The organism is Actinomadura chibensis NBRC 106107 (genome assembly GCF_001552135.1).
Classification (GTDB): domain Bacteria; phylum Actinomycetota; class Actinomycetes; order Streptosporangiales; family Streptosporangiaceae; genus Spirillospora; species Spirillospora chibensis.
The window spans coordinates 1-54,853 of sequence record NZ_BCQP01000045.1; the positions used below are offsets into that span (position 1 = coordinate 1).

Below are 54,853 nucleotides of genomic sequence, written 5' to 3' on the forward strand. Positions count from 1 at the left end.
CGAAGTCCCGGCTGGACGGCGGCAAGATGCTCCTCCGCGTCGACGACTCCGACCCGGCCACCGCCCGGACGCTGGAGGGCTGCGCGCACGCGGTGTCGGCGCTGGCGGCGCACCGGCTGATGGCCCTGGTCGAGCCGTACGTGGCGCACCGCGTCGAAGGGCACGCGCGGAAGCTGCTGGCGCCCGAGAGCATGGTCCGGGCGGTGTCGGTCGCGTCCGGGCTCGGCGCCACGTCGGCGTACACGTGGCTGGGCCTGCCGGTCGTGGCGGAGTTCGAGCGGGTCGCGGCGGCGACGACGCTGCCCGTCCTGCTGCTCGGCGGCGACGCGTCCGACGACCCGGGCCCGGCGCTGGACGGCTGGCGCCGCGCCCTGCGGACGCCCGGCGTGCGCGGCCTGGTCGCCGGACGGTCGCTGCTGTACCCGCGCGACGGGGACGTCCGCGCCGCCGTGGACGCGGCCGCCGAACTCCTGTGATCGGTGGACGATCCCGGGTAGGGGCCGGGAATGGACAGCGAAGCCACCCCGGTGCACGCCGACCTCACCCTGGTCGTGAACGGACGCGAACACCGGCTCAACGTCGACACGCGCGCGTCCTTGCTGGACGTCCTGCGCGAGGACCTCGGGCTCACCGGCTCCAAGAAGGGCTGTGACCACGGGCAGTGCGGCGCGTGCACCGTCCTGCTCGACGGGCGCCGCGCCAACGCGTGCCTCGCCCTGGCCGTCGCCCATGACGGAGCCGAGGTCGTCACGGTCGAAGGGCTCGCGGAGGGCGAGCGGCTCAGTCCCCTCCAGGAGGCGTTCATCGAGAACGACGCCTTCCAGTGCGGGTACTGCACGCCCGGCCAGCTCTGCTCCGCGACGGGCATGCTGGACGAGGTCGACCAAGGCTGGCCCAGCGCCGCGACAGACGACCTCAGCGCCGACCCCGTCCTGGACGACGACGAGATCCGTGAACGGATGAGCGGCAACCTGTGCCGGTGCGGCGCCTACGTCGGCATCGTCGCGGCCGTCCGCGCGGGGGCGCGGAGCAGGGAGGCGGCGGAGGCATGAGGCCGTTCACCTACGAGCGCGCCACCAGCGCGGAGGACGCCCTCAACCGCCACAACGGCGACGCCTACTACCTTGGCGGCGGCACCAACCTGGTGGACCTGATGCGCCTCGGCGTGGAGACCCCGGCCAGGGTCGTGGACGTCGCGCACCTCCCGTACGACCAGGTCCAGTTGAACCCGGACGGCGGCGTCCTCGTCGGCGCGGCCGTGACCAACAGCGCGCTCGCCGCCGACCGGACGGTCCGCGAAGGGCACCCGATGCTGGCGCAGGCCGTCCTGGCGGGGGCGTCCGGGCAGATACGCAACCTGGCGACGGTAGGCGGCAACCTCCTCCAGCGCACCCGCTGCTCCTATTTCCAGGACATCGCCAAGCCGTGCAACAAGCGGGATCCGGGAACCGGATGTCCGGCCATAGAGGGCGAGCACCACAATCTGGCGATCCTGGGCCATTCGCAGGCGTGCGTGGCGACGCACCCGTCCGACATGGCCGTGGCCCTGGCCGCACTGGACGCGTTGGTCCACATCAAGCGCCGTGCCGGAGCGCGCGTCGTCCCGATCGAAGGGTTCTACCGGCTCCCCGGTGACGCGCCGGAGCGCGACACCGTGCTCGAACCGGGCGACCTCATCACGGCGGTGGAGGTGCCCCCGCTCGGCATGCCGTCCCGGTACCGCAAGGTCAGGGAGCGCGCGTCGTTCGCGTTCGCGCTGGTCTCGATCGCGGCGGCGCTGGACGTGGCCGACGGCCGGGTGCGCGACGTCCGGCTGGCGCTGGGCGGCGTCGCCCACAAGCCCTGGCGGGCCCGCCGCGCCGAGGACGCGCTGCGCGGCGGGCCCGCGACGGCCGACGCGTTCCGCCGCGCCGCCGACGCCGAGCTGGCCGAGGCCGAGCCGCTGCGCGACAACGCCTACAAGGTGCCCCTCGCGCGCAACCTGATCGTCCAGACGCTGACAGAGCTGGCGGAGGCCGCAACATGACTCCACGGGTGGAGAGTCGGGAGAAGGTCACGGGTGCCGCGCGCTACGCGTTCGAGTACCCCGTGGAGAACGTCGCGTACGCGGCGGCCGTCCAGGCGAGTGTCGGACGGGGCGAGGTCCTGTCCGTCGACGTCGAGGCGGCGCAGAGGCTTCCTGGGGTGCTCGCCGTCCTGTCCTATGAGAACGCGCCGCGAGTGGAGAGCGAGGCAGACGGAGAACTGGCGCTTTTCCAGTCCCGGACGGTCTCCTACCGCGGACAGTTCATCGCGGCCGTCATAGGCGAGACGCTCGAAACCGCGCGGGAGGCGGCGCGTCTCGTCCGGGTCGAGTACGCGGCGGAGGAGCCGGACGTCCGGCTGCGCACCGACCATCCCGGTCTCTACAAGCCCGACAAGGTGAATCCCGTCTTTCCCACCGACACCGAGCTAGGCGAACCGGAGGCGGCGTTCACCGACTCTGCCGTGCGCGTGGACGTCACCTACACGACCCCCGCCGAGCACAACAATCCGATGGAGCCGCACACGACGCTCGCCCTCTGGGACAAGGACGGGTCCCTTCTGCTCTACGACTCGACCCAGGGCGCGTCGGCCGTCCAGGCGACGATCGCGAAAGTGTTCGGCCTCGACCCGACGCAGGTACGCGTCATCTCTCCGCACGTCGGCGGTGGGTTCGGTTCCAAGGGGATGCCCAAGCCCAACGTCGTCCTGGCGGCGATGGGGGCGCGGGTGACCGGGCGTCCGGTCAAGTTCGCCGTTCCCAGGCAGCAGATGTTCGCGACGACCGGCTACCGGACGCCGACCGTCCAGCGGTTCAGGCTGGGCGCCGACCTGGACGGACGCCTCAACGCGATCCTCCACGACGTGGTCGAGCAGACGTCCACGGTCAGGGAGTTCGCCGAGCAGACGGCGACGCCGACCCGGACGATGTACCAGGCGCCGCACCGGCGGACGTCCCACCGGCTCGTCGCCCTGGACGTCCCCACCCCGTCGTGGATGCGCGCCCCGGGCGAGACCCCCGGCATGTACGCGCTCGAATCCGTGATGGACGAACTGGCCGTCGTCACCGGCGTCGACCCGGTGGAGCTGCGCATCCGCAACGACACCGACCGGGAGCCGGAGAGCGGCCTGCCGTTCAGCTCCCGCAACCTCGTCGCCTGCCTCCAGGAGGGCGCCGACCGCTTCGGCTGGGCCGGGCGCGACCCCGCGCCCGGCTTCCGCCGGGAGGGCCGCAAGCTCGTCGGGACGGGCGTCGCCGCGTCCACCTATCCGGCCTACCAGCAGCCCGGCCGGGCGACCGCCCGCGCCGAGCCGGACGGGACGTTCACCGTCCGCATCGCCGCCGCCGACATCGGCACCGGCGCCCGCACCGCGCTCGCGCTGATCGCCGCCGAGGCCCTGAAGACCGACTTCGGCCAGGTCAGGGTCGAGATCGGGGACAGCGCGTTCCCGCGGGCCTCGGTCGCGGGCGGCTCGTCCGGGACGGCGAGCTGGGGGACGGCCGTCGTCCGCGCCTGCGAGTCCCTGCGCGGCAGGCTGAACGGCGAGGTGCCGCCCGAGGGGCTGGAGGCGTCCGCCGACACCTCCGCCGAGGTCAAGAACCGGGACGAGTACGCCCGGCACGCGTTCGGCGCCCAGTTCGCCGAGGTGGAGGTGGACGCCGACACCGCCGAGATCCGCGTCCGCCGCATGCTCGGCGTGTTCGCGGTCGGACGGATCCTCAACCCGGTCACCGCCCGCTCCCAGTTCATCGGCGGCATGACGATGGGCATCGGCATGGCGCTGATGGAGGAGAGCGTCATGGACGACGAGTTCGGCGACTACCTCAACCGCGACCTGGCCCAGTACCACGTGCCGTCCTGCGCCGACGTCCGCGACGTCGACGCGTTCTGGGTGGAGGAGTCCGACCCGCACCTGAACCCGATGGGGTCCAAGGGGATCGGCGAGATCGGCATCGTGGGCGCGGCGGCGGCCGTCGGGAACGCCGTCCACCACGCGACGGGCGTGCGCGTCCGCGACCTGCCGATCACCCCGGCGAGGCTGCTCCCGCACCTGTGAGCGGGCGCGCTCCCTACTGCCGGTAGCCCTCGACCTCTCCGGCGGGGCGGACGTGCGCGTCGTCCGGGTTCTGGCCCGCCGCGATGCGGGCCCGGCGCTGGCGCAGCAGGTCCCAGCACTGGTCGAGCGCCACTTCGAGCTGGCGGAGCCGCTGCCGCGCGTCCGCATTGCTCGTCTCGGCGCGCTCGTGCGCCTGCCGCAGCGCGTGCTCCTCCTCGATGAACTCGTTGATACGTTCCAGGATCGCCTTCTCGTCCATGAAATGGCTCCCGATCGTGGTTTTCCGGCCCGGTAGGGCTCAGGAGGGGCCGACAGATGAGAGCCTTGCATATACGGAGCCGCACACGGTAGCGGCGCCCCCGGTCCGAGGCGAGGAGCGGATGACGGTCTGGCGGATCACCGAAGGCGAGGGCGGTACCGAGCCCGGCGAGCGCGGCGTGCCGTGCGACATCGTCGAGCACGACACGGCGCTGCTGCGCATCGCCGCCGCGACCGGGTCCCCGTGGCTGCTGATGGCCGGGGAGATCGACGTCTCGAACTCGGCGGACGTGACGCGCGCCGTGCGCGGCGCCCGCGCCCGCGGGGCGGGGGACGTCCACATCGACCTCGGCGCCGTGGACTTCGTGGACGTCGCGGGCCTGCGCGCCTTCACGCTGGCGGCGGGCGAGCTGCACGAGCGGGGGCGGATGCTCGTCCTGCACGCGGTGTCGACGCACCTCGACAAGCTGTTCGGGCTGATCGGCTGGAGCGAGACACCCGGCCTGCGCATCCACTGCCGTCCCCGCGGCTGAGCCGCGGGTCATCGCTTCGCCATCCCCGTCTCGCCATTCGGCAAAGGCGTGGATCATTTGCCGGATATATCCCTCAACATCCGGTCTGGGGCAGTTTGATCCACTAAAGCCTGGTTAGGGGGGGTCTACAGCTCTCGATTCCAGAGGGGGATCTCATGGTAAGGCGTAGAGAGCGCGCGGAAAGGCCGGTGTCCCACGAGCACGCCGGGGCGGCGGCGGAGCCCGCCGAGGGCGCCACGACCGTGGCCCCGGGCCATCGCGGGGGCGACCTGCCCGGCGAGCACGCCCTGTGGGAGGACAGGACGCGCATCTCCTTGACGCCCATCGCGGCGCCGTCCATCCTCGGGCTGTTCGGGCTCGCGGGGGCGTTCATGATGGTGGGCGCCTGGCAGGCCGGCTGGTACGGCAACGCCGCCACGCCGCTGATCCTGTGGCCGTTCGTGCTGACCTTCGGCGGCCTCGCCCAGTTCCTGGCGGGCATGTGGGCCTACCGGGCGCGGGACGGCCTGGCCACCGCGGTCCACGGCATGTGGGGGGCGTTCTTTCTCGGCTGGGGCTTCTTCTTCATGCTCGTCAGCATCGCCGCTGTCCCGGTCGCGCTGGTTCCCACGATCGGCACCCTCCGTGAGGGCTTCGCCTTCTGGTGGGTGGCCCTGGCGGTGATCAGCGGGCTGGCGGCCCTCGCGGCGCTCGGCGCGAACCTGATGTTCTCGCTGCTGCTGGCGTGCCTCGCGGTCGGCTCCGGGTTCACCGCGGCCGGCTACTGGACCCCGTCCACCTGGGCCGTCCACGTCGGCGGCTGGCTGTTCGTCGCGGGCGCGGTCCTGGCCCTGTACGTGGCCGCCGCGATGATGATGGAGAACACCTTCGGCCGGACGATCCTGCCGACCTTCAAGACGCGCGTCGCGGGCAACGTCCCCGGGCGGCGCGGGACGAGGCCGCTCGAGTACCGCATGGGCGAGCCCGGGGTCCGGATCGGCCAGTGATCTCCGGCGTTTCGCCTTGACATTCCCGTTGCCCTATGCTGGGCCAATCCTGGGGAACGACTCTCGCGGGGGGACGACCCTCCGCACCCCCGGAGCGGCTCGGAAGGGGAGCGGGAATGTCATCGGCGGTCCGGCGGACGTGGCGGCGCCTCGTCCAGCGCTACACGCTGCTCTGCGCGCGTGACGACGCGGCGGAGCGCGGCGTCACGATCCCGAGCGGCATCTGGGCCTGTGTGCGCTGCCACCAGGCTCATCTCGAACTCTCGGCCCTCCACCACCACCTCCGCACCGAGCACTCCTGACCCCGTCCCGGGCCCCGGTCACAGGAACTGCGCGATGGCCTGCTCCAGGCGGTGGACGGACAGCGACTCCCCGGCGAGCCCCTTGGTCACGTCGAGCAGCTCTTTCAGCCCGCCCGGATAGTCCAGGCAGGTCGTGAGGATGGCGAAGCAGTCCAGACGCGCCTCGGCCTGCCGGGAGACGGCCCCCGCGATGTCCCGGCGCAGCGCGCCGACCACGCGCTCGCGGCCCTGGACGGAGCTCAGCAGCGGGACGTCCAGCATCCGGTCCACCAGCGTGAGGATCGTCGGCCGGTCCGGCGCGGCCTCCCCGGCGAGCGGCGGGGGCGGGAGCGGGGGCGCGGCCGTCGTCGCCACGTCGAGCGGAGCCTCCGGGCGCGGGGCCGGGACGCCCGGGACGCCTGGGATGCGGATCCACGCCGGGGCGGCGGTCTCCTTGACGGAGACGTCCACGCGCCGGTAGTCGTCCGGGACGATCCGTCCCGCCGCGCGCCGGACGACGTCCTCGAAGACCCGCTCGGACACGATCACCGAGAACCACGCCCCCGACTCGCGGAGCGCCTCCTTGAACGCGGGCGCGTCCAGGATCCGGAAGGCGTGGTTCACGGCGGTGCCCACCAGCCCCCGCCCGTCGAAGTCGGCGTCGCCGGTGTGCACCGACACCCGCAGCCTGATCCGGGCGATGTCCGCGGCGACCTTGTTGTAGCGGGCCAGTTCGGCGCGCAGCGTGTCGGCGACGTCGACCAGGAGCGGTTCGACGGGGACGTCGGGCGGCAGGGCGACGAGCACGCCGTCCCCCCGGTCCTCCCAGTAGGAGTCGGCGAAGGAGATCCCCCCGGCCGCGAGGCTCGTCTCAAGGCGCGCGTACAGGGCGCCGCGCATGTGCCGCCGGACGTCGTCGGTCCGGGACGCGTCCCCGAAGCCCGCGATGTCGCACGCGAAGATGACGCAGTGCCCCGAGGGGCGCCACCCCGCGCGGCGGATAGGTTCGTCCGGCGGTTCGTCAGGCGTCATCGGCCCGCTGGTCCCTCCGTCGTCGCCGGCCCCCCGGCTTCAACTTTCCTGGCTTCCGGCCGTCCCGGCAAGCGCCCCGCGCACGACCCGTGGGGGGCGTCACAGCGGCGTCGGGGCGATGTCGCAGTCGAGCAGCCGCCCGTCCCCGGCGGCCAGCACGTCCGGATGGTCCGCGCCGAGGGCCTCCGCCAGCGCGCGGACCGGCTCCCCGCCGCCGCGGTCCAGGCCGAGCGCGGCGCGGATCACCTGGTGGTTGTGGGCGGACGCCAGCGTGTAGACGTGGCCGGGCCCGTACCGCTCCCGGAACCGCTCCAGCGTCTCGTTGGACCGGATGCGGGCCGCCTCCAGCCGCCCCATGCGGAACAGGTCGTTGGCCAGGCCGACCGAGCAGCACAGCGCGAAGTAGTGGTCGGCGCCGAGGCTCTCGCGCAGCGCGTGCGCGGACGTGTCGTCGAGGACCCGCGCCGCGTCGTGGTCGCCCGACTCGCGCAGCGCCGTCGCGAGGTCCGCCGCGCAGGCGTGCGTGAACGGGTGGTCCATGCCGAGGACGTCGCGGTGCCCGGCGAGGGCCGTCTTCCCGAGCCGGTGGGCGCCGCGCGCGTCGCCCGTCGCGAGGTGGGCCTGGACGAGCACCCGCCGCGCGGCGAGCGTGTCCGGGTGGTCGTCGCCGTAGCGCTGCCGGTGCAGCCGCAGCGTGTCCTCCGCGAGGGCCCGCGCCGCCGCGTGCGCGCCGAGCTTGCGCAGCGCGACCGCGTGGCTCATCTCGGTGTGCAGGACGAACGCGTGGTCGGCCGCGAGCGTCTCCCGCATGATCGTCAGCGCCTCCCGCTGGAGCGCGGCCGCCGCGCCGTAGTCGCCGAGCCCGTGCAGGTCGCGCGACAGCTGGCTCATCGCGAGCAGGGTGTTGCGGTGCCGCGGCCCGAGGCTCGCCCGCAGCTGGCCGAGGGAGTCGGCGTCGATCCGCCGCGCCTCCTCGAACTCGCCGAGCAGCCGCAGGTCGATGCCGACGTTGTTGGCGACGCGGAGCGTCTCGACGTGCCCGGTCCCGAACAGCCGGCCCATCCGGCGCAGCGTGTCCTGGTCGAGGTCGAGCGCCTGCCGGAACGCCCCGCGCAGCCGCCGGTCGGCGGCCACGTTGCGGGCGGCGCGCATCGTCGCCGAGTGGCCGGGGCCGAACCGCTCGGTCGTCCGCCGGTGGATGTCGGCGTTCAGCGCGTTCGCGGCGGCGAGGTCGCCGAGGGCGCGCAGCACGGTGCCGAGCTCGCGGCCCGCGATCAGCACCGACTCGCCGTAGGGGCCGAGCTCGGGCCGCCAGCGGGCGAGCGCGGTCTCGGCGAGCGCGCGGCTGCCCTCGAAGTCGCCGCGCAGGTACAGGTAGCGCATCTGGTCCAGCGCCACCCTCCGGACCTCGGCGGACGCGCCGCCGATCACCCCGGCGGGCAGCACGTGCGGGGCGATCTCGGCGCGGATCCCCCAGGTGGTCTCGTCGTCCGGGGGCGTGCGCGGGGTGGCGGCGGCGAGGATCCGGTGCACCCGGTCCTGGACGGCGGCGCGCTCGTCCTCGGTGAGCCTGTCCTGCAGCATCGCCCGGACGAGCCGGTGGACCTGGAGGCTGCACGTCCCCGCGTCGTACCGGCCGAGGGCGTAGCGGTTGATGTCGGACATGGCGCGGCGGAGCCGGCCGGTGTCGGCGAGCGTCGCGCGCAGCCCGCGGGGGAGCCCGTCGGCGGCGCCCGCCGACAGCAGGCCGCGCGCCACCGGCTCGGGGCCGAAGAACGCCCAGAGCTCCAGGAGGCGCCCGGCGGCGGGGGAGTCCTCCAGGAGGCGTTCGAAGGCGAGGCCGAGCGTGGCGGCCAGCTCCGCCGGGTAGCCGGGCGGCGGGGCCGTCCCCGGCGCCTGCCGCAGCCTGTGGTTCAGGAGCCGCAGGTACTCCCGGCTCGGCCGGCCCGTGACGGCCTGCCACGCCGCCGCCTGCTCGACCGCGAGCGGCAGGTCGCCGACCCGCCCGGCGAGCCGGTCCGCGTCGGCGGGGGCGAGGCCGGGCACGCGGCGGCGCAGCAGCGCGACGCTCTCGGCGCGCTCGAAGACGCCGACGCCGGCGGCGGCGGTGCGCTCGGCCCACCGGCGGTCCCTGGAGGTGACCAGCACGTGCCCGCCGGGGACGGCCGTCGTCAGCGGCCCGTCCGCGTCACGCCGCACCGGCATCAGCGGGACGATCTCGTCCGGGTCGGCGGCGTTGTCGTAGATGAGCAGCCAGCGGCGGTGCCGCCGGCCGGCGCGCAGGGCGTCCAGGAGCCGCTCGACGGTGCGGTTCACGTCGTCGCTGAGCGGCGTGCCGAGCCGCCGGGCGAGGTCGGCGAGCGACGACCTGGCCAGCGTGATCTGCTCGGCGGGGACCCACCACACGAGGTCGTAGTCGGCCGCGTGGCGGTGCGCGTACTCGACGGCGAGCTGCGACTTGCCCTGCCCGCCGAGCCGCCGCGGGTCGGCGGGCAGGAGGGACGTCACGGCGGTGGAGACTTTCGTCCCGATGTCGCGGAGCAGGGTGTCGCGGCCGGTGAAGTGGGGGTTGCGCGGCGGCAGGCCGCCGCCGAGCAGCGGGGCGGGGCCCTCGCGGGTGTCGCGGGTGTCTTCGTCGTCCGGCTCGTCCCGGGTCGCGCCCTCGCTCCCGGACGGCGGCGGCCCCGGCGGCGCCGGGTCCCGCGCCGCCTCGGCCAGCCGCTCGGCGAGCCGCGCGTACCGGCCGCCGAGCCGGGCGAGGACGCGCGCCGCGACCTGCGCGAACGGCGGGTCCTGGCGGAGGTCCTCGGCGCCCTCCCCGACGGCCCGCAGCAGCGCGGGGAAGTCCTGCGACGAGCCCCACCGGCCCCGGACGACGTCCCACACGCTCCGCAGGACGCCGAGCGCCTCGGCCCTGCCGAGCCCGCTGAGCAGGACGTCGCGCACCCCGTCGTGGAACTCGTACTCGACGCCGTCCGGGTCGGTCCCCGGGCGGGCGCGGCGCATCAGGCCGCCGAGGAACACCTCGGCCAGGTGCGCCGAGGTCGACTCCGGCAGCGTCGCCTGCTGGACGAGCGACATCACCTCCAGCCGCAGCGGCGCCGCCGCGAGGTAGCGCGCGAGCCGGAACGCCGTCGGCGAGGACGCGGCGCGGAACCGCTTGACCCGCTCGTCGGCGGGCCGGTCGCCGTCCTCGTCCATCTCGCCGTGGACGTCCCGGATCGGCGGCGCGTCCGTGAACACGGCGACGGCGGCGGTCGGGCCCGTCCCGGCGCCGACCAGCTCCGCCCACGGGCGCAGCCAGCGGGGCTCCAGCTCCATCACCGGGATCGCGACGCCGGGCGGGACGCCGAGCCCGCCGCGCGGCCGGACGGTCAGCCGGCGGTTCGGCTGCCCCGGCCGGTCGGCGCTGATCCAGACGGGCTCCGCCGGCGCCGCGCACCGCCACCACAGCCGCTGCGGGAGCGGCTGGAGGATCGCCACCGGGGCCGTCCGCGCCCACCGCTTGAGGACGGCGGCGGCGCGCCCGTCGCCCCAGGCCCGCCCGATGCAGTCGCTGAAGACGAGGACGACGCGGCGGCGGGTCGGGTCGATCAGCTCGTCCGGGCTGCGTCCCGGCCCGGACGACGCCTCCCCGGTGCGCAGCACGAGCGTCTCGTCGTCGGTGTCCAGCCGCCACACCCGGACGTCGCGGAACGCGCCGAGCCGCTCCATCAGCGTGCGCAGCTCGGCGGCGAGCCGCGTCCAGACGACCATGGACGAGCCGCCGTCGACGACGAGCGCGAGGTCGAGCCACCGCTCCGGCGCGGGCTCCATGAACGGTTCCCAGATGCCCGTCTCCGCGACGCGCTGCGCCGTCGCGCCCTCGACGAGGCGCCGCACCGTCGGGGACGAGGACCGGACGCGCAGCGGGCGCAGCGCCCGGGCGAGGCTCAGCGCGCGCGGGATCGCGGGCGCCGCCGGGGCGCGGACCGGGTCGCCCGGCGCCCGCGCCGTCCCCGCGACGTGCAGCCTGGCCTGCGGCGACGCCACCGGACCCGGCCGCCGCCGCGGCGCGGCGAGGTCGGCGTCCGGCGGCTCGACGACCGCGGGCGGCCGCACGTCGTGGGCCGGTTCGGGGCCGGGCGGCGCGGGCGGCCGCGCGGCGGCGGGCTCCGCCGCGGGCGCGAACCGCGCGAGCCAGAGCGCGTCGGCGATCTCCTCGGCGGTGGGCTGCGGATCGAGCGCGCGCAGCGCCTCGATCAGCCGGCCGATCATCCCGGTCCGGGCGCGCCCAGCGAGCGCATGATCGCGGCCACCAGCTCCCGCAGCGTCGCCTCGGACGGCCGGGATCCAGTCGTGCACAGGTAGACCGCGTTGAGCAGCTGGTCGGTGGCGAGGTCGCCGCGCTCGCGCCGGTCCAGGAACTCCCGGACGAGGCCCGCGCTCGCGGTCCGCGCGGCCTCGCCGAGATGGGCCTCGACGATGGCGGCGAGCTGCTCCGGGCTCGGCGGCTCGATCACCAGCCGGACGCAGCGCCGCAGGAACGCCGGGGGGAACTCCCGCTCGCCGTTGCTCGTGATCACGACGAGCGGGAACGCGTCGCACTGGACCCGGCCCCGCTCGACCGGCACGCGGTCGGGGCCCTTGGCGGGCATGACGTGCACGACCGGCTGGTCCTCCGGGAGGCGTTCCAGCTCCGGGATCGTGTAGCCGCCCTCCTCGAAGACGTTCAGGAGGTCGTTCGGTAGGTCGATGTCGCTCTTGTCCAACTCGTCGATGAGCAGCACTCGGGGGCGCGGGCCCGGCAGCAGCGCCGTGCCGAGCGGGCCGAGCCGGATGTAGCGCCCGATGTCGGGCGCCTCGGTGGCGGCGCCGGGCGCGGCGGCCCGGCGCAGGCTCGTCTCGTGCAGCCGTCCGATCGCGTCGTAGCGGTACAGGCCGTCCTGGAGCGTCGCGCGGCTGGTGATCGGCCAGTCGAGGACGGTCCCGAGCCCGAGCTCGTGGGCGACGTTGTAGGCGAGCGTGGACTTGCCCGTCCCCGGCTTGCCGGTGACGAGCAGCGGACGCCGCAGGTGCAGCGCGACGTTCACCATCTTCACGACGTTCGGGTCCGGACGGTACGACAGCGCCCGCTCCAGGCCGTCCCGGTGCGGCCGCGCGCCGTTCGCGGTGTCGAAGCGCCGCCAGGGCGGCGGCTCGGGCAGCCGGTCGAGGCCGTCGTGGGTGGTGCCGTCCCCGCGGTAGATCAGCCACTCCGCGTTCGACCGGTCGGCGGTGACCGGGTCCGTGTCCGCCACGGAGACCTCCAAAGGGCGGCTCAGGCCGGCGCGTTCAGCCGGACGTAGGGTTCGGGCAGCCGGTCGGCGTCGTCGAAGAGCAGCGTCAGGTCGAGGCCGAGGTGGTCCCCGTCCGGCGCGCCGTCGAGCGCGCGCAGCGCCTCCCGCCGCAGGGACAGGACGCTCTCCGGCAGTGTCAGCGCCCCGGTGTCCAGCAGCTCCTGGAACTCGTGCGCGAAGCGCTCCGGGTCGCGTCCGCGCCTGCACCAGGCCACGATCGGGACGCCCGCCTGGAGCGCGGCGCGCAGCTCGGCGGAGGCGTCGCCGCCGTCCGGACCCGGCGGGAACGCCATCGCGAGGCATACCGAGGGCGTCTCCGCGAGAAGCATGCTGTAGAGACTCTCACCGCCGTACCGGCCGGGCTGTGTCACCCAGCACACCTTGGCGCTGTACGGGTTGTCGCGCAGCCAGTGCCATTTCCGGAGCCAGTGGTGGTGGGAGGACCGCCTGCGCATCCGGTCGAGGCTGCGGACGACCACCGGGTGCTCGATGCCGAGGCGCCGCTCCAGGCCGTCGACCGAGATCCGCAACTGGTCGAAGGGCGTCCCGAGCAGGTCGCCGGGCAGCACGAATTCCAGCGTCATGTCCGGCGTGGGCCGGTTGACGACCTGGGGGTTCTCGCTCAGCAGCTCCTTGACGAGGGCGGGCAGCCCGTCGACCGGGACGGGGTCGCCGTCGTCGCAGTGGAGCATCAGCCCGTGCTCGCCCTCGACCTGGAACCACGCGGAGGCGAGGTACCGGTCGGCGGCCGGCCCGTCCGGGCGCAGCTCGATGACCAGGTAGCTGGGTGGCGCGGCGGCGCGTGGCGGGGCCGCGGCGATGCTCCGGCGCACGCCGAGCCGGTGCGCCCTGCCGTCCGCCCAGCCCCGCAGGTCGGCGGCGAGGCGGCCGGTCGCGTACGCGGCGAGTCCGTCGACGAAGGCCAGCAGCGGCGGGACGCCGTCGCCGCCGAGGGTGAGGTCCTCCAGCCTGGCGAGGACGCCGCGCAGATCGCCGGGGTCGACGTCCAGCGCGGGACCGGACGGGCCGGCGACCTCCCAGTAGAGCGCCCGGACCGTGGCGGGCGCGACGGCCTCGGCGGCGTGGTCGCGAAGGGCCCGGACGAGGAGGTCCAGCTCGCGCCGTTCCCGGGGCAGCAGCAGCGGCTCGGGCAGCAGCTCGTCGACCAGGCGGCGGAACTCCTCCAGCGGCGTGCTGCCGCCGTGGAGGTGCTCGACGACGGTCATCAGCGCGTGGAAGGCGCCGGTGTGGGAGAGGCAGGAGTCGACGAGATGCCAGATCTCGTTGATGTCCTTGTCGTCCCGGGTCAGGGGGAGCGGGTGGCCGAGCTCCCGTTCCAGCAGCAGAAGGCACAGATCACGGGAACCGCGTTTGCGCAGCGCGTCCATTCTCCACAGGGCCTGTACCAGGCGGGACTGATCCTCCAACGTCAGCGACCAGGTCACGTTCGACATTCACCCACTTCGCTACCGAACCGAGGCGGGGCTTCACCATAGGTGGGCATATCGTACGCGCCGGAGGTCGTTCGTCTGCGACGACTGTTTCCGGTTCAGTCGAACTGCGCTATTAGGCCGGGTCTAAATTGCGTTCGCGATCCGTGCTGGATTGCGGTACCGGCGCCCCGGCATGGTGCGACGAATCATGTTTAATGCGGTCGGATCCGCGACGTTTCCGTATCCGGAGCCCGCATGAGCTGACCACGGCGACGGCCAGGGTGACCGCCATGACGATGCCGGTGACGATTCTGGTGTTCGACACGAGCGACAGGAGATATCCGGCGGACAGCGAGCCGAGCGGCACCGCCCCCTGGCTCACGAGGCTGTTGACGCTCGTGACCCGCGCCAGGTTCCCGTTGGGCACCCAGGTCGCCTGGTAGATGGTCAGAGCCACGTTCATGTGCGCGCCGATGAAGCTGATCCCGGCCCAGGCGGCCAACCCCGTCAGCGGGTCGTCGCCGGCCGCCACGACCGCGGTCATGCCGACCCAGCCCCAGACGCAGAAGAGCAGGACGCGCATCTCCCGTCCACTCTCGGCCAGCCTGCAGTACCGGAAGAGCCACCGCGCGACGACGGCGCCGAGCGTCCCGCCGAATCCGGACGCGGCGAACAGGACGCCGATCATCGCGGTCGAGTCGAATTCGTGGTCGGCCTGGACGATGAGCATCAGGAAAATGGTCTGAAAGGCGAAGTTGGTCACCGCGGTGATGATGAGCACCATCCAGAGAAACGGATGCTTGGCCAGAAGTGCGACGCACTCCCGGAAGCCGGATAACTCTCGATCGGTGCGCCCCTCCGCCCGGAACCCCGCGTGCTGCATGCAATGCAGGGTGAATGCGGAGAACAGCGATGAGGCGGCGTCCGCGACGAAGGGCAGGGCGCGGTTGACGCCGTACAGGAAACCGCCGAGCGGCCGCCCGAGAAGCATCGCGATATGGCTGCGCGCCTCGTTTCTCGCCATCGCCTCGGGAAGCGCCTCGGCCGGGACGATGCGGGGGACGACGGTGACCTCGGTCAGGTTGTACAGGGCGGCGAGCGCCCCTTCCGCGGCCGCCGCGGCGACCAGCAGGTGGCCGGGATGGAAGTCGAGGAGGAGCCCGACGGCCAGCATCGCCGAGATCGTGAAGCGGGTGTACTGGCAGGTCAGCATGATCCGGCGGCGGTTGAAGCGATCCGCCACCATCCCGGCGGGCAGGTAGAGCAGCAGCCGCGGCCCGTTGGCGACGGCGGCGACCCAGCCGGCGAAGGCCGGGGAGTGGGTGAGCGACAGCGCCAGCAGCGGAAGCGCGATGGCCGCGTTCATGCTCCCGAGTTGGGAGGCTGCCGATCCGTTCCACAGATAGGCGAAATCGCGCGGCAATGCCGCCCGTGATTTCACGCGGACCTGCACGTCGTCCGGGGCGGCCACCTGAGGTGCCCTCCTTGTCGCTCATGGTGGCCGGTTTCACCAAGAGAAACTCGCCCGCCGATCGGGAGCCGGGCAGGACATGCCAACCCGAGAGATTCCCACTCATCGACGGCTGCGACGGTAAACGTGCGGAAATCGCTGATGGCGTGCTGACTCGAGAGCGGAACCTACGGCGGCACCGCAGGATCGGACCGCAGGCTGCACTCTAACGGAGTCGGTGGCGGAGACCACTTGGTTGCCAAAAAAAGGCGCTATCCGGCGAGTCTCGTGCCGTGTGACTTATACCGCGCAGGGCCTTGTTCGCCCCGTATGGCGGAATTCAGCGATCGGACGGCGGCGGGGCGGCGACGCTGTCGAAGCCGCAGACGGCCGACTCGCCCGGCGCGGCGAGGATCTCGCGGAGCGTCTGCTCGAAGACGGACCCGCCGATCTCGTCGCCCAGCTGGCGGAGGGAGAGCCCGGACACGTCGATCAGGGCGCCCTGGAACGTGGTCTCCTGCTGCTGCATGGTGTCTCCTCAAGCAGGTGCCGCCCGCGGCCCGCCATCCACGCGACGCCGATAAGAGCTACATGACGGCAAGTTATCAATCCAGCGGAGAAATTCCTAGCCCGGTGGCGGTTCTTCCGCCCGCACCGATGATCCATGGGCGAATCGCGTTGCGGCGCTGACGAAACGCCGTGGAGTGTGGACCGAAATTCGGATGGCAGGAAAACCCGGCTGTTCGCGAATTTGTGGCGGGTGACCCATTTCGCCGCCGCCGTGACTGGGATATTACGGTAACCGGACGTGAATGACGGCCTGTCGGCCCGACGGTGATTCGGCGAAGTGCGGAGGTGGGACGCATGGCGCACCCGCAGGCGGTTCCGGCGGTGTGGGGGAAGGTGCCGCTGCGGAACAAGAACTTCACCGGGCGCGAGGAGTTGCTGACCGAGCTCAAGACCGCCATCTCCCGGCAGGTCACCGCCGTGCTGCCGCACGCGCTGCACGGCCTCGGCGGGGTGGGCAAGACCCAGATGGCGGTGGAGTTCGCGTACCGCTACCAGGTCGATTACGACATCGTGTGGTGGGTTCCGGCCGACCAGCCGAAACTCGTCCTGCCGATGCTCGCGAACCTGGCGCCGCACCTCGGGCTGCCCTCGTCCGCGATCCTGGGCGTCGAGGACGCCGCCAACGCGGTGCTCGACGCGCTGCGCCGGGGCGACCCGTACGGTCGTTGGCTCGTGATATTCGACAACGCGGACGAACCGGAGGATCTCCAGGGCCTGCTGCCGCAGGGCGGCCACGTCCTCATCACCTCGCGCAACCCGCGGTGGGACAGTGTCGGCCACACCGTCCAGGTGGACGTCTTCACCCGCGAGGAGAGCATCGCCTTCCTCGACAAGCGCGTCCCGCGCACGATCAACGAGGGGGACGCCGACCGCCTCGCGCACGAGTTGGGCGACCTGCCGCTCGCGCTCGAACAGGCGGGCGCCCTCCAGGCCGAGACCGGCATCTCCGCCGCGGAGTACCTGCGGCTGCTCGCGGAGTACACCCGGCGGCTGCTGGCGGAGGGGAGGCCCACCGAGTATCCGGCCTCGATGACGGCGGCGTGGCGGCTGTCGGTGGACAGCCTCCGCGAGAAGCTCCCCGAGGCCGTCGAGCTGCTGCGCTGCTGCGCCTTCTTCGGTCCCGAGCCGATCCCGCGCGAGGTCTTCAGCCGCACTCCGCCCGGCATGAGCCAGCCGCTGGCCGGGCTGCTGCGCAACCCGATCAAGCTCGCCCGGGCGTTCGGCGAGGTGGGCCGCTACGCGCTGGCCAAGATCGACTCGGCGAGCCGGACCGTCCAGGTGCACCGGCTGATCCAGGCCCTGCTGCGGGACGAGCTGTCCCCCGCCGATCAGGCGCGGTTCCGCGGCGAGGTGCACATGCTCCTCGTGGCGGCGATGCCGCCCGATGACGTGGACTCCCCGACGAGCTGGCGCCGCTACGCGGAACTGACCCAGCACGTCGAGCCCGCCGCCGTCGCCCAGAGCCAGGACCCGGACGTCCGCAAGTTCGCCCTCAGCATCGTCCGGTACCTGCGGCAGTCGGGTGACTTCGCGTTCGCGCAGACCCTGGTCGAACGCCTCCTCGACCAGTGGGCGGCCGACTCCGGGGAGGACGACCTCGACCTCCTCGGAGGCAAGCGGCATTTCGGCATCATCCTGCGCGACCGGGGTGAGTACGGCGCCGCCTACGAGTCGAACCTGAAGGCCATGGAGCGGACGGAGACGCTGGTCGGCCCGAGCCACCCCATGACGCTGCAGCTCCTGAACTCGCTCGGCGCCGACCTGCGGGCTCGCGGCGACTTCTCGGACGCCCGCGATCACGACCTCCGCTCGGTGGAGCGCCACGAGGAGGTGTTCGGCCCCACCGCGGTCGACACGCTGCGGGCGATGCACAACCTGGCGCTGGACCACAGCCTGAACAGCGACCACGCCAAGTCGCGGGACCTGCACGAGACCGTCTACCTGCGCTACACCACGTCCGCGAACGCGTCCATGACCAACGTCAACAGCGCGCTCGGCGGGCTGGCGCGGTCGGTGCGCCTGTGCGGCGACTTCGCGGAGGCGTGCGATCTCGGCGAAGAGGCGTACGCCAAGTGCGTGGACGAGGTGGGCCCCGAGCACCCGCTGACGCTCCACGTGGCGAAGGACCTCACCATCGCCCTGCGCCGGTCCGGGGAGCTCGCCCGGGCGCTGGAGCTGGCCAAGGAGAACCACGCCCGCTACGTCCGGCTGTTCGGGCTCGACCACCCGGACACGCTCGCGTCCGCGATGTCCCTCGCCAACTGCCGGCGCAGCCTCGGCGACCTGGACTCGGCGCTGGAGCTCACCGCCGACACCGTCGTCCGGTACCCGAAGGTCTACGGCCCGGAGCACCCCTACAGCCACGGCTGCGCCGGGAACCTCGCGGTGCTGCGCCGGGTGCTCGGGGACGCCGAGTCCGCGCGGCGGGTGAACGAGAAGGCGCTCGCCGGGCTGGAGGTCAAGCTCGGGCGCGACCACCACTACTCGCTCAGCGTGGCCACCAACCTGGCGAGCGACCTGCTGGCGCTGGAGGAGACCGACTCGGCGAGCCGGCTCGGGCGCGGGACGCTGCGCCGGCTGCGGGCGACGGTCGGCGAGGAGCACCCGCTGACCATGGCCTGCGCCGCCAACCTGGCGGTGGCCCTGCGCGCGAACGGCGAGGAGGACGAGGCCGCCCGGCAGCACAAGGAGGTCATGGACGTCTACGCGCGAAGGCTCGGCCTGGAGCACCCGGACGCCGTCGTCGCGGCCGAGTGGCGGAGCCTCGACTGCGACTTCGACCCGCCGCCCATCTAGCCCCGGTCGCCGGACCCGCCGTTGCGCCGCCGCCAGGCGGCCAGGTGCCGGGCGGCGATGTCGCGGGCCCGGCGGAGCGCCTCGTCCGGCACCGGCTCGTCCAGCCAGGCCCGGACGGTGCGGCCCATCTCGTCGACGAACAGGGCGCCCTCGGGGGTGAGCCGCCCGCTGCCGGCGAGGGTGCGGATCACGTACTCGGTGGCCGCCCGCCAGCGCGCGAAGTCGCCGCCCGCGCGCAGCGCCGCCGCGCCCTCCTCGTGCCGGCGCTGCGTGCGCCAGAACGCCGCGATCGCGAGGTGGGCGTAGGCGCCCTGCAGCAGGCCGGCGGTCGGCCTCGGGTCCTCCCGCCAGGGAGCGTAGTAGGTGCTGCCGTCGTCGGGCCGGGTCAGCCGGACGAGGTCCAGCAGCGCGGCCAGCTTGGCGTGCTGGACCTCGTGGACGAGCGTGACCGCGAAGTGGGCGGCGTCGGGCGGGCTGGACAGCGCGACGCTGCCGAAGACGTCCCGCGAGCTGGCGCTGGACATGCCCCGCGCGGGCGGGGCGAGGGGCGTCAGCACGGTGATGAGCGCGGCGACCTCCTCGGCCGCCGGACGGTGGTGGTCGACCAGGATCCGCCAGGCGTCGGCGAGGGTCGACCGCCAGGACTCGAGCTCGTCCGCGGGGAGGCGGTGGGGGAGCCGCTCGCCGCCGGGCATGCGGTCGGGGTCGTGGTCGTCGAGGAGGAAGGCGACGGCCGCGCCCCGGTGCGAGGCGGTCAGGCGGCGCAGCGCCTCCCAGCCCGGCGCGTCCTCGTGGACGTCGGCGGGCAGCCGGGTCCGGACGTCCCCGGCGGTGATCTCCGCGCCGCCGGGGCCCGTCCGGACGAGCGCGCTCGCGCGGCCGGGCACCGGCGCGCGGCCGAGGCCGGGCAGGACGACGGAGCCGGAACGCGCCGGGACCTCGATCTCGGCGCGGAACCCGGCCCTGACCGCGGCCGCGGCGGCGAGCGCGGCGTACTCGCCGGGGCGGGCGGCGCCGGGTTCGGCCAGGGTGCGCCGCGCCCATTCGCCGACCGTCGGGTACCGCAGGACGGCGTCGACGGCCCGGGGGTCGGCGTCCTGGATCCGCGCGAGCAGGCCGTGGGCGCGGACCGCCGCCGGGCCCGCCGCGCCCAGCACGCCGCGCAGCAGCAGGAGGCGCTTGCTGTACTGCGACCTGAGCAGCAGGTCCGCCGCGGACGCGCCGCCGCCTCCCGCGGCGAGCGCGAGGAGGGTCTTCTCCGGGACCTCGTGGACGCCGGGGACGCCGGGGCTGCCGGGATTCATGCACCCCGCTCCTCGGCGGACGCCGTGTGCGTGAGCGCGGCCACGTCCTCGGCGACCGCGTCCCGGATGTGGGTGACGAGGCGGAACAGGTCATTGCAGTACACAGAGGCGTTGGCGAACCCTGCCCCGGACCGGTACCGGTGCGTGTAGAGCCCGCCCCCGCACACCCGGTGGACGGGGCAGGCCGTGCACGTCGGGGCGAGCGCGCGGCGGCCGATCTGGCGGGCGGCCATCGCGGGCAGCATGAGCGCGGCGTCGAACGGGTCGCGGCCGACGTGCAGGGCCGTCTGGGTCGCCCCCTCGTAGGCCGACTTCAGCGTGTCGACCTGCTCGATGGCGCCGTTCGTCTCCACGACGGCGACGCCGACCGGCGAGAGCCCGATCCCCTCGCTGTGCGACGGCCGGCCGAGCAGTAATCGGATGATCTCGGTGAACAGCCGGACCCGGGTCTCCCGGACGGGCGCCCGGTACCAGCGGTCGAACACCGCGACCAGCCAGTCGCCGTAGGGTGTCCCGGAGCCGGTGCCGAGGCCGGGCGGGGGAGTGTCCCAGTTTCCGTGCGGGAGCAGGAAGTCGACGATCCGGGGACGGTGCGCGAGCAGCGCCTCGTAGGTGCCGACCGGGTCGTTGTCCAGGTCGATCGCGCTGAGCAGCCCGGTGAAGAGGTGGCGGTACGCGGGCGCCGTCAGCCGTCGCAGCCCGGCCATGACCTCCCGGTGACTTCCGGCTCCGTTGGCGCGGCGGCGGTGCCGGTCGTGGCCCTCCTCGTCGCCGTCCAGGCTGACGCTCACCAAAATGCCGAGTTCGTCGAAGAGTTTCAGGTAGACCGAATCGAGGAGCACCCCATTGGTCTGGACATGGAAAGTCGCCGAAGTCGAAGAATCCAGCGCCGAATTGACCGCCTCGACCGCGTACCTGAGGTGTTCGGGCCCGGCGAGCAACGGTTCTCCGCCGTGCAGGATCACGGTGATCCGGGGCAGGGCGTTGGACCGCGCGTGCTCGGCGATCCGGGCGGCGACGTGGTCGATCGTGGCCCGTGACATGCGCCGCGGCTGGCGCCGCCAGCTCTGGTCGGCCATCTCGTACATGTAGCAGTAGGAGCACGCGAGATTGCACCTGCTGTGTATTTTCAGCACGAACTCGCGGAACGGGGTGGGCCGCCAGCCCTGTTCGAGCAGCTCCTGCACGCTGAGCGTGGCCGGCCATTCGCCGGCGGTGGACGCCGGTGCCGCACTCACGGTCACACCGATCAACTCCCAGGTCGAGTTCCGGCACGGCAGAGTACGCCCCATTACATTTATATACACATCTTCGTGATCAGTGAATAGCGCGGGCGGCGCGGTTTTCGGCGGGCGGCGTACGCTCTTCGGGTGCGCACCATCATCGCCGCTTATGAGCAGACGGTCCGGTCCAGCCTGGAGCTTGCCTCGACGTTGGACGGGCCCGACTGGGACCTCCCGACCGAATGCCCCGGCTGGACGGTCAAGGACCAGTTCTCCCACCTCGCCGGGGTCGAGCTGGCCCTGCTGGGCGACCCCGCCCCGGACGTCGAGGTGCCGGAGTTCGAGCACGTCCGCAACGACTTCGGCAAGTTCATGGAGGTCGCCGTCCACGCGCGGCGGCCGGTGCCGGGCCCGGAGGTCGCGGCGCAGCTCGCGGACGCGCTGGAGCGCCGCCTCGCCGAGCTGCCCGGTCTGGACCCGGAGCGCGTCGTCATGTGCCCGGACGGTCGCGAGGGCTCCTACACCCGCTTCATGAAGTTCCGCGCCATGGACTGCTGGACGCACGAGCAGGACGTCCGCCGCGCGGTCGGCCGTCCGGGCAACCTCGACGCCCCGGCGGCGCGGTGCTTCTGGGAGCTGATGAGCGCGGGCCTGCCGCGCGTCGTGGCGCGGAAGGCGGGCGCGGAGCCGGGCCGGTCGGTCGCGTTCCGGATCTCCGGCCCGCCCTCCTTCCACGTGGCCGTCCGGGTGGACGACGACCGCCGGGGCCACCTCGCCGAGGCCGCGGGCGCCGGAGCCGACCCGGCGGCCGAGCTGTCCATGGACTGGGAGGGCTACGTCCGGCTGACCGCCGGGCGGTGCGCGCCGGGCGCCGTCGCGGTGGGCATCGACGGCGACCGTGAGCTGGCCTCGCGGGTGCTGGCCGCCATGGCGATGACGCCCTAGCCGTCCTCCGGCGCGGGACGGTGCCGGACGGCCCCCGGGAAGTGCCCGGCGAGCAGGTCGGGCGACTCCTGGCGGCCGTCCAGGACGCGGCTCGTCCGGTTCACCACCCGCCACCCGAACGGGGTGCGGCGCAGCCGCCAGCGGTTCGCGGTGGCGCGGCGGACGAAGAAGCCGTCCGGCCCGTGCACGATCATCAGGGTGTAGCCGGTCGCGGTCGCCTCGTCGCCGGACACGACGACGTGCGGCGGCCCGGCGAAGTGCGCGCACCCCCCGGCGATGAAGCCCTGGTGGCCCTCGGAGCGCACCATCGCCTCGACCTCCGCGCGGCCGGACATCAGCAGCTCGTCCACGTCGTAGACGCCGTCCTCGGCCCACAGCGCGGCGACGTCGGCGGCGCAGCCGCTGTCGACCAGCGGGGCGTAGGACAGGATCAGCCGGGTGACGGCGCGCTCGTCCTCCAGGAGGCGGAGCCGCGCCTCAAGCGCGTTCAGCCGAGTCTCGACGTCGGTCATCGCACCTCCCCGAAGGTCAGCTCGAAGGGGCCCGCCAGCTCGCGCAGCGCGGCGAGCTGGTCGCGGTAGTGGTCGGGCGAGGTGGACGCGAACCGGGCGCCCGCGATCGTCGCGCCCGCGTCGCGCAGTTCCGCGAGGGCGGCGCCGGCGGCGTCCGGGTCGCCGATCGGGTCGAGCGGGCGGGGCGTCCCGAGGACCACGTCGAACCCGGCCGGGACGTCGGCGTCCGCGAGCATCGCGGCGAGCGTGCCGAGCGGCAGCCCGAACGGGACCCAGCCGTCGGCGTCCAGCGCGCGGCGCAGCGACCGGGCCGTCCGGCCGCCGATCCAGATCGGGACGCGCTCCTGCACGGCGTGCGGCTCGACGACCAGCCCGGCGAAGTCGTAGTACTCGCCGTGGTACTCCGGCAGCCGCTTCGACAGGGACGCGCGGAGCGCGGCGATCGCGTCGTCCGCGCGGGCGCCGCGGTCCGCGAACGGGGCGCCGAGCAGCGCGAACTCCTCCTGGAGGCTGCCGACGCCGAGGCCGAGCGTGAGGCGCCCGCCGCTGACCCGGTCGAGCGTCCCGTACCGCTTGGCGATCGCGAGCGGATGGTGGTACCCGACGACCAGGACGTGCGTGGCGAGCCGGATCCGGGACGTCCGCGCCGCGATGTGCCCGAACGTGGCGAGCGGGTCCCAGTAGACCCCGCCGCGCCGCTCGGCCGCCTCGACCGGGACGGCGACGTGCTCGCTGCAGCTCAGATGGTGGTAGCCGAGCCGGTCGGCGGTCTCGGCGATCCGGGCGATGTCCTCGATGCCCGCGTCCAGCTCCCAGGCGGCGGGCCCGGGCGGCGGCTGCGCCACCACCGGTGTGACGATGCCGACACGCATCGTTGCTCCCCTCGTCGCAGGAAAACGTTCTATCACGGTGTTTCACTCGCGACACGAGCCGGGGTCGGCCCGGGAAGCTCGGTCTGACCTCGCTTTACGCCGCCCCTTCCCAGAAGACCAAGCGGTTGCTAGATTCCAGATAACCAGAATTCATTTCAGTTGTTCTCTGGGAGGTGCGATGACCGAGGTCATGGCGTCCGGAGCGGCCGCGCCACCACCACCGCCACCACCACCGCCGCAGCAGTCGCCGCCGTCGATGATCGAGCGGATGACGCTGATCCTGGACGCCTTCAGCGGCCCGACCGCCCGGCTGACCCTGGAGGACGTCGCCCGCCGCACCGGGCTGCCGCGCTCCACCGCGCACCGGATCCTGGACCAGCTCGTCCGGCAGCGCTGGCTCGCGCACCACTCGTTCGGCTACGGCCTCGGGCAGCGCGCCCTCGGCCTCGGCGGCCGGGACGGCGGGCACGGCAGGGTCCGCGAGGCGGCGGCGCCGCTGCTGCACGAGCTGCAGGTCACGACCGGGCTCGTCGCGCACCTCGCCGTCCTGGACGGCGCCGAGGTCTACTACCTGGACAAGCTCGGCGGGCGGCTCGCCGCGTCGGTGCCGTCCCGGGTCGGCGGGCGGGCGCCCGCGCACTGCACCGCGCTCGGCAAGGCGATGCTCGCCTGGCTGGAGCCCGAGCGGGTGGACGCGCTGCTCGGCCCCGAGATCACCCGGCTCACGAGCCGCACCATCGGCGAGATCCGCACGCTGCACCAGGAGCTGCACCGGATCCGGCAGCGCCGCGGGCTCGCGTTCGAGCGCGGCGAGTCCTTCCCCGGCATCGCGTGCGTGGCGGCGGCGATCCGCGGCGCGGAGGGCCCGGTCGCCGGAATCTCGCTGGTCGGCGACATCCGCGCGCCGCTGGAGAACGTCGCGCCGCTCGTCGTCACGGCGGCGCGGGAGACGTCGCGGATCCTGTTCCCCGGCCTCGAATCCGGGACGCGCGGGTCCGGCACGCGCGGCGGCGGCCGGGCGGGAGCGCGGGCCCGGCGGAGCGCGGCCGAGCGCGGCGCCGAGGCGGCGACGTGGTCGCCGGAGACGATGAACCGGCTGCTGGCCGTGGACGGCCGCGGCGACTGGATGTGACGGCGGGCCCCGGTCCCTACCCGCGGGTCAGCCCCAGCCCCAGCGGTCGCCGACGCCCCACGGGTCCGGCGCGATCGGCGCGTCCGGCTCGTTGATCCCGAACCGGCTGCGGAAGAACACCATCGGCCGCCGCCAGGCGCCGTCCCGGACGTCGTGCCGCTCGACGCCGAGGACGCGTCCGATCACCACCTCGTGGTCGCCCGCCCGGTGCACCCCGTGGACGACGGCGTGCACGCAGAGCAGGACGTCCCGCAGCACGGGCGTGCCCCAGGGCGACACGTCCCAGTCCAGGCCGTCGAACTTGGCGCCCCGGCTCGACCCGAACCGCTCGCACAGGTCGCGCTGCTCCTCGGCGAGGACGTTGACGCAGAACCGTCCCGCCGACCGGATCCGCGGCCACGACCGGCCGCGGACGTCCGCGCAGAACAGGATCAGCGGCGGCTCCAGCGACACCGACGCGAACGACTGGCACGCGAATCCGACGGCCTCGCCGCCGTCGAGCGCGGTGACGACGGTGACGCCGGTGGCGAACTCCGCCATGGCCTTGCGGAACTCGGCCGGGTCGGGGGTGTCGCCGGGCGCGGTTCCGGGCTGGTCGGTGAGCGCTCGGTCGGCTGGCATCTGTCCACCTCGGGGGTCGTCGCGGGGGCCGCCCGCGTCCAGAACTCGGTTCGGGCCGCGCGCGTGGTGCTAGTCAAAGTGTCCATGACGGTCAAGCGCGCCCGGCGATCCCGATGAGTGGAAGGCGCCGCGAACCGGGCGGGGGACGGCCGCCGTGAGACGCGCGTCCCGCTGATCGGGATCGGCGGGACGGCCCCGGCCCGGCCGCGATTACGTTCCGGGCAAGCCCATCCTCGGAGGACTGAGAGACCATGCCCACGGAGTTGACCCACGCGTCGACGTCGCGCGAGCTCGCCACCGACCGGGGCGTCCTGCGCTACCACGAGGCGGGCGAGGGACCGCCGCTGCTGATGCTGCACGGCTCGGGCCCCGGCGTCACCGGCTGGCGGAACTTCGGGGGGAACCTCGCCCGGTTCGCCGAGCGTTTCCGGTGCCTGGTCCTCGAACTCCCGGGGTTCGGGGTGAGCGACCCGACCGGCGAGCACCCGATGGCGGCGGCGGGCGGCGCGGTCGTCCGCTTCCTGGACGGCCTCGGCCTCGACCGGATCGACGTGATCGGCAACTCGATGGGCGGCATCGTCGGGACGCAGGTCGCGCTGAAACACCCGGACCGCGTCCGGCGGCTCGTCACGATCGGCGGGATCGGCCGCAACGTCTTCAGCCCCGGCCCCGGCGAGGGCATCAGGCTGCTGATGGAGTTCACCGACGACCCGACGCGCGAGCGGCTCGTCCGGTGGCTGCACTCGATGGTCTACGACCGGCGGATCGTCACCGAGGAGATGATCGAGGAGCGCTGGGAGCAGGCCACCGACCCGGACACGCTCGCCGCCGCGCGCCGCATGTACGGGTCGAAGGCGATGGCGGCCCGCGCGAAGGCGATGGCGGCTTCGGACGAGCCGCCGTACTGGGCGATGCTCCACAAGCTCAGGGCCAAGACCCTCATCACCTGGGGACGGGACGACCGCGTCAGCCCGGTCGACATGGTCCTCGTCCCGATGCGGACGATCCCCGACGTCCAGGTGAACATCTTCCCGAACTGCGGGCACTGGGTGATGATCGAGCAGAAGTCCGCCTGGGAAAGCGCCGTTCTCGCCTTTCTGACCCAGGAGGACGATTCATGACCGAGTGGGATCACGAGTTCGACTTCGTGGTCGTGGGCAGCGGCGGCGGCGGAATGGCCGCCGCGCTCACCGCCCGCGACGCCGGGATGAGCGTGCTCGTCGTCGAGAAGGGCTCGAAGTTCGGCGGCTCCACCGGGATCTCCGGCGGCGGCATCTGGATTCCGAACAATCCGACGCTGAGATCGCGCGGCCACGACGACAGCCGCGAGTCGATCCGCCGCTACCTCGACCTGCTCACGCAAGGCCGGGTCCCGGCCGCGCGGCTCGACGCGTTCGTCGACAACGGCCCCGCCGCCATGGAACTCATCTGCAAGAGCAAATGGATGCGGTTCTTCTGGACGAAGGGCTACGCCGACTACCACCCCGAACTGGAGGGCGGGCGCCCGCTCGGCCGCTCCATCGAGGCGAAGCCGTTCGACACCCGCAAACTCGGCGAGGACGAGAAGTACCAGCGTCCGAACAACATGAAGGGCCCGCTCGGCCTCTGGATCACCAGCAAGGACTACCACGACCTCGCGATGGCGAAGCGCACCTGGGCGGGACGCCGGGCGTCGCTGGTCGCGGCGTGGCGGGTGTCGTCCAACCTCGTCCTGCGGCGGCACATGGCGACCGGCGGGCGCGCCCTCGTCGCCCGGCTGCGGATGGCGCTGAAGGACGCCGGGATCCCGCTCTGGCTGAAGACCGGCATGACGGAGCTGGTCAGCGAGGACGGCCGGGTCACCGGCATCGTCGCCGCGCGCCGGGACGGGACGGCGCTGCGGATCCGCGCCCGCAAGGGCGTCCTCCTCGCGACCGGCGGGTTCGACCACAACCAGGAGATGCGCGACCGCTACCTGCCGAAGGGCGGCCGGGAGGACTTCGCCATGGGCGCCCGGGAGAACACCGGCGACGGCATCCGCGCGGGCGAGGGCCTCGGCGCCGCGCTCGACCTGATGGACGACGCCTGGTGGATGCCCGCCGTCCGGCACCCGGCCGGGGCGACGATCCCGCTCGTGTCCGAGCGCGCCATCCCGCGCCAGGTCATCGTGTCGCCGGCCGGGACGCGCTTCACCAACGAGGCCGCCCCGTACGTCAACTTCGTCCACGACCAGCTCGCGGGCGGGCACGTCCCCGCCTGGTTCGTGATGGACGCCAGGGCCCGCGCGCGCTACCCGTTCGCGCAGATCCTGCCGGGCGCGCCGATCCCGAAGGCGTTCTACGACGCCGGGACGGCGGTCAAGGCCGACACGATCGAGGCGCTCGCGACCGCGATCGGCGTCCCGCCGGACGCCCTGGCGAAGACCGTCGAGCGGTTCAACGGCCACGCCCGCGCGGGCAGGGACCCCGACTTCGGGCGCGGCGACTCCGCCCACGACCGCTACTACGGCGACCCGAACCTGCCGAACCCGAACCTGGACGTCATCGACACCGCGCCCTACTACGCGTTCCGGCTGGAGGTCGGGGACCTCGGCACGAAGGGCGGGCTGGTGTCCGACGAGCACGCCCGCGTGCTGCGCGCGGACGGCTCGGTCATCGACGGCCTGTACGTGACGGGCAACTCGTCGGCGTCGGTGATGGGCAACGAGTACGCGGGGCCGGGCGCGACGATCGGCCCGTCCATCGTGTTCGGCTACATCGCGGCGCGGCACGCCGCCCGCGCCGGAGGCGCCGGGACATGACGGCGCTGAAGGCGCGGGTCGTCGACGTCGTCCACGAGACGGCGGACGCGCGCTCGCTCGTCCTCGAACCCGCCGAGGGCGACCGGGACCGGTTCTCCTACCGGCCCGGGCAGTTCCTGACCGTCCGGGTCCCGGCGGGGGACGGCTGGGCGGCCCGCTGCTACTCGCTGTGCAGCTCGCCGCTCACCGACGACCGGCTGAAGGTGACGGTCAAGCGGGTGGACGGCGGCCTCGGCTCCAACTGGATCTGCGACAACGTCACGGCGGGCGACGTGCTGGAGGTGCTGCGCCCGGCGGGCACGTTCACGCCGTCCTCGCTGGACGAGGACCTGCTGCTCGTCGCGGGCGGCAGCGGCATCACCCCGGTCATGTCGATCCTGAAGTCGTGCCTGGCGGGCGGGCGCGGCAGGGTCGCGCTCCTCTACGCCAACCGGGACGAGCGGTCGGTGATCTTCGCGAGCGAGCTGCGCGCGCTCACCGAGCGGCACCCCGACCGGCTGACGGTCGTCCATCTGCTGGAGTCGGTGCAGGGGCTGCCGACGTCCGCCGCTGTCCGCTCCCTGGCCCTGCCCTACACCGGGCGGCCGGCGTTCGTCTGCGGCCCGGAGGTCTTCATGGACCTGGTCACGGACGCGCTCGGCGACTTGGGGCACCGCGTCCACGTCGAACGCTTCTTCTCCCTGGAGGGCGACCCGTTCGAGGATCCCGACGAACCGGAGGCGACGGAGGCCGCCGCGGACGCCGCCGAGATCGAGGTCGAGATCGACGGCGAGACGCGGACCGTCCCGTGGCCGAGATCCGACCGCCTCCTGGACGCCCTCCTCCGCGCCGGGGTCGACGCCCCGTTCTCGTGCCGGGAGGGCAACTGCTCCGCCTGCGCCTGCGTGGCGCTGGAGGGCGAGGTCACGCTCGACGCCAACGCGGTCCTCGACGAGCGGGACCTCGCCGACGGCCTCATCCTCGCCTGCCAGGCGAGACCGGTCAGCGACCGGCTCAAGATCACCTACGACGGCTGAACACGGACACGGGAGAGGCGATGACAGCAGGGCGGGCGAAACGCGTGCTCGACACGATCATGGAAAGGGCGGAGCAGATCCGCGAGCTCGGCCCCGCCAACGAGGCCCTCGGCAGGCTGGACGACAAGGCCGCGCAGGCGCTCCGCGAGGCCGGGGTCATCCGGCAGCTCCAGCCGGAGGCGCACGGCGGCCTTGAGGTCCACCCGCGCGAGTTCGCCGAGACGGTGATGGGCGTCGCCGCCCTCGACGGGTCCACCGGCTGGGTCGCGGGGATCGTCGGCGTCCACCCGTGGGAGATGGCCTACGCCGACCCGAGGGTCCGCGACGAGATCTGGGGCGACGACCCGGACGTGTGGATCGCGTCCCCCTACGCGCCGATGGGCGTCGCCCGCCCGGTGGACGGCGGCTACGTGTTCAACGGCCGCTGGCAGTTCTCCTCCGGCACCGACCACTGCGACTGGATCTTCCTCGGCGGGATGGTCGGCGACGCGGACGGCAAGGTCGCCCAGCCGCCCCGCTCGCTGCACCTCATCCTGCCCCGGTCCGACTACGAGATCGTCGAGGACTCCTGGGACGTCGCCGGGCTCAAGGGCACCGGCAGCAAGGACGTCGTCGTCAAGGACGCCTTCGTCCCCGCCTACCGGACGCTGGAGTACGGCAAGGTCGTGGACGGCTCCGCCGCCCGCGAGGCGGGGCTGACCAACCCGTCCTACCTGATGCCGTTCTCCTGCGTGTTCCCGCTCGGCATCACCTCCGCCGTCATCGGGATCGCGGAGGGCGCGCTCCACCACCACCTCGCCTACCAGCGGAACCGCGTCCAGATCACCGGCACGAAGATCAAGGACGACCCGTACGTGCTGTACGCGATCAGCGAGGCGGCGGAGGAGATCAAGGCGTCCAGGACGGCCCTGCTCGACAATTGCTCGCGCGTCTACGACCAGGTCGCGGCGGGGCACCGGCCGACGTTCGCGGAGCGCGCGGCGGGCCGCCGCACCCAGGTGCGGGCGGCGTGGCGGGCGGTGCAGGCCATGAACGAGATCGTCGTCCGGTCGGGCGGGAACGCGATGCGCAGCGACAACCCGATCCAGCGGTTCTGGCGGGACGCGCACGTCGGGCTCGCGCACGCCATCCACGTCCCGGGCGCCGTGTACCACGTGTCCGCGCTGACCGAACTGGACATCGAGCCCCCGCACGGCCCGATGCGCTCCATGATCTGAACCGACGAGGAAGGGGCATTCCGGTGACGCAGATCCGAGGGCTCGGATATCTGAAGGTCCAGACCCGCCATATCGGCCGGTGGCGCGAGTTCGCGCTCGACGGGCTCGGGTTCGCGGAGGGCGCCGGGCCCGACCCGGACGGCCTCTACCTGCGCATGGACGAGCGCCGCTCGCGCCTCCAGGTATTGCCCGGCGACAGCGACAAAGTGCTGGCCGTGGGATGGGAAGTGCGCGACCAGTACGCGCTGGCCGCCGTCCGGGAGGCGGTCGAGAAATCCGGCCGCGAGGTCCGGACGCTCACCCCGAAAGAGGCCGCGGAGCGCGACGTCGAAGAGGCGATCGCGTTCACCGACCCCGGCGGCACACCGGTCGAAGTGTTCTTCGGGCCGGTGCTCGACCACAGCCCCGTCCGGACGGGATTCGCGCAGAGGTTCGTCACCGGCGCCATGGGAATGGGGCACGTCGTCCTTCCCACGCCCCATTTCGCCGAGACGGTCGCGTTCTACAACGAGGTCCTCGGATTCCTGCCGCGCGGCGCGATGAAGGTCGGCGGCGGCCGGGTCCGCATCCGGTTCATGGGCGTCAACCAGCGGCACCACAGCATCGCGATCTGCCCGGCCCCGCACGACGGGGACCCGGGGCTCGTCCACCTGATGGTGGAGGTCGACACGCTGGACGCGGTCGGAATCGCGCTCGACACCGTCAAGGAGAAGGGCTTCTCCATCTCCTCGACGCTCGGACGGCACACCAACGACAAAATGGTGTCGTTCTACGTCCGCGCGCCCGGCGGATGGGACATCGAATACGGCTGCGAGGGCATGCTCGTCGACGAGACCTATTACACCGCCGAAGAGATCACCAAGGACAGCTACTGGGGCCATGACTGGTCCGGCTCCGAACCGCTGGCCGCCTTCGTCCCGCCGGGGAAGTGAATGGACTCCCGTTCTTCGGTCGAGCGTTCTTCGGTCGAGCCGTTCGCGCTGCGCGACGTCCCGGCGTTCGACCACGAGTGCGACGTGCTGGTCGCCGGGTTCGGCTGCGCGGGCGCGGCGGCGGCGTCCGAGGCGGCGCGGGCGGGCGCGGACGTGCTCGTCCTGGAGCGGGCGAGCGGCGCGGGCGGCTCGTCCGCGCAATCCGGCGGCGAGCTGTATCTGGGCGGCGGCACCGCGATCCAGAAGGCGTGCGGCTTCGACGACGACCCCGACACGATGTTCGCCTATCTGGAGGCGGCGCTCGGACCGCACGCCGACACCGGGAAGCTCCGGCTCTACTGCGACGGGAGCGTCGAGCACTTCGAATGGCTCCGGGAGTGCGGCGTGCCGTTCAACCCGACCTTCTACGACAAGCCGACGTGGATGCCGCTGTCCGACGAGGGGCTCATGTGGCTGGGGGAGAACTCCTGGCCGTACAACACCCTCGCGAGGCCCGTGCCGCGCGGGCACCGTCCGGCGGCGAGCGGGTTCGGCGGCGGGATCCTCATGGAGCGGCTGGCGGCCGCCGCGCTCGCGGCCGGGGCCGCCGCGCACACCGACACGCTGGCGACGAACCTGGTCCTGGCCGACGACGGCCGCGTCGCCGGGGCCGTCGCGCGCAAGTACGGCAAGGCCGTCTTCTACCGGGCGCGGACGGCGGTGATCCTCACCACCGGCGGGTTCGTCGACAACGAGGAGATGCTCGCCGACCACGCGCCCGTCCTGCTCGGCCACGGCAAGGTCAGCGACGGCCTGGACGACGGCTCCGGCATCCGGATGGCCGCCGCGGTCGGCGCCGCCACCCGCCGCATGGGCGTCGTGGAGATCGCGCTCACCGCCCTGCCCGCGATGGTGTGCCGGGGCATGCTCGTGGACGGTCTCGGCCGCCGCTTCGTCAACGAGGACGTCTACCCCGGCCACTGGAGCGTCCACGCGGTCAGGCACCAGCCCGGCCCCTACTGGACGATCATCGACGAGGAGGGGTTCGAGGACGTCCCCGAGCCTGACCGGTGGGGCCTGCGCCCCCGCTACGTCACCGAGACGCTCGCCGAACTGGAGGCGTCGCTCGGCATGCCGCCCGGCTCGCTGGAGACGACCGTCGAGACCTACAACCGGCACGCCGAGAGGGGCGAGGACCCGTATTTCCACAAGGACCCGAAGTGGTTGCGCCCGCTCAAGCCCCCGTTCGCGGCGATCGACCCGCGCGCCGGGTTCTTCGGCGGCGGCGCGGGCCAGGGCGGCAGCGGCGTCGCCGGGTTCACGCTCGGCGGGCTGCGCACCACGGCGGACGGCGAGGTCCTGAACGGCTCGGGCGTCCCCGTCCCCGGCCTGTTCGCGGCGGGACGCGCGGCGTCCGGCATGCACGGCGAGGGCTACGTCTCCGGGACCTCCCTCGGCGACGGCACGTTCTTCGGCCGCCGCGCGGGCCGCGCCGCCGCCCGCACGTCCTGACGCCCGGCAGGCCCGCTCCGGTTGCGAAGGTAATCCCGGATATCTAATATCCAGATTATGCGGATGAGCGAGGGGGTCGAGTGGGCGGTGCACAGCTGCCTCAACCTGACCTGGCTGGAGCCGGGTGAGGCGGTTCCGGCGGCCCGGCTGGCGGCCTTCTACGAGCTGCCCGCGGCCTACCTGAACAAGCAGTTGCAGGCGCTGGCCAGGGCGGGCATCCTCGCGTCCACCCCCGGACCGCGCGGCGGGTTCCGGCTCGCGCGCCGCGCCGAGGACATCACGCTCATGGACGTGGTGGCCGCCATCGAGGGCCCCGAGGAGGCGTTCCGCTGCGAGGAGGTCCTCCGGCGGGGGCCCGGGGAGCACGAGGGCGTCGACTACCGCAGGCGGTGCCTCGTCTCCCAGTCCATGCGGCGGGCGGAGCTCGCCTGGCGCCGCGAGCTGGCCGCGCAGACCCTCGCCGACCTGCGGGAGACCGTGGAGCGGCGGCGTCCGTCGACGCCCGCCGACACCCGCGCCTGGTTCGCCCGCCTGCGCACCTGACCGCGGCCGCGCCGCCCGCGCGGGCGTCCGCGTCCACCAATCCTGGATATTCCATAGCAAGATTTGGAGAGGAAGCAGCCATGCAGCCACGGATGAGCATCCGGAAGCCCGCCGCCGAGGGGTACAAGGCGATGCTCGCGCTGGAGGGGTACATCAACGCCAGCGGCGTCCCGCATGCCACGTTGAACCTGGTCAGGCTGCGCGTCAGCCAGATCAACGGGTGCGCGTTCTGCGTGCGGATGCACGCCGCCGAGGCCAAGGAGGGGGGCGAGACCGACGAGCGGCTCTGGTCGGTGGCGGCCTGGCGCGAGGCGCCGTTCTACACCGACGAGGAGCGGGCCGCGCTGGCCCTCGCCGAGTCCGCCACGCGGATCGCCGACGATCCCGCCGGGGTGCCGGACGACGTCTGGAACGACGCCGCCGACCACTACGCCGAGGCCGACCTCGCCGCGCTCGTCATGACGATCGCCGCGATCAACGCCTGGAACCGGATCAACGTCACGCTGCGGAACCCCGCGGCGTCCCACTGAGAGGAACGACGATGGCGAGCGGCCCGCCCGCGGCAGGCGGTCGGGCGGGCCGCTCCCGTCCGCTACTCGGCGGCGCCGACGGTCAGGACGACCTTGCCGCGGCCGTGGCCGGTCGCGACCTCGCGGTGCGCGTCCGCCGCCCGGTCCAGCGGGAACACGCCGCGCACGTGGACGCGCAGCCGCCCCTCGGCGTAGAAGCGGCCCGCCTCGGCGACGCGGGACGCCGACCGCCTGTCCGGGGTCGTCCGGACGCCGAGCGACGCCGCCCGCGCGTGGTCGACCAGCGTGATGACGCGGTCCCTGTCCTTGACGAGGTTCAGCGACACGTCCAGGGCGTGGCCTCCGGCGCCGTCGAGCGCGGCGTCGACCCCGCCGGGCGCGGCGGCGCGGACGCGCTCCTCCAGCCCGTCCCCGTAGGCGACCGGGACCGCGCCGATCGAGCGCAGGTAGTCGTGGTTGCCCTCACTCGCGGTGCCGATCACGGTCGCGCCCGCGATCCGGGCGAGCTGGACGGCGACCGTCCCGACCGCGCCCGCCGCCGCGTGCACGAGCAGCGTGTCCCCTTCGCCGACGCCCATCGCCTCAAGCGCGATGTGCGGGGTCATCACGGCGGCCGGGAAGCCGCCCGCGACCTCCCACGGCATGCCCTCGGGCCGGGCCGTCACCGCGGCCGCCGGGACGGCGACGTACTCCGCGTAGGCGTTGAGACGGCAGTTGCCGACCACCTCGTCCCCGATCTTCACGTCGGTGACGCCCGCGCCGACCTGGTCGACCACGCCCGCGAACTCGTTGCCGGGGACGCGCGGGAAGCCGTCCGGCGTCCCCGGCGGCGTCCAGCCCTCCCGGATGGCCAGGTCGTACGGCTGCACACCGGCCGTCACCACCCGGACCCGCACCTCGCCCGGCCCCGCCTCGGGCGCCGGGACGTCCAGCACCCTCAGCACGTCCGGCCCGCCCGGCTCCTCGAATCCCGCGACCCGCATGGTCGTCCCCCCTCCGTCGTCGTCTGGAAGGGGACGCTATGACCTCAACCAAACCTGAGGTCAATTCTTAGGCAGCATCCGCCGCATCAGGGCGTGCGCGTCGGCGACCAGTTCGGCGCGCGGGAAGCCCGCGCGCTGCCGCGCCGTCTCGTAGTTGCCGCCCGCGACCCAGACGGGGCCGTCCGCCAGGTGGTCGAGGCCCTCGCGGGCGACGTCGTCGGGATCGGCGACGAGCAGGCCCGGGATGTCCATGTCGAGCCCGGCGCGCTCCATCGCCGGGGTGCGGGTCACGCCGAGCACCAGCTCCAGGACGTCCACCCCGTGCTCGCGCATCTCCAGCCACAGCCCCTCGGCGAAGATCCGTCCGAACGCCTTCACCGCCGCGTAGACGCTGATCCGCGCCTGCCCCATGAACCCGGCGAGGGACCCGACCAGCAGGATCCCGCCGCGCCCGCGCTCCTTCATCGGCGCGCCGAAATGGCGCGTCAGCGCGAGCTGCGCCGTGATGTTGAGGTCGATGACGCCCTGGAACCCGTCCAGGTCGCCGGTGACGAACTCGTGCCGGTAGCTGTTCGCGCCCGCGTTGAAGACGAGCAGGCCGACCTCCAGGCCGTCGGTGACCGCGCGGACCCTCGCCAGCGCGTCGGGGGAGACGAGGTCGAGTTCCAGCGTCCTGACCTGCATGCCCTTCGCCCGGACGGCGTCCGCCGTCTCCGCCAGCGGCCCCGGCCTGCGGGCGATCAGCACGAGGTTCAGCCCCGCGTCGGCGAGCCGGTGCGCGAACGCCGCGCCGACGCCCTCCGAGCCGCCCGCGACGACGGCCCACGGTCCGTACCGGTCGATCACGCTCACTCCATCACCGTGATGGCGCCGGTCAGCGCCGCCTCCTGGATCGCCGAACGCAGCGCCGGGCAGGTCGCGTGCGGGTCGGCGGCGAGGCCCGTGCACGCCGCCCGCGCCGCCGCGTTCCACTGGATGCTCGTCTGCTCCCAGCTCGCCTTGCGGGCCAGCACCTCGGCGTCGCAGCGGCGGCACCGGACGGGCAGCAGCGGCCCGTCCAGCAGCCGGTCGTCCCGCCGGGTCGTCACGCCGAGGCCCCCTGCGCCGCGCGGCGCGCGAGGTTCTCCTCGACCTCCCGCTGCCACGACTCGACCGGCCGGGTCGTGTCGATCTCGAACTCGAACCGGTCGGTCATCTCCGGCGCGACGTCCGCGACGTCCACGAAGAACTGCCGGTACCAGCGGCGGAGCTGGTAGACGGGGCCGTCCTCCTCGCACAGCAGCGGGTTGTCGATGCGTGTCTTGTTCCGCCAGATCTCGATGTCCTGCTCGAACCCGGTCAGGATGAAGTCGGACAGCTTCCGCGCCGTCGCCTCCGCCGCCTCGGGCGGGAGCGCGTCGCTGTGCTGGACGATGATCCCCGAGTGCAGGGAGAAGGAGTCCTGGTCGATCGGATAGTGGCAGTTGATCAGGACGGAGTGCAGGTCGTACCCCTCGTAGTGGTACGTCAGCTCGTCGATCATGAAGGAGGGGCCGTGGTAGGACGCGACGGAGCTGTTGCCGAGCATCCGCGGCCCGCCGCCTCCGCCGTCCCGCGGCTCGCGGGCGTCGTCCCTGGACCGGCCCCGCATGATCTGCGTCGCGACGTGCCCCTCGAAGATGTTCTTGAAGTACGTCGGGAACGACTTGTGGATGTAGAAGAAATGGGCCATGTCGACGACGTTGTCGATGACCTCGCGGGCGTTGGTGTGGACGGTCGTCTCCGTCCAGCGCCAGTCCGTCCAGTCGTCGCGGGTGGCGCCCTCGATGACCGGGATCGTCACGTCGTCCGGCGGCTTGTTGCCCTCGGGGTCGTTCCAGACGAACAGGAGCCCGTCCTGCGTCATCGTGGGCCACGCCGCCGTCCGCGCCCGCAGCGGGACGCGCCGCGAGTACGGGATCTTCTTGCACCGCCCGTCGCCGCCCCACCGCCAGTCGTGGAACGGGCACGCGATCTCGTTGCCCTTGACGGTGCCCTGCGAGAGGTCGCCGCCCATGTGGCGGCAGTATCCGTCCAGGACGTTGGTCGCACCGTCCGCGCCGGTGAACACGACGAGCTTCTGACCGAAGGCGTTGACCGTGTGGGGCTTCCCGTCCCGGTACTTCTCGGCCAGCCCGAGACAGTGCCATCCTCGGGCGAACCGGGAGGAGACGGCCTCCGCCTCGATGGCGCGGACGGCGTCCGGCTCGGTTGCGGTCACGGTGGATCATCCCTTCGGCGATGGGTCGACCATTCGAACGTTAGGTCGCGGCGCGCCGTCCGGTCCGGCGAGTCCCGGTGGCCGGGACGCCCGCGCCCGCGCGCGCGCCGCCATGGTGTTCTGCGGGACAGAGCGAAAGGAACGGAGCAGGGATGAGCAATGAGGTCTTGGACGCGGTGCGCGGCCTGCTGCCCGGCATCGCCGAGCGGGCCCGGTCCGTCGACGAGAAGGGGCGCATCCCCGCCGAGACCATCCGCGAGCTCACCGCGGCCGGGGTGTTCCGCATGCTCCAGCCGACCCGGCACGGCGGCGCCGAGGACGACCCCGTCGCGTTCTACGAGGTCATCCGCGCGATCTCGGGCGCCTGCGGCTCGACGGGCTGGGTCGCGGCGGTGCTCGGCGTCCACTCCTGGCACCTCGGCCTGTTCCCGGACGAGGCGCAGCGCGAGGTGTGGGCGGCGGGCCCGGACACGCTGGTCGCCTCGTCCTACGCCCCGATCGGACGCCTCACCCCCGTCGACGGCGGGTTCGAGCTGACCGGGCGGTGGTCGTTCTCGTCCGGCTGCGAGTTCACGTCGTGGGCCCTGCTCGGCGCGCTGGTCGTCGGCGCGGAGGGCCGCCCGGTCGACTTCATGACGGTGCTCGTCCCCGCGACCGACTACGAGATCCGCGAGGTCTGGGACTCGATGGGCCTGCGCGGCACCGCCAGCGACGACATCGTCGTGGAGCGGGCGTTCGTCCCGTCCCACCGGGCGATGCGCAACTTCGAGCAGGCGCAGCTCCGCAACCCCGGCCGCAAGGTCAACCCCGGCCCGCTCTACCGCATGCCGTTCGGGACGATCTTCACCAGCACCGTCGCCGCCAGCGTGATCGGCATGGCGGCGGGCTGCCACGACCGGTACGTCGCGAGCATGCGGGACCGGATCCGGCTCAGCCTCGGCGGCGGCCGCTTCGTCGAGGACCAGTTCGCGCAGGTCGCCGTCGCCCGCGCCGCGTCCGAGATCGACGCGGCCATTCTCCAGACCGACCGGAACGTCCGGGAGATCCACGAGTACGCGCTGCGCGACGAGAAGATCCCGATGGAACTGCGGCTGCGCGCCCGCCGCGACCAGGTCCGCGGCACCGAACGCGCCATCGAGGCCATCGACATCCTGTTCAAGACGGCCGGGGGCAATTCCCTGCGCCGGGGAAACGTCATCGAACGCGCCTGGCGCGACGCCCACGCGGGCAGCGTCCACGTCGCCAACGACGTCGAACACGCCCTCTCGATGTACGGCCGCGGCGTCTTCGGCCTGAAGGTAGAGGACAACCTCGTCTGACCGTCAGTAGCGCCCCATGCCGATGGCCGTCCCGTCCCCGTTGGGCGTGGCGGCCATGTTGTGGCCGATCGCGGTGCCGTCCGGGGCGAGCGCGGCGTGCCCTCCACCAACGCCGTGCGAGAAGGCGATCACCGCGCCGACGACAAGCAGCGCGGCCACCAAGGCACCGACCACGAGCACCCCCGCCCTATGCCGCCCGACGTTCACCCCCGGGTAACCGGAGGCCAGAGCTGCGGCGGCCGTCACCGCGAGCACACGCATCCTCATCGAATTCTCCTTTGTCTTCCGAACCGTCGTCCACAGCTAGATATGCGCTGCGGTTACACGGTCCTGGAGGGCGCCTTGCCGAATCCGCAAACATCCGCGCTCTTTCGGGAAAGGGCTGGCAAGACTGGCCGAGCCCTACCGAAGGAGACCACCATGCCGCCCACACGCCGCCGCGACACCCCGCCGCCCCGAACCGGAAACAACGAGACCGAGACCCTGCGCGGTTTCCTCGACTACCTGCGCACCTCGATGGCCGCGAAGGTCGACGGCGCCCCCGAACCCGGGGCCCGAACGCCCGGCGTCCCGTCCGGCACGAACCTGCTGGGCCTGCTCAACCACCTCACCTACGTCGAACGCTCGATGTTCCTGGGCGACCAGGTCTCCGACTGGGAGGCGACGTTCCAAGCGGCCCCCACAGACACCGTGTCCGACGTCGTGACCCGCTACCAAGAAGCAGTCGGCAAAGCGAACAAGGTCCTTGACGGCTGCACAGACTTGGCCGCCCCGATCCCGCGCCCCGGCCGCCCGGCCCCCAGCGTCCGCTGGGCCCTGACCCACATGATCGAAGAAACCGCCCGCCACGCCGGCCACGCCGACATCCTCCGCGAACAACTGGACAAAACCACCGGCCGCTAACCCACCAGCACCACCCCTTTCCCACGTGGTCAAGAAGAAGCAGACGGAAACGACGACCGCAACACCCGCGAGAGACGGAAGACCGCGTCACCAGCGGTCAGCGATGCGTGCGCTCGGGCCGCTGGGGATCTGAGTGCGAAATGGTGCCATTCCCTGGCGTCCTCGCCGCCGTGTAGGCCGTCCGGCTATTTGTCGTAGCGTCCGGTTCGGATCTGGGTTGTGAGGGTGGTCCATGCGGCGGGAGTGAGCGTGATGTGGCCGTGCTCGGGGGCCTTGCTGTCGCGGACACCGATGTTGGTACCGAGGCTCGCGACTTCGACGCACTGGCCGTTGGCGCTGCTGCGGGTGCTCTTTCGCCACCGGGCATGCCAGGGGTCATGCGGGGCGATCATGTTGCTCCTCAGGTCCGATGCAGGTCTTTCGCGGCCGTCGCGATCAGTGAAGCGGGTGCGCTCGGGCCGCTGGGAGTCTGGACGCGGGACGCCGTTCCCTCGGCGGCCTTGCCGTGTCGGCCGTCCGGCTAGTTGTCGTAGCGTCCGGTTCGGATTTGGGTTGTGAGGGTGGTCCATGCCTTGGGGGTGAGCGTGATGTGGCCGTGCTCGGGGGCTTTGCTGTCGCGGACGCCGATGTTCGCGTCGAGGCTCGCGACTTCGACGCACTGGCCGTTGCCGCTGCTGCGAGTGCTCTTTCGCCACTGGACGCGCGAGGTGGTCATCGTGCTCCTCCACTGGAGTGCAGGTCTTTCGCGGCCGCAGCGATCAACGAAGCGGATGCGCCCGGGCTGAGCGCTCCGGCGCGAAGGTGGGTGAATGCAAGGTTATACCGCGCGATGTCCGATTCCTCTTCCAAGAAGAGGTCTCCCGCCTGGCTGTCGACGTAGACGATGTCGGGTCCGATCGCCTCGTCGAAGTTCATGACGACGAAGGAACCTTGTCATGCCTGAATGTGCAGGGGGCGGGCTGGAGTGAGTTTGGGCGGCACACGGTGTGCTTTGAGGTCGTTCGATGAGGCGGCTGTGGGCGCTGATGCGGCGGTCGGCCGGGACGGCGGCGGACTGGGACGGGCTGACGCGCCACGACCAGGCGCGGGCCGTCCGGGGCCTGCTGGCCGGGCCGTGCCCGGAGACCGTCTTCCTCTTCGCCGGTCTCGGGGCCGAGGCGCGGCGGGCGTTCGAGGTGTTTCCGGACGAGGCGCGGGCCTGGCGGTCGATGGCGGAGATGGAGGCGGCGCGGGCGCGGGCGTGGTCGCGGCAGGGCCGGGTGTGGGACGCGGGCCTGTGCGTGGGGCGGGCCCAGGCGTACCGGGCGGCGGCACGGCAGGTCGAGGACGTCCTGATCGAGTCGCTCGGCCTGTGGGACCAGTACGAGCGGCAGGCCGGGGAGAACGGGCGTTGACCGGCGCGTTCAGCAGGTGGTGGGCGTGGGGGCGCCGCGGCGGAGGGACTCGGTGAACTGGAGGGACGTCTCGAAGGAGGCGTCGATGCCGCCTCGGTGGTCGGCGCCGTCGAACGTCCGGTAGGCGATGCGCGCGTAGCGTTCGCAGAGGTCGTCGACGATGTTCCGCGTCGCGGCGGGGGAGACCTCGCGGTCGGCGGTGCCCTGGGCCACCAGGGTCGGGACGTTCAGGGTGAGGCCGAGCGCCTCTTGCGCGTTGTAGTAGGTCTCGAATCGGGTGAGGTCGGCGTCCGGGCGGAAGACCTTGTCCAGGGGGAGGCTGGCGCTCATCTGGCGGAGTTGGGCCAGGCAGGCGTTCGTCCGTCCGGCGGCGGCCAAGGGTGCGGCGTCGGGGGTCAGGAGGGCTTCCGGGGTGAAGGCCGGGTCGGCCGCGTGCGCGCCGTTGAGCAGGACGAAAAGGAACGGCAGCGCCGCCTCCGCCCCGGGTTGCTGGGACTTCACGTACACGGCGGTCCGGCTCATGTTCGAGCCCGGCGCGATCGCCACGGCGCCTCTCAGCCGGACGTCCTTCGCGCTGGTCGCCGCCGTGTAGAGGGCCGCCTGGCCGCCCTGGCTGTGCCCGGCGACGAACCAGTCGCGTCCGATTCGGCGGTCGACGCGGCGGGCCGCGCGGACGATGTCGACGACGGTGTTCGCCTCGCTGACGCCGTTCATGTACGGGTGCCCGCCGGGCGTGCCGAGGCCCTCGTAGTCGGTCTGGACGACGGCGTAGCCGCGCGACACCCACCGGTCGAGGTACGCCTCGGTGATCGACAGGTAGTCGTGCGCGGGGCCGGTGGCGGTGTCGGCGGACGGCGCGCACGCGTCGGCCGTCCCGGTCGTGCCGTGCGCCCAGCTCAGCACCGGCCAGCCGCCGCGCGGCGGGCGGCCGCGGGGGACCGCGACGGTGCCGGTCACGACGATCTTCCGGCCGCCGACGCCCTCGGACGTGTAGCGGATCGCCCGGTTCACCGAGGCGCTCGGCAGCGCCGCCGCGGTCGCGAGCGGGCGCACGCTGATCAGGTTTCCGCGTTTGCCGGGGACGGCCTGGGCGGTGGGGACGGCGAGGCCCGCCGTCCCGGCGCAGACGGCTGCCGCGGCGGCGAGACCGCTCAGGGCTCTCATGACGTCCTGCCTCCTCCTCGTGTCCTGGACGGCGCGACACGCGCACGCGCCGTTCGGGCTCGCGCGGCGACACGCTAGGCGCGCGGGGCGCGGCGGCGGGACGGGCGGTCCCACTGACCGGTATCGACGATCGCGGGCACCGCCGTGGCTGCGGATATTGTTCCTTGTCAGCACCCGGACCAGCGCTGGACCGGCGCCCGGGCCACCCGGCCGGAACCCGTGGGGGAGGGATCGTGGCGAGGATCTCGTCGGCGCGGCCGTCGGCCGAGCCGAGCTCACCCGAGCAGCACGACCGCCGCCGCCGGATCCTGCGCGCCGCGGCCCGGATCGGGGCGGAGAAGTCGCTCGAACGCGTCCAGATGCACGAGGTGGCGAAAGAGGCCGGGGTCGCGATCGGGACGCTCTACCGGTACTTCCCGTCCAAGGTCCACCTGTTCACCGGGGTGATGGCCGCGCAGGTCGACCGGCTCCGCGAGCAGGTCCACGCGCCCGCGCCGGGCACCAGCCCCGAGGACGCGGTCGCCGACCTGCTCGTGCAGGCCAGCCGGTACCTGATGGCGCAGCCGGTGCTGTCGGCGTCGATGCTGCACGCCTCCAACACCGCGCACGTCGCGACCGTCCCGGACACGATCCACATCGACAACACGTTCCGCGACATCCTGCTGCGGGCGGTCGGCATCGACGACCCGACCGTGCAGGACGTCACGCTCGTCCGGCTGGTCATGCAGTGCTGGTACGGGGTGCTCCAGTCGAGCCTGAACGGGCGCGCGTCCATGGCGGACGTGGAGAGCGACATCCGCCTGGCGTGCCGCCTGCTCCTCGCGCCCCGCTCGAACGCGCCCCGCTCCAAGAAGCGCCGGGCTTGACAGCGCCCCCGCCGGACGGCCCGGACGGCCCGCCGACGCCTTTCCGGCGGGCCGTCCACCGCGCCTCTCCGCGCCACGATCCCGAAATGGCGCGAGAGGCGTTCAGAGGTACGGAGTTCCGATCAGTCGGGGTAGGAACTGCCGAGGGCGGGACGGAAACTGGTCGACGCGTACGGCACGACCGCCGGGCTTCTCCAGGACTCGCCGTCGAGCCTGCTCCACCAGATCCGCTCGTCCCCGTTGACGCCCTTCCAGGACAGGAAGGGGACGCCGTTGCGCCCCGTCAACGATGGGCCGACGCTGCTGTTGGCACCGGGCACGACCTGCGGCGCCGTCCAGGTCGAGGAGAAGAGCGGCAGTTTGTTCCACCAGATCCGCTCGTCGCCCTCGACGCCTTTCCAGGCGGCGTAGACCGCGCCTCCGATGAACGCCAGCGCCGTACCGGCACTGGTGTTCGCGCCGGGGACGACCTGAGGTCCGTTCCAGGTGCTGTTAACCGAGTTGTAGTCGGTCCACCAGATCCGCTGGTCTCCGTTGACGCCCTTCCACGTGATTATGGGCTCGACGCTACGGGCGTCGACCTGCCGGACCGCCATCGCGGGACCGAAACTGCTGAACGCGCCCGGAACCTTCTGCGGCGCGGACCATCCGTTGAAATCGTGCGTCCACCAGATGGCCTGGTCGCCTTCCACGCCCTTCCAGGCGAGCCAGGTGCCCGCCAGGTTCACCCCGCCCGGGCCGACGCTGGACGCGGCGCCCGCCAACGGCTGCGGGGTGGTCCAACCGCCGTTGGCGAAGTTGTTGACCCAGATCCGCTGGTCGCCGTTGACGCCCTTCCAGGCCATGGTGAACCTGGTTTTGTTCGATCCGACGAGGGTGACCCCGGCGCTGGAGTTCGCGCCAGGGACGATTTGGGGGGTCGTCCAGGTGACGCCGTCGTCGTTCAGCCGGTTCCACCAGATGTGCTCGTCTCCGTTGACGCCTTTCCAGGTCATGAAGACCACCTCGGTCATCGCGGCCGCGGCGGGTTGGCGCCGTTCAGCCGAATAGGCGGGCTGCGCGCCGCCGGCCAACAGTGCGAAAACGGCCGAGAAGAGGGCCAGCCGTTTCGTCGTTCTCATGAGAATCGCCTCCGGGGGATTCCTCGGGAGCGGCGGCTGGGAGAGGCCGCCGAGAAGGCATGCGGGTCAGGGCGGACCGCGATGGCCGCCGAATGGTCGGGAGCGGGACGGTCACGGCTCGGTGCCAGGCGGAATGGCGGGGGTCGGCGCAATGGCCGGAAGAGGATTGTGTCCGCCGGGTGGAGCGATGGTATTTGTGATCTTGTGTCCGTCCTTCGCCGCCCAGGATCTACCGCGAACTATCGGCAGATCAACTCTTGACAAATTGTGGTCAATATGACGCGCGCGTTTGTCATGGCCCGGAGCGTCGCGTCCGCCGCCGAGGCCGGATCCGGACGCAGCCGGCGGGGTGGCGCGCACCAGGATGAGAGAGAGGGAGACCATGACGGCTCGCACGATCGCGGTCAGCGGCAGCGCGTCCGGCATCGGGAGGGCGCTCGCGACGCTCCTCCGCGGCCAGGGCGACCGCGTCATCGGCGTCGACCTACGCGACGCCGACGTGACCGCCGACCTGAGCGTCCCCGAAGGACGCTCGCGGGCGGTCGCGGAAACTCTGGAAATCTGCGGCGGCCTCCTGGACGCGGTCGTCGCCAGCGCCGGGGTCTCGCATTTCACCGACCTCACCGTCAAGGTCAACTACTTCGGCGCGGTCGCGCTGCTGGACGGCCTCCGCCCCGCCCTCGCCCGCGCCGAAAACCCGCGCGCCGCCGTGGTCGGCTCGATCTCCGGGACGCAGCCCGTGGACGACGCCGTCGTCCGCGCCTGCCTGGACGGCGACGAGCCCGCCGCGCTGCGGGCGGCGGCGAAGGCCGCCGAAGCCGGGGCCGGGCACACGCTGTACCCGTCGTCCAAGGCGGCGGTCGCGCGATGGCTCCGCCGCGCCTGCGTCACGCCCGAGTGGGCGGGCGCCGGGATCCCGCTGAACGCGGTCGCGCCGGGCGTCGTCCGGACGCCGATGAGCGCCCCGCTGTTCGAGGACGAGCGCATGCTCAAGGCGATGAACGACGCCGTCCCGATGCCGCTGAACGGCTACGCCGACCCGGAGGTGATCGCCGAGGCGCTGCGCTGGCTCGTCTCCCCGGCGAACACCCACATGACGGGCCAGGTCGTCTACGTCGACGGCGGCGCGGAGGCGACCCTCCGCGGCCCCGACGTCTTTTAGCCCGGCTAGACGGTGCCCGTTTCGTCCAGCGCGGCGACGCTGTACGCGGCGTAGGTCCGGTGCGGGTCGCGCCCGTCGAAATAGGGGGTGAGCCGCTCGCCGAGCTCCTCGGCGGAGAAGATCCCGGAGGCGGCGGTGAACTTCCGCTCGACGGTCGGCGCGGCCATCAGCGCGACCATGTCGCCGTACACCACGAACACCTGCCCGCTGATCTTCTCGGCCGCCGGGGACGCGAGGTAGCCCACGAACGTCCCGACCCGCTCGGGCGCCATCGCGTCGAGCCCGCCGGGGGACGTCCCCTCACCGAACGACGCCTCGGTCATGGCCGTCCGGGCGCGCGGGCAGATCGCGTTCGCGCGCACCCCGTACCGCGCGAGGCCCGCCGACGTGGACAGGGTCAGCGCCACGATCCCGGCCTTCGCCGCCGAGTAGTTCGGCTGCCCGGCCGAGCCGAACAGGAACGCCTCCGACGCGGTGTTGACCACCCGTCCGTAGACCGGGCCCCCGGCGGCCTTGCTGGCGGAACGCCAGTACGCGGCGGCGGCCCGGGACACGGCCGCGTGCCCCTTCAGATGGACGTGGATCACCTCGTCCCAGTCCCGCTCGGACAGGTTGAACAGCATCTTGTCGCGCAGCACGCCCGCGTTGTTGACGACGACGTCCAGGGAGCCGAACGCGTCGACGGCGGCGGACACCAGCGCGTCGCCCGTCGTCCAGGCCCCGACGTCGCCCCGCACCGCGACGGCGCGTCCGCCCGCCGCCACGATCTCGGCGGCGACGTCGTCGGCCGCCGGGCCCGTGTCGTTGACGACGACGGCGGCGCCCCGCGCGGCGAGCGCGAGCGCCTCGGCGCGGCCGAGCCCGGCGCCCGCGCCGGTGACGACGGCGGTGCGGCCCGCAAGCGAGAGGTTCATCGGGTCCTCCGGAACGAACGAGATGCGTGACGGGGTCCGACGGACGCTAGTACGTGTTCTAGTTCGGCTCCGGTCCCCGTCCCGCTGAGCGGTCGGCGCCGTTGACCAAGGACCGGCCAAGATTGCGGCGGACGATGCCCCGCCCCCCGCCGGGCGAGGTTTGCCCGTGCCGCCCGCGCGCATAGTCGGCGGGAACGCTCCGTCCCACCGATCGGAAAGTCTGGAATGTCCACCGAGAAGCAGGCCCTCGGGACGGGCGCCCGCCTTGTCGAGGACTGACCCCCGCCCGGACGCGGCGCGGACGACCGACCCGTCCCGCGCCCTCCTGCCCGCGCGCCACCCGCTGGCCGGACGCCGCCGCCCGAAGCTGCAGCTCCGCCACGGTGAGGGGGACCGGCACCACCTGACCAGCCTCCAGGGCCTGGTCGCGCTGTCCCTGGACGCGCTCAGCTCCGTCGCCTACGGGCCGGAGGCCATCGCGGTCGTGCTCGTCGCCGCCGGGACGGCCCGGGTCCGGCTCACGCTGCCCGTCACGCTGGCGATCGTCGCGCTGCTGACCGTGCTCGTCGTGTCGTACCGGCAGGTCATCGCCGTCCACCCGGACGGCGGCGGCTCCTACGCGGTCGCCCGCGACGACCTCGGCCCGCGCGCCGGAGTCCTCGCCGCCGCCGCGCTCGTCATCGACTACGTCCTCACCGTCGCGGTCAGCCTCGCGGCGGGCGCCGCCACCCTCGCCTCCGCCTTCCCCGCGCTGCTGCCCTACCTGCTGGAGACGTCGCTCGCGGTCCTCGTCGTCCTGACCGCCGTGAACCTGTACGGGATCGCCGACAGCGCCCGCGTGCTGATGCTGCCGACCCTCCTGTTCATCGTGACGATCCTCGGCGTCGTCGCGGTCGGCCTCGCCCGCGCCCACCCGGCCGCGACGGTCGGCTCCGGCGTCGTCTCGCACGCGGACGAGGCGCTCGGCGTGATGCTCGTCCTCAAGGCGTTCGCGGCCGGGTGCACCGCGCTGACCGGCGTGGAGGCGATCGCCAACGGCGTCCCGATGTTCCGGCGCCCCCGCGTCGCGCACGCGCAGCGCACCGAGCTGATGCTCGGCGCGCTGCTCGGCGTCATGCTCGTCGGGCTGGCGCTGCTGATCCGCCGCGACATGGTCGTCCCCCGGGACGGCGTGACGATCCTCGCCCAGCTCACCGCCGGGGCCTTCGGCTCGGGATGGACGTACCAGGCGGCGAGCGTGATCGTCGCGGTCGCCCTCGCCCTCGCCGCCAACACGAGCTTCGGCGGGCTGCCCGTCCTGCTCAGCCTCCTCGCCAAGGACCGCAGACTGCCGCACCTGTTCGCGCTGCGCGGCGAGCGTCCCGTGCACCGGTACGGGGTGCTGGCGGTGGCCGTCGCCGCCGGTCTCCTGCTCCTCGCCGTGGACGCCCGCACCAACCGCCTGCTCCCGCTGTTCGCCGTCGGCGTGTTCACGGGCTTCACGATCAGCCAGATCGGGCTGGTGACGCACTGGGCCCGCGTCCGTCCGCCCAACTGGGCCGGGAAGGCGCTGCTGAACGGGACGGGCGCGACCCTCACCGCCGTCGCGACGCTCGTCCTGCTGATCACGAAGTTCACCGAGGGCGCGTGGGTCGTGGTCGTCGTCGTGCCGCTGCTGATCGCGCTGTTCACCCGCGTCCGGCACTACTACGACGAGGTGGCGCGCGAACTGCACCTCGGCACGCTCCCGGAGCGCCGGCCGGAGCCGGCTGCGGCCGGACGCCTGGTGATCGTCGCGCTGCACCGGTTCGGCGCGACGACCGGCCCCGCGCTGAGCACCGCGCTCAGCCTCGGCGAGGAGGCGGTCGCGGTCATCGCCGCCACGGCCGAGACGGACGCCCGCGCCCTGCGCGACCAGTGGGAGCGCTGGGACCCCGGCGTCCGGCTGGAGATCGTCGACAGCCCCCGGGACGCGCGGATCCGCCCGCTCCTGGAGTACGTCGCGCGGACCGCCGCGCGGGACGGGCGGCCGCTGCTCGTGCTCGTCCCGACCGTCCGGTCGAGCCGTCCCCGGTACCGGTTCCTCTACGACCAGGGCGCGATCCTGCTGGCCGAGGCCGTGCGCGAGCACGTGCCCGGCGCGCTCGTCTGCGTCCTGCCGTGCCGCGTCCACGCCTGATCACCAGGCGGACGGGTGCGTGCGGTGCTTCTTTCGTGGAAGTGGCGGCGCTTCCGCGCGGAGCCTTCAGGAGAGGAGCTTCGCTAGCTGGGCCATCTCGGCGGGTGGGTCGATCACCGGCTGGATGAGCAGTTCGTCGACGCCTGCCTGTTGCAGGGCGGTGACGCGGGCGCGGACGTCGTCGCGGGTGCCGACCAGGGCCAGGGCGTTCATGAGCGACGGCAGGATCAGGTCGCGGTCCTGCGGCGCGATGCGTCCGAGGTAGTTGGGATAGAGCCTGGTGTGCCGGTCGGGGGCGTCGGGGGTGGTGCCGCGCCGGTCGAGCAGTTGTCGCACCGCCTCGCGTTCGGCGGGGCCGAGCTGGTCGGCGAAGGCGGGCGTGTCGGCGGCGAAGGCCAGCAGCGACATGACGAGGTGGCCGGTCGCGTCCCGGGCCGCGTCGCCGTCGGGGGCCTCGCCCTCGCCGAGGATGTGCAGCGCGGTGACCAGGTAGGAGTCGGGGTCCGGGGACGTCTCGCGGGCGGCGGCGCGGCGCGCGTCGTGGAGCGCGCGCCAGGCCGCCGGGTCCAGCAGGCCGAAGGAGATCAGGCCGGTGCCGCGACGTCCGGCGACGGCGGCGGCCTTCGGCCCCAGCGCGGCCACGACGAACTCGATCGGGTCGGCGGTGTTGACCTGCGTCCCGGCGTGCAGGAACCGGACGTCGCACACCCGGTCGCCTTCGCGGTACTCGATGGCGCGTCCGGCGCATAGTCCCTGCACCGAGGCGGTGAAGGACTCCAGCGCGTCCGCCGTGGTCGGCCGCATGCCCAGCGTGCGCCGGGCGGTGTTCCCCGTCCCGACCCCGCAGATGATCCGGCCCGGCGCCAGCGCGTTGAGACTGGCGAACCCGCTCGCGGCGGCCGGGGCGGAGCGCAGCGCCGGTGACGTCACGCCGATCCCGAGCCTGATGCGGCTGGTGGCCTTCGCGCACAGGCCCAACGCGACGAAGGGGTCGCCATGGACCATCGGGGTGTCGTTGACCCAGAAACTGTGCAGGCCCAACCTCTCGGCCTGTAAGGCGAGGTCCTCCACGCCGGGCTGTGCGGTGACCACGACGCCTGCGCGCATCGAAACCTCCAAGGTGTGAGGACCGCGACAGGCCCAGCTTCGCAGCCCGCGCGTTCACCCGCGCTCGGCTTCGCGCTTCCGGGGTTGTTGGCGCGGCGCTCGTCGGCGGGATGACGGAGGGGCGGGCCGGGTCACACCGGGTACCGATGGGCGAGTCACGCCGGGGGGCGATGTGCGACGGCGCCGGGCGGCGACATGCTCTTCGAAGGTCCGAGGTGTGCTGTCCGGAGGGGTTCCCATGTCTGCTCATGCGGCGTTGTCGCGGCCCGGGAGGGGGCGCGGACTCGTCCCCGCCGTGCTCGTCGTCCTGGTCGCGGCCCTGGCGGTCGCGTTCGTCTTCGTCCCGTGGATAGCGGCGGGCGCGGGACCGGGCGGCGGCTACGACAGCGAGGGCGACCTTCGCGATGCCCTTCGCGAGTCGTTCGTCGCGTACTGGAGGTCGGGCGACCGGGACGTGTCCCCGGGGCTGGAGCGGGTCGTCGACTACTGGTTCCGGTTCCACCTGGTCAAGGGCCTGATCTCCGCGCTCATGCTGGGCGTGCTGATCGCGCTCGGCGTCATCGTCTGGAAGGCGTTCGTGCGGGCCGACGCCCTCGGCGCGGGAAGGCGGGCCGCCCTCGCGTCGGCCGGTGTCGTCGTCTCGCTGGGCGCGGTGTTCTCGCTGGTGGCGCTGATGGCCAACGTCCAGGGCCTCATCGCGCCGCTCTCCTCCCTCATGCCGATGGTGGTGTCGGGCAAGGCCGACCCGACGCTCACCAGCACACTCGACCAGATCCGGGGGCAGTTGGAAGCCTCGCCGGGCGCGGGCGGGCACTCGCCCGCCCTCGACCTGCTGATCGACGACTTCGCCCGCTACCACGCGGCGATGGCCGTGATCGCCGCGACCGTGATGGCCGCCTTCATCGCCCTCAGCGTCGCGCTGTGGCGAAAATTCGCCAGGACCGACCGGTCGGGCCGACGGGCCAGGCGCGTCCTCGCCTCGTTCGGCGCCGTGACCGTGCTGCTGTCACTGGCCCTGGTCGTCGTCACCGTGGCGAACACCTACACCGCGGGCCACTCCGCCCCCGCCCTCCAAGCCTTCTTCGAAGGCTCCTGGTAACCCGCCCGAACAGCCCTGGTCTGGCGGTCAGGGCCGTTCTCGGTGGGCCAGGCGAATTCGTCTACCGCGAGCCATCGTTCACCGGCCACGTTCGTCGGGGTCGTGCCGGTGAAGGCGACGACGTCGCGGTGCAAGTGGGATTGGTCGGCGTAGCCGGTTTCGGCGGCGACCCGCGCCGGGTCCCGGCCTTGCGCGAGGCGGTGCGCGGCGTGGTCGAAGCGGACCAGCGTCGCGGCGCGCTTCGGCGGCAAGCCGATCTGCGAGCGGAACCGCGACCACAGCCGCTTGCGGCTCCACCCGACTTCGGCGGCCAGGTCGTCCACCCTGGTCAGGCCGCGTCCGGCGACGATGCGCCGCCACGCCCACGCGACCTCGGGGTCCAGGGACGGACGGGTGCGGCGGCGGGCGAGGAACGCGTCCGTCAGCGCGAAGCGCTCCGCCCAGGTCGGCGCCGCGTCCAGCCGCTCGCCGATTCGGGACGCCTCCCGGCCCCACAACTCGTCCAGCCGCACGAAGGCGCCGTCCAGTTCGGCGGGGGAGACGCCGAGGATCGCGCCCGCGACCAGCGGGGACAGGCGCACCTGCACCGCCTCGAACCGCTCGCCCCGCACCCACGGCGTCCCGGATCCGAAGCCGAGCCCGGCGGCGACGCTGCCGCTCAGCCGCCGCCCGGCCGGGTCGTCCACGACGAGCGGGCCCGCGCCGAACGCCAGCGCCAGCGACACCGACGGATGCGGAACCGCCCGGTGGGCCGCCGCCGACACGCCCCGGTCCCGGAATCCGGCCATGCTGACACCGGTGATCCGGCTCGGCTGTTTCGGACGCGCGACGTCCCAGACAGCCGGGTCGTCCCGTTCGCGCGGCTTGGGCGGCATGCGGCCATGCTAGGCGGGGTCTCGAGCGGCGGAACATTCGTTCAAGCCACCGGCCCGCCCGGACGGCGACAGTGGCGGCATGACCACCTTGAAGAGGCGCGTCGTCATCGCCTCGGGCGTCCTCGCCACGCTGGCCGGGGTGCTCGCCGTGAACGCGGTCGCCGTGTCGCGGGGGGACGCCGGGGCCGCCGCCGAGGCGCTGCCCCTTCCCGGCGGGAGCGTCTTCGTCCGGCAGGACGGGCCCCGCGACGCCCCCGCGCTGGTCCTGATCCACGGTCTCGGCGGGTCCACCCGCTGGTGGGACGAGGTCGTCCCGCCGCTGGCGAGGTCGCATCGCGTCGTCCGGATCGACCTGCTCGGGTTCGGCCGGTCGGCCAAGCCGTCCGGCGGCGGCTACGCGATCGGCGAGCAGGGCGAGCGGGTCGGCGCCGCGCTGACCCGGATCGGCGTGCGGCGCGCCACGGTGGTCGGCCACTCGACCGGCGGCGCGGTCGCCACGGCCCTCGCCGAGCGGCGTCCCGAGCTCGTGTCCGCGCTCGTGCTCATCGACTCCGGCCCGCGTCTGGACGCCTTCATCTCCGATGGGTTCGTCGGAAACCTGCTGTTCGTCCCCGGCGTCGGGCAACTGCTGTGGCGGTTCCGCACCGACGGGGTCGTCCGGCGGAGCCTCGGCACGGCGTTCAGCCGCCCGGAGTATGAGATCCCGCGAGCGCTCGTGGACGACGTCCGCGCCACGACCTACCACTCGCTCACCGCCACGTCGCGGGAGGCCGAGCGCTACCTGGCCGAGCGTCCGCTGCCCGATCGCCTGGCGCCCATCGGCAAGCCGCTGCTGGTCGTCTTCGGGCGGGACGACCGGCGCTGGCGCGCGTCGTCCGCCGCCGACTACCGGGCCGTTCCGGGCGCGACGATCGAGCTGATGCCCGGAATCGGGCATTCGCCCATGCTGGAGGACCCGTCGCGCACCGCCGCGTCCCTCCTGGACTTCGCCGCGTCCCACCCCGCTTAGCCCGTGTGCTAGCGTCTGCGACGACTTCTCACCGTAGGGTCCCGCCCTCGCTTTCCAGCCTCCTGGTGTCCGATGACGCCGGGAAGGTGGAAGTCACACCTTCTCCCGACATGGGGTGTGACGATGGGCGCTGCCCAGGTGGCGGATCCGGCCGTCGAGGCCGTCGATCTGGTGAAGAGCTATCCGGCGGGACGCGGCAGGGCGCCGGTCGCGGCGCTGCGCGGGCTGACGTTCGCGGCCGCGACGGGAAGCGTCTTCGGGCTGCTCGGCCCGAACGGCGCGGGCAAGTCGACCGCCGTCAAGATCCTCTCGACGCTCTCGGCCGCCGACGCGGGAACGGCGCGGGTCGCCGGGATCGACGTCGCGCGGCATCCCGGACGCGTGCGCCGGGCGATCGGGTTCGTCTCCCAGAAGCCCGGCGCCGACCCGGCGAGCACCGCGATCGAGAACCTCGTGCTGGCCGGACGCCTGCACGGCATGTCCCGCCGGGACGCCGCGGCGCGGGCCCGCGAGCTCGTCGGCGGGTTCGGCCTGGCCGACGCCGCCGACCGGCCGGTCCGGACGTACTCCGGCGGCATGGCCCGCAAGCTCGACGTCGCGCTCGGGCTGGCGCACCGCCCCCGCGTGCTCTTCCTCGACGAGCCGACGACGGGCCTCGACCCGCAGGCCCGGAGCGAGCTGTGGGCCGAGATCGCGCGGCTGGCCGGTGCGGAGGACATGACGGTGCTGCTCACGACCCACTACCTGGAGGAGGCCGACCAGCTCGCCGACCGGCTCGCGATCGTCGACAACGGCGCGGTGGTCGCCGAGGGCACCCCCGACGAACTGAAGAGCGGCCTGCGCGGCGACGCGGTGCACGTCGACCTCGCCCGTCCCGACGGCAGGGCGCTTGAGGCGCTGCGGACGGTCCCCGGACTGCGCGAGATCACCCTGGACGGGACCACCGTCCGCGGCCGCACCGACGACGGCGCCCGAGCGCTGCCGCCCGTGCTCGCCGCGCTGGACGAGGCGGGCGTCGCGGTGACGTCCGCGACCCTCGCCAGGCCCTCGCTCGACGACGTCTACCTCCGGCACACCGGCCACGGCCTCGGCTCCGGCGCGGCCCCGAAGACCCTGGAGGCGGAGTGACCACCGCACCCGCGCGCGTCCCGCTGATCGCGCACTCCGCGCTCCTGACCGGCCGCCTGCTGCGCGGCCTGCGGCGGACGCCCGCCTTCCTCGTCATCGGCCTCGTCCAGCCGGTGATCTGGCTGCTGCTGTTCGGGCAGCTCTTCCGCGCGGTCGTGAACCTGCCCGGGTTCGCGCACGGCGACGGCGGCTTCCTCCAGTTCCTCACCCCGGGAGTGGTGATGATGACCGCGCTGTTCGCGAGCGCGTGGGCGGGGACGACCCACCTCCAGGACATCGAGCGCGGCGTCATGGACCGGATGCTCACGTCCCCCGCCCACCGGGGAGCCCTGGTGATCGCGTCCCTGGCCTGCCAGGCGGTGCAGGCACTCGTCCAAAGCCTGGTCATCTTGGCCGTCGCCGTGGTGGCGGGCGCCCGCTTCCCGGGCGGCGCGGCCGGCGCCGGTGCCACCCTGCTCTCGGCGGTGCTGCTGACGCTGATCTTCTCCGCGCTGTCCGGCGCCGTCGCCCTGCTGACCCGGCGGCAGGAGACGCTCATCGCGATCTCCCAGTTCACCACGCTGCCGCTGATGTTCCTCAGCTCGGCGGTGATGGACCTCGGCCTCGCACCCGCCTGGGTCGGCCGCGCCGCCGACTGCAACCCGGTGGAATGGGCGGTCGCCGCGTCACGGGAGGCGATGCTCGCCCATCCCGACTGGAGCGCGGTGACGGCGCGCCTGGGACTGCTCGCGGCGGCGGCCCTGGTGATGGGCCTGCTGTCCACGCGCGCCTTCCGCGCCTACCGGAATTCCGCGTGATCAGACGAAGGCCGCGGGATGGTCGGCGCAAGGGCTGACCATCGCGTCACGTGCCGAAGACGGTGTTCTCCGCTTGGCCGAGGAGAGCGGTCAGCTCCTCGGCCTCGGCCTTGTCGAGGGACGCGAAGGCGGGCCCCATCAGCTCGTCGGTGAGCTGTTCCGCGTCGTCGTGGCGGCGGCGCGTCTCGGCGGTGACCTCGGGATACGGGCGCGGCCAGCCGAAGTACTCGGCGTTCGGCTCGCCGCTCGGGAGCAGCGGCGAGCGCCCGCTCAGCACCGCCTCCAGCGGGCTCAGCCCGCTCGCCAGCACGGCGACGACGTGCAGGCCCCCGCGCAGTTCCCGGACGACGTGCGCGAGCTGGACCACCCGCGCCGGGCCGTCCGCGGGCAGCGGCATCGCCCGCCAGCCCGCGAAGACCGGCGCGCCGACCACGTCGGCCGCGCCGCCCTCGTCCGCGACGCGCTGGAGCAGGTCGGCCAGCCGGTCCGCGGCGGCGAAACCGGCGAGCTTGCGGCGGCCGAAGCCGTGCGCGACGGCGGCGTACCGGTCGGCGGCCTCCGCCGCGGGGAGGCCCGCGCCCGCCTCCCACGCGCGGCGCACCGTCGTGGCCGGGAAGAACCCGGCGGCGGACATGACGACGTCCGCGTCGACCTCGCCCAGCACGCCGAACCGGCCGCGGAAGTACGGCGTCCAGCCGGACAGGCCGGTCTCCGCCGCGAAGGCCTTCGCCTCCCGGGAGATCATGAACGCCCCGCCCAGC

General features: G+C 73.2%; 53 protein-coding genes and 1 pseudogene (1 of these 54 cut by a window edge). 28 read left to right on the forward strand and 26 right to left on the reverse strand.

What is annotated here, in order from left to right; translation table 11 throughout:
• From ACH01S_RS44605 to ACH01S_RS25730, 4 genes are all read left to right on the forward strand, one after another.
• Window positions 1-476 (forward strand): Cgl0159 family (beta/alpha)8-fold protein (locus tag ACH01S_RS44605; protein ID WP_441359668.1); only part of this gene is annotated, 476 nt, incomplete at its 5' end.
• A 30-nt stretch (window positions 477-506) separates the two neighbouring features.
• Complete coding sequence (locus ACH01S_RS25720; RefSeq protein ID WP_174564912.1) at window positions 507-1,052, forward strand: (2Fe-2S)-binding protein; 546 nt, start codon at window positions 507-509, stop codon at window positions 1,050-1,052.
• The gene (locus ACH01S_RS25725) at window positions 1,049-2,026 is read left to right on the forward strand and encodes an FAD binding domain-containing protein (RefSeq protein ID WP_067896596.1); all 978 of its coding nucleotides are present in this window, start codon (window positions 1,049-1,051) and stop codon (window positions 2,024-2,026) included. The genes ACH01S_RS25720 and ACH01S_RS25725 overlap by 4 nt, the downstream gene beginning before the upstream one ends.
• The gene (locus ACH01S_RS25730; RefSeq protein ID WP_067896600.1) at window positions 2,023-4,080 is read left to right on the forward strand and encodes a xanthine dehydrogenase family protein molybdopterin-binding subunit; all 2,058 of its coding nucleotides are present in this window, start codon (window positions 2,023-2,025) and stop codon (window positions 4,078-4,080) included. The genes ACH01S_RS25725 and ACH01S_RS25730 overlap by 4 nt, the downstream gene beginning before the upstream one ends.
• A gap of 13 nt (window positions 4,081-4,093) precedes the next feature.
• Here the strand turns inward: ACH01S_RS25730 and ACH01S_RS25735 are convergent, their stop codons facing one another.
• Window positions 4,094-4,339, reverse strand: a complete 246-nt coding sequence (locus tag ACH01S_RS25735) for a DUF2630 family protein (RefSeq protein WP_067896603.1) — start codon at window positions 4,337-4,339, stop codon at window positions 4,094-4,096.
• Window positions 4,340-4,460: 121 nt separating this feature from the next.
• Between ACH01S_RS25735 and ACH01S_RS25740 the strand changes: the two genes are divergently transcribed.
• The 3 genes from ACH01S_RS25740 (at window position 4,461) to ACH01S_RS25750 (ending at window position 6,159) form a co-directional block, all read left to right on the forward strand.
• Window positions 4,461-4,871 carry an STAS domain-containing protein gene (locus ACH01S_RS25740; protein ID WP_067896605.1) on the forward strand — a complete coding sequence of 137 codons (411 nt, stop codon included), beginning with the start codon at window positions 4,461-4,463 and terminating at the stop codon, window positions 4,869-4,871.
• Window positions 4,872-5,059: 188 nt separating this feature from the next.
• On the forward strand, window positions 5,060-5,857 hold the full coding sequence (locus tag ACH01S_RS25745; protein WP_148344372.1) for an acetate uptake transporter family protein: 798 nt from the start codon (window positions 5,060-5,062) through the stop codon (window positions 5,855-5,857).
• 116 nt (window positions 5,858-5,973) lie between these two features.
• Window positions 5,974-6,159: a hypothetical protein gene (locus ACH01S_RS25750; protein WP_067896608.1), complete on the forward strand. Its 186-nt coding sequence runs from the start codon at window positions 5,974-5,976 to the stop codon at window positions 6,157-6,159.
• Between the two features lie 18 nt (window positions 6,160-6,177).
• Here the strand turns inward: ACH01S_RS25750 and ACH01S_RS25755 are convergent, their stop codons facing one another.
• From ACH01S_RS25755 to ACH01S_RS25780, 6 genes are all read right to left on the reverse strand, one after another.
• Entirely contained in the window at window positions 6,178-7,170 is a 993-nt protein-coding gene (locus ACH01S_RS25755; RefSeq protein ID WP_067896610.1) for an effector-associated domain 2-containing protein, read from the reverse strand.
• Between the two features lie 99 nt (window positions 7,171-7,269).
• Window positions 7,270-11,427, reverse strand: coding sequence for an FxSxx-COOH system tetratricopeptide repeat protein (fxsT, locus tag ACH01S_RS25760; RefSeq protein ID WP_067896613.1), 4,158 nt, complete (start codon window positions 11,425-11,427; stop codon window positions 7,270-7,272).
• Entirely contained in the window at window positions 11,424-12,449 is a 1,026-nt protein-coding gene (locus tag ACH01S_RS25765) for an AAA family ATPase (RefSeq protein ID WP_067896616.1), read from the reverse strand. The genes fxsT (ACH01S_RS25760) and ACH01S_RS25765 overlap by 4 nt, the downstream gene beginning before the upstream one ends.
• A 20-nt stretch (window positions 12,450-12,469) precedes the next feature.
• On the reverse strand, window positions 12,470-13,942 hold the full coding sequence (locus tag ACH01S_RS46175; protein WP_222869209.1) for a VMAP-C domain-containing protein: 1,473 nt from the start codon (window positions 13,940-13,942) through the stop codon (window positions 12,470-12,472).
• Window positions 13,943-14,054: 112 nt separating this feature from the next.
• Window positions 14,055-15,392 (reverse strand): MFS transporter, encoded by a 1,338-nt coding sequence (locus ACH01S_RS25775; RefSeq protein WP_148344374.1) that lies wholly within the window; start codon window positions 15,390-15,392, stop codon window positions 14,055-14,057.
• A 319-nt stretch (window positions 15,393-15,711) separates the two neighbouring features.
• Window positions 15,712-15,900, reverse strand: coding sequence for an FxSxx-COOH-like cyclophane-containing RiPP peptide (locus tag ACH01S_RS25780; protein ID WP_067896625.1), 189 nt, complete (start codon window positions 15,898-15,900; stop codon window positions 15,712-15,714).
• Between the two features lie 335 nt (window positions 15,901-16,235).
• Here ACH01S_RS25780 and fxsT (ACH01S_RS25785) point away from each other — a divergent pair, with 335 nt between their 5' ends.
• Window positions 16,236-18,737: an FxSxx-COOH system tetratricopeptide repeat protein gene (gene fxsT / locus ACH01S_RS25785; RefSeq protein WP_067896629.1), complete on the forward strand. Its 2,502-nt coding sequence runs from the start codon at window positions 16,236-16,238 to the stop codon at window positions 18,735-18,737.
• On the opposite strand, the gene ACH01S_RS25790 is transcribed toward fxsT (ACH01S_RS25785), so the two are convergent.
• Window positions 18,734-20,041, reverse strand: a complete 1,308-nt coding sequence (locus tag ACH01S_RS25790; RefSeq protein ID WP_067896632.1) for an HEXXH motif domain-containing protein — start codon at window positions 20,039-20,041, stop codon at window positions 18,734-18,736. The two genes, fxsT (ACH01S_RS25785) and ACH01S_RS25790, sit on opposite strands and share 4 nt — an antisense overlap.
• Window positions 20,038-21,279, reverse strand: coding sequence for an FxsB family cyclophane-forming radical SAM/SPASM peptide maturase (locus ACH01S_RS25795; RefSeq protein ID WP_246236694.1), 1,242 nt, complete (start codon window positions 21,277-21,279; stop codon window positions 20,038-20,040). The genes ACH01S_RS25790 and ACH01S_RS25795 overlap by 4 nt, the downstream gene beginning before the upstream one ends.
• 132 nt (window positions 21,280-21,411) lie before the next feature.
• On the opposite strand from ACH01S_RS25795, the gene ACH01S_RS25800 reads away from it, so the two are divergent.
• Window positions 21,412-22,209, forward strand: coding sequence for a maleylpyruvate isomerase family mycothiol-dependent enzyme (locus tag ACH01S_RS25800; RefSeq protein ID WP_067896638.1), 798 nt, complete (start codon window positions 21,412-21,414; stop codon window positions 22,207-22,209).
• On the opposite strand, the gene ACH01S_RS25805 is transcribed toward ACH01S_RS25800, so the two are convergent.
• Together ACH01S_RS25805 and ACH01S_RS25810 are read right to left on the reverse strand one after the other, a co-directional pair.
• The gene (locus tag ACH01S_RS25805) at window positions 22,206-22,721 is read right to left on the reverse strand and encodes a nuclear transport factor 2 family protein (RefSeq protein WP_067896640.1); all 516 of its coding nucleotides are present in this window, start codon (window positions 22,719-22,721) and stop codon (window positions 22,206-22,208) included. The genes ACH01S_RS25800 and ACH01S_RS25805 overlap by 4 nt on opposite strands.
• Complete coding sequence (locus ACH01S_RS25810; RefSeq protein WP_067896643.1) at window positions 22,718-23,593, reverse strand: LLM class F420-dependent oxidoreductase; 876 nt, start codon at window positions 23,591-23,593, stop codon at window positions 22,718-22,720. The genes ACH01S_RS25805 and ACH01S_RS25810 overlap by 4 nt, the downstream gene beginning before the upstream one ends.
• Window positions 23,594-23,771: 178 nt before the next feature.
• Between ACH01S_RS25810 and ACH01S_RS25815 the strand changes: the two genes are divergently transcribed.
• Window positions 23,772-24,725 carry an IclR family transcriptional regulator gene (locus ACH01S_RS25815; protein WP_067896645.1) on the forward strand — a complete coding sequence of 318 codons (954 nt, stop codon included), beginning with the start codon at window positions 23,772-23,774 and terminating at the stop codon, window positions 24,723-24,725.
• A gap of 27 nt (window positions 24,726-24,752) precedes the next feature.
• On the opposite strand, the gene ACH01S_RS25820 is transcribed toward ACH01S_RS25815, so the two are convergent.
• On the reverse strand, window positions 24,753-25,346 hold the full coding sequence (locus ACH01S_RS25820; RefSeq protein ID WP_067896648.1) for a flavin reductase family protein: 594 nt from the start codon (window positions 25,344-25,346) through the stop codon (window positions 24,753-24,755).
• Between the two features lie 251 nt (window positions 25,347-25,597).
• Between ACH01S_RS25820 and ACH01S_RS25825 the strand changes: the two genes are divergently transcribed.
• From ACH01S_RS25825 to ACH01S_RS25860, 8 genes are all read left to right on the forward strand, one after another.
• Window positions 25,598-26,467, forward strand: a complete 870-nt coding sequence (locus tag ACH01S_RS25825; protein ID WP_067896652.1) for an alpha/beta fold hydrolase — start codon at window positions 25,598-25,600, stop codon at window positions 26,465-26,467.
• Window positions 26,464-28,125 carry an FAD-binding protein gene (locus ACH01S_RS25830; RefSeq protein WP_067896655.1) on the forward strand — a complete coding sequence of 554 codons (1,662 nt, stop codon included), beginning with the start codon at window positions 26,464-26,466 and terminating at the stop codon, window positions 28,123-28,125. The genes ACH01S_RS25825 and ACH01S_RS25830 overlap by 4 nt, the downstream gene beginning before the upstream one ends.
• Complete coding sequence (locus tag ACH01S_RS25835) at window positions 28,122-29,141, forward strand: ferredoxin--NADP reductase (protein ID WP_067896658.1); 1,020 nt, start codon at window positions 28,122-28,124, stop codon at window positions 29,139-29,141. Before ACH01S_RS25830 ends, ACH01S_RS25835 begins: the two co-directional genes overlap by 4 nt.
• A gap of 20 nt (window positions 29,142-29,161) precedes the next feature.
• Window positions 29,162-30,358 (forward strand): acyl-CoA dehydrogenase family protein, encoded by a 1,197-nt coding sequence (locus tag ACH01S_RS25840; protein ID WP_067896661.1) that lies wholly within the window; start codon window positions 29,162-29,164, stop codon window positions 30,356-30,358.
• A 23-nt stretch (window positions 30,359-30,381) separates the two neighbouring features.
• Entirely contained in the window at window positions 30,382-31,290 is a 909-nt protein-coding gene (locus ACH01S_RS25845) for a VOC family protein (RefSeq protein WP_067896665.1), read from the forward strand.
• Window positions 31,291-32,781, forward strand: coding sequence for an FAD-dependent oxidoreductase (locus ACH01S_RS25850; protein WP_083981140.1), 1,491 nt, complete (start codon window positions 31,291-31,293; stop codon window positions 32,779-32,781).
• Between the two features lie 63 nt (window positions 32,782-32,844).
• A complete protein-coding gene (locus ACH01S_RS25855; protein WP_246236696.1) occupies window positions 32,845-33,324 on the forward strand; it encodes an RrF2 family transcriptional regulator in 480 nt (159 codons plus the stop codon).
• A 92-nt stretch (window positions 33,325-33,416) separates the two neighbouring features.
• Entirely contained in the window at window positions 33,417-33,854 is a 438-nt protein-coding gene (locus ACH01S_RS25860; protein WP_246236698.1) for a carboxymuconolactone decarboxylase family protein, read from the forward strand.
• Window positions 33,855-33,916: 62 nt separating this feature from the next.
• On the opposite strand, the gene ACH01S_RS25865 is transcribed toward ACH01S_RS25860, so the two are convergent.
• The 4 genes from ACH01S_RS25865 to ACH01S_RS25880 are packed head-to-tail and all read right to left on the reverse strand — an operon-like array spanning window position 33,917 to window position 37,076.
• Window positions 33,917-34,837 (reverse strand): NADP-dependent oxidoreductase, encoded by a 921-nt coding sequence (locus ACH01S_RS25865; RefSeq protein WP_067896674.1) that lies wholly within the window; start codon window positions 34,835-34,837, stop codon window positions 33,917-33,919.
• 60 nt (window positions 34,838-34,897) lie between these two features.
• Complete coding sequence (locus tag ACH01S_RS25870; protein ID WP_218010391.1) at window positions 34,898-35,689, reverse strand: SDR family NAD(P)-dependent oxidoreductase; 792 nt, start codon at window positions 35,687-35,689, stop codon at window positions 34,898-34,900.
• Entirely contained in the window at window positions 35,686-35,925 is a 240-nt protein-coding gene (locus tag ACH01S_RS25875; protein WP_067896680.1) for a ferredoxin, read from the reverse strand. The genes ACH01S_RS25870 and ACH01S_RS25875 overlap by 4 nt, the downstream gene beginning before the upstream one ends.
• On the reverse strand, window positions 35,922-37,076 hold the full coding sequence (locus ACH01S_RS25880; RefSeq protein ID WP_067896683.1) for a 3-ketosteroid-9-alpha-monooxygenase, oxygenase component: 1,155 nt from the start codon (window positions 37,074-37,076) through the stop codon (window positions 35,922-35,924). Before ACH01S_RS25880 ends, ACH01S_RS25875 begins: the two co-directional genes overlap by 4 nt.
• 152 nt (window positions 37,077-37,228) lie before the next feature.
• Here ACH01S_RS25880 and hsaA point away from each other — a divergent pair, with 152 nt between their 5' ends.
• A complete protein-coding gene (gene hsaA, locus ACH01S_RS25885; RefSeq protein WP_067896686.1) occupies window positions 37,229-38,395 on the forward strand; it encodes a 3-hydroxy-9,10-secoandrosta-1,3,5(10)-triene-9,17-dione monooxygenase oxygenase subunit in 1,167 nt (388 codons plus the stop codon).
• A 3-nt stretch (window positions 38,396-38,398) separates the two neighbouring features.
• Here the strand turns inward: hsaA and ACH01S_RS25890 are convergent, their stop codons facing one another.
• Window positions 38,399-38,662: a hypothetical protein gene (locus tag ACH01S_RS25890; RefSeq protein WP_067896689.1), complete on the reverse strand. Its 264-nt coding sequence runs from the start codon at window positions 38,660-38,662 to the stop codon at window positions 38,399-38,401.
• 153 nt (window positions 38,663-38,815) lie between these two features.
• Here ACH01S_RS25890 and ACH01S_RS25895 point away from each other — a divergent pair, with 153 nt between their 5' ends.
• Window positions 38,816-39,298, forward strand: coding sequence for a DinB family protein (locus ACH01S_RS25895; protein ID WP_067896692.1), 483 nt, complete (start codon window positions 38,816-38,818; stop codon window positions 39,296-39,298).
• Between the two features lie 185 nt (window positions 39,299-39,483).
• On the opposite strand, the gene ACH01S_RS42615 is transcribed toward ACH01S_RS25895, so the two are convergent.
• The 3 genes and pseudogenes from ACH01S_RS42615 to ACH01S_RS25905 form a co-directional block, all read right to left on the reverse strand.
• Window positions 39,484-39,690 carry a DUF397 domain-containing protein gene (locus ACH01S_RS42615; RefSeq protein WP_083981141.1) on the reverse strand — a complete coding sequence of 69 codons (207 nt, stop codon included), beginning with the start codon at window positions 39,688-39,690 and terminating at the stop codon, window positions 39,484-39,486.
• A gap of 128 nt (window positions 39,691-39,818) precedes the next feature.
• Complete coding sequence (locus ACH01S_RS25900) at window positions 39,819-40,013, reverse strand: DUF397 domain-containing protein (RefSeq protein WP_067896695.1); 195 nt, start codon at window positions 40,011-40,013, stop codon at window positions 39,819-39,821.
• Window positions 40,010-40,216: pseudogene (locus ACH01S_RS25905) on the reverse strand (Scr1 family TA system antitoxin-like transcriptional regulator); the annotation flags it as partial. The gene ACH01S_RS25900 and the pseudogene ACH01S_RS25905, both read right to left, overlap by 4 nt.
• A gap of 86 nt (window positions 40,217-40,302) precedes the next feature.
• Here ACH01S_RS25905 and ACH01S_RS25910 point away from each other — a divergent pair.
• Complete coding sequence (locus ACH01S_RS25910; RefSeq protein WP_067896700.1) at window positions 40,303-40,692, forward strand: hypothetical protein; 390 nt, start codon at window positions 40,303-40,305, stop codon at window positions 40,690-40,692.
• A 9-nt stretch (window positions 40,693-40,701) separates the two neighbouring features.
• Here ACH01S_RS25910 and ACH01S_RS25915 read toward each other — a convergent pair whose 3' ends face one another.
• Complete coding sequence (locus ACH01S_RS25915) at window positions 40,702-41,856, reverse strand: alpha/beta hydrolase family protein (RefSeq protein WP_067896703.1); 1,155 nt, start codon at window positions 41,854-41,856, stop codon at window positions 40,702-40,704.
• A gap of 233 nt (window positions 41,857-42,089) precedes the next feature.
• Between ACH01S_RS25915 and ACH01S_RS25920 the strand changes: the two genes are divergently transcribed.
• Window positions 42,090-42,722 (forward strand): TetR/AcrR family transcriptional regulator, encoded by a 633-nt coding sequence (locus tag ACH01S_RS25920; protein ID WP_067896706.1) that lies wholly within the window; start codon window positions 42,090-42,092, stop codon window positions 42,720-42,722.
• A 122-nt stretch (window positions 42,723-42,844) separates the two neighbouring features.
• On the opposite strand, the gene ACH01S_RS25925 is transcribed toward ACH01S_RS25920, so the two are convergent.
• Window positions 42,845-43,843, reverse strand: a complete 999-nt coding sequence (locus tag ACH01S_RS25925) for a hypothetical protein (RefSeq protein WP_067896707.1) — start codon at window positions 43,841-43,843, stop codon at window positions 42,845-42,847.
• Window positions 43,844-44,225: 382 nt separating this feature from the next.
• Here ACH01S_RS25925 and ACH01S_RS25930 point away from each other — a divergent pair, with 382 nt between their 5' ends.
• Window positions 44,226-45,005: an SDR family oxidoreductase gene (locus tag ACH01S_RS25930; protein WP_067896710.1), complete on the forward strand. Its 780-nt coding sequence runs from the start codon at window positions 44,226-44,228 to the stop codon at window positions 45,003-45,005.
• 5 nt (window positions 45,006-45,010) lie between these two features.
• Here ACH01S_RS25930 and ACH01S_RS25935 read toward each other — a convergent pair whose 3' ends face one another.
• Window positions 45,011-45,919 carry a 3-oxoacyl-ACP reductase gene (locus ACH01S_RS25935; protein WP_067896713.1) on the reverse strand — a complete coding sequence of 303 codons (909 nt, stop codon included), beginning with the start codon at window positions 45,917-45,919 and terminating at the stop codon, window positions 45,011-45,013.
• 265 nt (window positions 45,920-46,184) lie between these two features.
• Between ACH01S_RS25935 and ACH01S_RS25940 the strand changes: the two genes are divergently transcribed.
• Window positions 46,185-48,077, forward strand: a complete 1,893-nt coding sequence (locus ACH01S_RS25940) for an APC family permease (RefSeq protein WP_218010392.1) — start codon at window positions 46,185-46,187, stop codon at window positions 48,075-48,077.
• Window positions 48,078-48,143: 66 nt separating this feature from the next.
• Here ACH01S_RS25940 and ACH01S_RS25945 read toward each other — a convergent pair whose 3' ends face one another.
• Window positions 48,144-49,184: an LLM class flavin-dependent oxidoreductase gene (locus ACH01S_RS25945; RefSeq protein WP_067896716.1), complete on the reverse strand. Its 1,041-nt coding sequence runs from the start codon at window positions 49,182-49,184 to the stop codon at window positions 48,144-48,146.
• Window positions 49,185-49,422: 238 nt separating this feature from the next.
• Between ACH01S_RS25945 and ACH01S_RS25950 the strand changes: the two genes are divergently transcribed.
• Entirely contained in the window at window positions 49,423-50,283 is an 861-nt protein-coding gene (locus tag ACH01S_RS25950; protein WP_067896718.1) for a hypothetical protein, read from the forward strand.
• Here the strand turns inward: ACH01S_RS25950 and ACH01S_RS25955 are convergent.
• A complete protein-coding gene (locus ACH01S_RS25955) occupies window positions 50,226-51,158 on the reverse strand; it encodes a helix-turn-helix domain-containing protein (protein WP_148344376.1) in 933 nt (310 codons plus the stop codon). The genes ACH01S_RS25950 and ACH01S_RS25955 overlap by 58 nt on opposite strands.
• Window positions 51,159-51,237: 79 nt before the next feature.
• Here ACH01S_RS25955 and ACH01S_RS25960 point away from each other — a divergent pair, with 79 nt between their 5' ends.
• The 3 genes from ACH01S_RS25960 (at window position 51,238) to ACH01S_RS25970 (ending at window position 54,092) form a co-directional block, all read left to right on the forward strand.
• Window positions 51,238-52,167, forward strand: a complete 930-nt coding sequence (locus ACH01S_RS25960; RefSeq protein ID WP_083981142.1) for an alpha/beta fold hydrolase — start codon at window positions 51,238-51,240, stop codon at window positions 52,165-52,167.
• Window positions 52,168-52,290: 123 nt separating this feature from the next.
• The gene (locus tag ACH01S_RS25965) at window positions 52,291-53,295 is read left to right on the forward strand and encodes an ATP-binding cassette domain-containing protein (RefSeq protein ID WP_067896877.1); all 1,005 of its coding nucleotides are present in this window, start codon (window positions 52,291-52,293) and stop codon (window positions 53,293-53,295) included.
• Window positions 53,292-54,092, forward strand: coding sequence for an ABC transporter permease (locus ACH01S_RS25970; protein WP_067896720.1), 801 nt, complete (start codon window positions 53,292-53,294; stop codon window positions 54,090-54,092). The genes ACH01S_RS25965 and ACH01S_RS25970 overlap by 4 nt, the downstream gene beginning before the upstream one ends.
• 46 nt (window positions 54,093-54,138) lie before the next feature.
• Here ACH01S_RS25970 and ACH01S_RS25975 read toward each other — a convergent pair whose 3' ends face one another.
• Window positions 54,139-54,853, reverse strand: partial view of an SCO6745 family protein gene (locus ACH01S_RS25975; RefSeq protein WP_067896723.1) — the 3' portion only. The gene runs 41 nt beyond the window's last position; the window shows 715 of its 756 coding nt (coding positions 42-756); the start codon falls outside the window, past its right edge — the gene reads right to left on this strand; its stop codon occupies window positions 54,139-54,141.

Bases quoted from the DNA above. Each gene is read 5' to 3' on its own strand.
- ACH01S_RS25925 (WP_067896707.1), bottom strand. From the start codon at position 43,843: ATGAGAACGACGAAACGGCTGGCCCTCTTCTCGGCCGTTTTCGCACTG.
- ACH01S_RS25910 (WP_067896700.1), top strand. From the start codon at position 40,303: ATGAGGCGGCTGTGGGCGCTGATGCGGCGGTCGGCCGGGACGGCGGCG.
- ACH01S_RS25830 (WP_067896655.1), top strand. From the start codon at position 26,464: ATGACCGAGTGGGATCACGAGTTCGACTTCGTGGTCGTGGGCAGCGGC.
- ACH01S_RS25790 (WP_067896632.1), bottom strand. From the start codon at position 20,041: ATGAATCCCGGCAGCCCCGGCGTCCCCGGCGTCCACGAGGTCCCGGAG.
- ACH01S_RS25895 (WP_067896692.1), top strand. From the start codon at position 38,816: ATGCCGCCCACACGCCGCCGCGACACCCCGCCGCCCCGAACCGGAAAC.
- fxsT (WP_067896629.1), top strand. From the start codon at position 16,236: ATGGCGCACCCGCAGGCGGTTCCGGCGGTGTGGGGGAAGGTGCCGCTG.
- ACH01S_RS25835 (WP_067896658.1), top strand. From the start codon at position 28,122: ATGACGGCGCTGAAGGCGCGGGTCGTCGACGTCGTCCACGAGACGGCG.
- ACH01S_RS25890 (WP_067896689.1), bottom strand. From the start codon at position 38,662: ATGAGGATGCGTGTGCTCGCGGTGACGGCCGCCGCAGCTCTGGCCTCC.
- ACH01S_RS25720 (WP_174564912.1), top strand. From the start codon at position 507: ATGGACAGCGAAGCCACCCCGGTGCACGCCGACCTCACCCTGGTCGTG.
- ACH01S_RS42615 (WP_083981141.1), bottom strand. From the start codon at position 39,690: ATGATCGCCCCGCATGACCCCTGGCATGCCCGGTGGCGAAAGAGCACC.
- ACH01S_RS25780 (WP_067896625.1), bottom strand. From the start codon at position 15,900: ATGCAGCAGCAGGAGACCACGTTCCAGGGCGCCCTGATCGACGTGTCC.
- ACH01S_RS25860 (WP_246236698.1), top strand. From the start codon at position 33,417: ATGAGCATCCGGAAGCCCGCCGCCGAGGGGTACAAGGCGATGCTCGCG.
- ACH01S_RS25735 (WP_067896603.1), bottom strand. From the start codon at position 4,339: ATGGACGAGAAGGCGATCCTGGAACGTATCAACGAGTTCATCGAGGAG.
- ACH01S_RS25945 (WP_067896716.1), bottom strand. From the start codon at position 49,184: ATGCGCGCAGGCGTCGTGGTCACCGCACAGCCCGGCGTGGAGGACCTC.
- ACH01S_RS25740 (WP_067896605.1), top strand. From the start codon at position 4,461: ATGACGGTCTGGCGGATCACCGAAGGCGAGGGCGGTACCGAGCCCGGC.
- ACH01S_RS25755 (WP_067896610.1), bottom strand. From the start codon at position 7,170: ATGACGCCTGACGAACCGCCGGACGAACCTATCCGCCGCGCGGGGTGG.
- ACH01S_RS25915 (WP_067896703.1), bottom strand. From the start codon at position 41,856: ATGAGAGCCCTGAGCGGTCTCGCCGCCGCGGCAGCCGTCTGCGCCGGG.
- ACH01S_RS25810 (WP_067896643.1), bottom strand. From the start codon at position 23,593: ATGCGTGTCGGCATCGTCACACCGGTGGTGGCGCAGCCGCCGCCCGGG.
- ACH01S_RS25750 (WP_067896608.1), top strand. From the start codon at position 5,974: ATGTCATCGGCGGTCCGGCGGACGTGGCGGCGCCTCGTCCAGCGCTAC.
- ACH01S_RS25965 (WP_067896877.1), top strand. From the start codon at position 52,291: ATGGGCGCTGCCCAGGTGGCGGATCCGGCCGTCGAGGCCGTCGATCTG.
- ACH01S_RS25850 (WP_083981140.1), top strand. From the start codon at position 31,291: ATGGACTCCCGTTCTTCGGTCGAGCGTTCTTCGGTCGAGCCGTTCGCG.
- ACH01S_RS25805 (WP_067896640.1), bottom strand. From the start codon at position 22,721: ATGACCGACGTCGAGACTCGGCTGAACGCGCTTGAGGCGCGGCTCCGC.
- ACH01S_RS25935 (WP_067896713.1), bottom strand. From the start codon at position 45,919: ATGAACCTCTCGCTTGCGGGCCGCACCGCCGTCGTCACCGGCGCGGGC.
- ACH01S_RS25960 (WP_083981142.1), top strand. From the start codon at position 51,238: ATGACCACCTTGAAGAGGCGCGTCGTCATCGCCTCGGGCGTCCTCGCC.
- ACH01S_RS46175 (WP_222869209.1), bottom strand. From the start codon at position 13,942: ATGTCGAACGTGACCTGGTCGCTGACGTTGGAGGATCAGTCCCGCCTG.
- ACH01S_RS25725 (WP_067896596.1), top strand. From the start codon at position 1,049: ATGAGGCCGTTCACCTACGAGCGCGCCACCAGCGCGGAGGACGCCCTC.
- hsaA (WP_067896686.1), top strand. From the start codon at position 37,229: ATGAGCAATGAGGTCTTGGACGCGGTGCGCGGCCTGCTGCCCGGCATC.
- ACH01S_RS25840 (WP_067896661.1), top strand. From the start codon at position 29,162: ATGACAGCAGGGCGGGCGAAACGCGTGCTCGACACGATCATGGAAAGG.
- ACH01S_RS25730 (WP_067896600.1), top strand. From the start codon at position 2,023: ATGACTCCACGGGTGGAGAGTCGGGAGAAGGTCACGGGTGCCGCGCGC.
- fxsT (WP_067896613.1), bottom strand. From the start codon at position 11,427: ATGATCGGCCGGCTGATCGAGGCGCTGCGCGCGCTCGATCCGCAGCCC.
- ACH01S_RS25900 (WP_067896695.1), bottom strand. From the start codon at position 40,013: ATGACCACCTCGCGCGTCCAGTGGCGAAAGAGCACTCGCAGCAGCGGC.
- ACH01S_RS25955 (WP_148344376.1), bottom strand. From the start codon at position 51,158: ATGCCGCCCAAGCCGCGCGAACGGGACGACCCGGCTGTCTGGGACGTC.
- ACH01S_RS25825 (WP_067896652.1), top strand. From the start codon at position 25,598: ATGCCCACGGAGTTGACCCACGCGTCGACGTCGCGCGAGCTCGCCACC.
- ACH01S_RS25815 (WP_067896645.1), top strand. From the start codon at position 23,772: ATGACCGAGGTCATGGCGTCCGGAGCGGCCGCGCCACCACCACCGCCA.
- ACH01S_RS25865 (WP_067896674.1), bottom strand. From the start codon at position 34,837: ATGCGGGTCGCGGGATTCGAGGAGCCGGGCGGGCCGGACGTGCTGAGG.
- ACH01S_RS25855 (WP_246236696.1), top strand. From the start codon at position 32,845: ATGAGCGAGGGGGTCGAGTGGGCGGTGCACAGCTGCCTCAACCTGACC.
- ACH01S_RS25820 (WP_067896648.1), bottom strand. From the start codon at position 25,346: ATGCCAGCCGACCGAGCGCTCACCGACCAGCCCGGAACCGCGCCCGGC.
- ACH01S_RS25930 (WP_067896710.1), top strand. From the start codon at position 44,226: ATGACGGCTCGCACGATCGCGGTCAGCGGCAGCGCGTCCGGCATCGGG.
- ACH01S_RS25950 (WP_067896718.1), top strand. From the start codon at position 49,423: ATGTCTGCTCATGCGGCGTTGTCGCGGCCCGGGAGGGGGCGCGGACTC.